Source organism: Streptomyces sp. NPDC001292, assembly GCF_042896465.1.
GTDB lineage: Bacteria > Actinomycetota > Actinomycetes > Streptomycetales > Streptomycetaceae > Streptomyces.
The window spans coordinates 1-57,671 of record NZ_JBIAXG010000031.1; the positions used below are offsets into that span (position 1 = coordinate 1).

The window sequence follows — 57,671 nt, forward strand, 5'->3', positions numbered from 1 at the left end:
GGCGTCCACGTCAAGGACGGAGTGGTGGGCAGCTTCCGGGTGATCAAGCGCCACCACGGGGAAGACTTCGACTTCGACGAGTTCTAAACCCAGCCACACCCATGCGCACCACATAGAACCCCGGCCCGCCGTAATCGGGCCGGGGTTCTGGCCTCAGACCCCCCGGGGCACCCGGCACGTGGTGCCCACACCTGCCCCATGCCCGACGGTCCACACACCTTGCACGCCATCCCAAAACCGGCGGAAGGCGCTGCGAGACCGCCCACGCTCACGTCCTCCTGCATCACCGGCTCACTCTCACTCCCCAGCAGATTCCCGCTGGAACACCCCCGTTGGCGGTGTTCCCCAGCAACGGCCACCGGTTTCCTTCGCAGCGGCCGGGTGAGCCCGACGGGTGACGAAAGCGAAAGCCGCACACCTGGTGCAGGTCCCTTCACCCGGCCCCGACCGCAAGCAAAGCACACGGACCCAGGACAGAGCGGCACGCCACGCGACCACAGGGCACATTCCCCACCCAAGACACCACGGGATGAGTGACATGAACAATCGCCTGGTGGAGGACGCGAGTGACGGCACCTACGTCATGGAGATCCTCGACATCACGTGCACCCCCGCAATGCCGCGCCTTGGACACCAAGTCCGCTGGGAAATGGACAGCTACCTCAAAGAGACGGTCGACCTCACCCAGGTCACCTGCAGGGTCATCATGAAGATCGGTCCCATGAAAATACTGGACAAAAGCTTCAAGCTGCCCGAACTGCTGGCAAGCATGGGCACGCACCTCTCGGGTGACACCCAACCACCCGCCGGGCCGTGGAAACAGACCTGGAACCTGCACATCCCCACAGCCGTACCCGTGGCCAGACACCGACTCCACCTACGCGCCCGAACAGGAGACGGGAAGAACTTCCTCGCCCTGAACATCCCCGTCGCCTTCAGCCACAGATGGACCACCACCAGCGACAACATCACCACACCCAACCGCCCCGACTTCGACAGAGACCTCAGCGGAGCACTATGACCCGGAGCACCGCCCAGCCGGCGCAGCATCAGCAACACGGCCGGCAACCCCACGAAACCCGCGTCCGCCCAGCCCACTCCCGCCCGACCCAGTGAGGTCGAGCGGGCGAGAGCGGCCTTCAGCCGGCGTCTTCGCCGGCGCCGGATGCCTCGCCGCTCCTCCCGCACGGGACCGGTCTCCGATCCAGACGGCTGCGCGGCGCTATGGGTAGGCCGAAGACGCCGGCGTCGCGCCACTGCCGGAAGCGGTTGTGGACGGTCGGCCAGGCCTCGAACTCGGCCGGCATCTCCCGCCACTGCCCGCCGGTCTTGAACCGCCAGATCACGCCTTCGAACTGCTGCCGTAGCCGCTCGGGGTACGGGCCGTACTCGCCGATCGGCGGGTACGGCCCGATGAACTCCCGTTCTTCCTCGTCCAGTTGCACTCGCGTCACGCGAGAAGGGCTACCGGTCCAGACCCGCCGCGAGGGCGAATCCCGCAGATTGATCACGACTCGATACGCGCCCCAGGTCAAGCAGCAGGGACCGCTCGCTGAGGGCCAGCGACCACAAAGCCCAGACGGCTCACTCTCGACTGCTCCCTCGTGCGCGTGCTCCTCTCGGTGGAACCTCGTCCTGGGGCCGCCTCCGATGCCGGGCCTCTCCCCCGCTCGGCATCGGGGCGCGTCGCGTCCGCGTACCGGTCTCAGGCGGGGCGGCCTCCGACGTTGATCTCCGCGGCGCCGGCGAAGGCGTTGACTGCCGGGGAGTTGAGGCCCGTCAGGCGTACATACCGGCCGCGGGTGGCGCTGAACTCGGCGTTCTGGGGGGTGAGCGCCTCGGTAAAGGAGCCGTTGGCCACCTCCGTCCAGGTGGTGCCGTCGGCGGACACCGCGATCCGGTAGTCCTGGATCCTGCCGTTGCGGGCGTTCTGCCGCTGTGTGTACTGCAGGCCCGTGACGTCGTACGTCTTCCCCAGGTCCAGGGTGATGTGGTGGGGGAAGCCGGGCGCGGCGCTGTACCACTGGGTGTGCCAGAAGGTGTTCGGGTCGCCGTCGATGGCGTTCGTGGCGGCTCCGTTCTCGCCGACGGTCTCCTGGCTGTCGACGTCGTGCACGCGGAGCGTGGACTGGTCGATCAGATCCGGCAGCGGGCGCAGGGCGGATTCGACCGACACGGTGGCGCGTGCCGAGCGGTCGCCCTGGACGGCGCTGATGGTGTGCGTGCCGTCGTAGGTCGCAGCCGGGATGACGCCGTGGCGGGCGAACCGTCCGTCCGCGTCGGCGCGCACCGTGTAGAGAGTCCTGTCGTCGATGCGGATGTCGACGTAGCCGGGCTCGAAACCGGTCAGCTTCAGTGGGACCCACGTTCCGGCCTTGACGTCCCGCGGTGCCGAGAGCGCCGGGGCGGCCGGAGCGTGATCGGCGCCGGAGGGCGTGTCGCTCGGCTGGACGCGGACGGACACCGGGTCGCCCACCGACGGGGTGAGCAGGCAGGTCGTGTTCCGGGTGAAGGCCGCCTTGACGCCTGCGGTGTAGAGGCCTGCGCTGTGGAGCGAGTCCCGGGCCCGGCTCTGGGTGAACGTCACCGGCAGGACCCGGTCACCGCACTGCGCGGTCGCGGTGAGGGGCTCGGTCAGGACGCTGGACGAGGCGGGGTCGCCGTCGGTTGCCGCGGTGTCCGGGACGATCCGGGTGCCGTCGTCGGAGGCCTTGGTGCCGGGGGCGGCGACGAGGCCCAGCCCGAGCCGGGCGGTGACTCCGCGCGGGGCGACGGCGTCGGTGCCGGCGACGGTGGCGGCCCACCGGGCACCGGGGCTCTCGTAGAAGTTGGCACCCGCCACGGTCAGGCGCGGGCCCACCAGGGCGAGGCGAGCGGCGAAGCCGGCCACGTCCTTGTGCGCCGCGGGCGTCCAGCCGGTCTCCAGGATCGCGGCCGCTCGTGGCAGCGTCAGGAACTGCGCCTGATCGCCGCCGCGCACCGTCTCCGACCACAGCGGGCCCTCGACGCCAAGCACGGCCGCCTCGGGAATGCCGCCGGACACCGTAGTCGTCGGGTCCCAGCCGTAGTAGCGCTGGAAGTCGCAGGTGCCGCTGCAGGCCCACGTCAGGCCGATCGGGGTGTCCTTGGTGTACTTCTGGTCCAGGTAGGCGGCGCCCGCGGCAGACACCACGGCCTTGCCGCCCTTGGCGACGAAGTCCCGCACCCAGTCGCCGGAACCGACCCAGTACTGCACGACCGAACCGTCCCAGAAACCGGGCTGCTGGGAGAGTCCGGCCTCGGCGTACTCCGTCCAGCCCATCGTGCCGACGCCCGTGGCGGCCTTGATACGGGGCACCGCGCGGTTGACGAAGTCGACGTAGCGGGTGTGGCCCATCGCGTGGGACTCGTCGCCGCCGATGTGCACGTACGGGCCGCCGGTCATCTCGGCCAGCTGGCGGAAGACGTGCTCGACGAAGGTGTAGGTGAGGTCGTGGCGCTCGTCGAGTGCGGAATAGCCGACGTTGCCGGTGCCGTTCCAGTCCACGACGCCGGTTCCGGAGTCGGGCGCGGGCAGGGACCTGCTGGTGTTGAGCTGGGGAATCGCGTGCAGGGCGGCGTTGGTGTGCCCGGGAATGTCGACTTCGGGAACGACGGTGACGAACCGCTCCCTCGCGTAGGCGACGATGTCACGGTACTGCTGCTGCGTGTAGTAGCCGGTGCGGCCCAGTTCGGCCCGGTGGCCCTGCTGGTTCATCGCGGTCGCGCCCGACTCGCGGTGCAGTCTGCCGTAGTCGATCGGGTCGCCCGGGGCCTTGCCGTCGTTGGTGATCTCGATCCGCCAGCCCTGGTCGTCGGCGAGGTGCAGGTGCAGCACGCTCATCTTCAGCCGGGACAACGTATCGATGTAGCGCTTGACGTCGTCGACGTCCTGGAACGAGCGGGCCACGTCGAGCATGACACCGCGGTAGGAGAAGCGTGGCGCGTCCTCTATGTGCGTCGCGGGCACGCGCCAGTCGGTGACGACAGGGGTCGGCGACTCCGCCCACGCGGGCAGGAGCTGACGCAGGCTCTGAACGCCGTTGAACGCGCCGTGGCCGGTGCGCGCAGTGATCGACACGCTACGGCGGTCCACGTCCAGGACGTACGACTCGGCGGTGGGTGCGGCGCCGTCGACGGTGTACTTCGCCGCCGGGTCCACCGAGATGCGGATGGCGTTGCCGCCGTCGTGCCCGCGCACCGGTACCCGGAATCCGGTCGCTTTCCGCAGTTCTACGGCGAGTTGCTCACCGACGCGGGCCGCTGCGCCGTGTGCGACGACGGCGAGGGAGGGACGCAGGACGAACGGCTCCTCGCCAGCCGCATGTTCCACGACGACCGGGCGCGGGACGAGCGCGGTGGCCGGCGCCGCGGGCGGGGCCTGCTCGGCACTGGCTGCCGCGGGCACACCCGCCGGGCCAACCAGGATCGTGAGGACCGCCGCGACCAGCAGACGCGGAGCGCGACAGCGGGACGGCACAGGACTTCTCTTCACTCGCAATGGCACGGGGACTCCCTGGAGGGCAATCAGCGATGCACGTACATGCTTGAAAAGCCTGAGCTCCATTCAGTTTCGAGCAACTTAGCGCCACGGACCGGAGTGGTCTAGTCCCTTTACACGAAGAAGGTCTCGACGTACTCCTCGGCCCACCCAGTTCCGGCTCGTCGCGCGGCTCGATCCGTTCTCGGAAGCGCTCCGGCTCCAGCAGGGTCACGGTGTTCTCGCCCGGCACCAGCAGAGGCGCGGGAAGACAGAGCGTCACCTGGGGGCCGGCCCGGTCACCCGGGCCGCCGACCTGACGGTGAGCCGCCCCGGCTCGCCCCGGGCGGCACCCGTGTCCTGTGGTTCGGCACCGGCACCCGCTACGGCCGAGAGACCGAATGCCTTGACAGTGGGCCGAGTCCGGCCAGTAGCCTCTTCAGGACCCAATAGTGGTCTAGACCAGCTGGAGGATTTCATGAGAAGGCGCAGAACTGCCTTCGGCGTGATCGCCATGGCAAGCTGTGTGACGCTCGGGGTGCTCACGTCCGGAGCCGGCGCCCAGGCCGCGGAACCCACGGCGGCGCGGGGCGCCGCCTCGGCCGGCGACCGTCCCTTGCCGCCGGTCTCTCCGACGCCGCAGTCCATGTCCCGTTCGGGCGACGACGTGGCCGTCACCGGCCGGGTGCTCGTGGTCGCGGACGCACACACGGATGCAGCCGCCCGCGACCGCCTCGTCCGCGTGCTCGAGAAGCACGGCGCCTCGCGCGTTGACAACGTTTCTCCTGGCAGCGTCCCGCAGGCGTCCGAGGGGCTGCTCACCGTCAGGCTCGGATCCGCCGATCGTCCGGACGTCGCAAAGGCGTTGGGTGACACCGCCGTGCCCGGCCATGCGGAGGGCTACGCTTTGCGGGTCACGGGACGGGAGTCGCACCCGGAGATCGCTCTCGGGGGCACGGACGCCGCGGGCCAGTTCTACGCCGTGCAGACCCTGCGCCAGCTCTTTCAACGCGGCGAGGAGAACTGGAAGGTGGCGGGAGCTCAGGTCAGTGACTTCCCGTCGATGCCGCTGCGGGGCACCATCGAGGGCTTCTACGGCCCGCCGTGGACGGCGGCCGAGCGTCTGGACCACATGGACTTCCTCGGCGAGATGAAGTCCAACACCTATGTCTATGCCCCGAAGGACGACCCGTATCACCGGGACAAGTGGCGCGAGCCCTACCCGCCGGCCAAGCTCGCCGAGCTGCGCGAACTGATCGACCGTGCCCGGGCCGACCACGTACGCTTCACCTTCGCCGTCTCACCCGGTGCGTCCATCTGCTACTCCGACCCCGCCGACACCAAGGCGCTCACCGACAAGTTGCAGGCGATGTACGACGCGGGCGTGCGGTCGTTCTCGATCCCGCTGGACGACATCAGCTACACCCGCTGGAACTGTCCCGGAGACGGGGAGAAGTTCGGCGCGCCGGGCCGTGGCGCAGCGGCCCGCGCCCAGGTGAGCCTGCTGAACACGGTACAGCGCGATTTCGTTGCCAAGCGGAACGGGGCCAATCCGCTGCAGATGGTGCCCACGGAGTACGGCGATCTGACCGACACCGCGTACAAGCAGACGATCCGTGCCACGCTCGACCCCGCGGTGCAGGTGATGTGGACCGGGACGGACGTGGTGCCGCGGGAGATCACGAACGCCCAGGCGTCCAAGGCCGCCGAACTGTTCGGACGGAAGGTCTTCGTGTGGGACAACTACCCGGTCAACGACTTCGGCCGGACCGCGGGTCGACTGTTGCTGGCGCCGTACGACAAGCGTGAGCCCGGTCTGTCCGACCACCTCAGCGGCATCGTCTCCAACCCGATGAACCAGGAGGCCGCCAGCAAGCTCGCGGTCTTCACCATGTCGGACTTCTCCTGGAACGACCGGGGCTATGACCGGGACCGCTCCGGACGCCAGGCCGCTCTCCACCTCGCCGCGGGGGACCGTCGTACGGCCGACGCAGTGCAGGTGTTCGTCGATCTCAATCATGCGGCCCCGACCTTCGGCTCCGAGCTGTGGCAGCCCCAGGCACCGCTGTTCAGCGCCGAGTTGGAACGGTTCTGGGACGCGTACGGAACCGATGCGCGGGCCGCGATCAGCGGATTCCGCCCGTCCGTGCGCGCGGTCACGCGGGCGCCGGCCGTCATCCGGGAGGGCGTGCCCGACAAGCTGTTCCTCTCCGACGCCTCCCGCTGGCTGGACGCCACGCAACTGTGGGGACAGGCGATGGAGCACGGACTGAACACCCTCGCCGCGATCGATGCCGGGAACCCGGCCGAGGCGGCCGAGGAGCGCAAGTCCATGGACTCCGTCGCAGCCGCCGCCTCTCGGATCACGGTCGACCCGGCGGAGCACCACCAGCACGGCCAGGTGAAGATCGGTGATCCGTTCATCGAGGACTTCGTCACGCGGGTGGAGAACCTCCACGACGAGTCGATGGGGCTGCCGCCCCTCAGGGAGCTCGCCCGAGGGAAGACGGCGACCCAGATCTCCGACTACGACTGGGGCGGCACGTTCCCCTTCAGCGCCGGCAAGTCCGTCGACGGTGACCGCTTCAACTTCTCCACCACCAGCGGTCGCGAGGCGCAGCCGTGGTGGCAGGTCGACCTCGGATCGAGCGCCGACCTCGAGAAGATCAAGATCTACAACCGGACGGACTGCTGCGCGGACAGGACGAAGGACTACTACGTCCTGGTCTCCGACCAGCCCTTCTCCGGAACGCTCGCGGATCAGCTCGGCAAGGCGGGCGTCTGGAGCCACCACGAGACCGACCAGGCCGCAAGCCCCACCACCATCGAGACCAACGCCCGGGGCCGTTACGTGCGGGTGTGGCTCGCCAGCAAGACCCCTGTCGAGCTCAACATGGCCGAGGTCGAGGTCCTCGGCCGCGTGCAGCAGGGCTGACACCGCCGGCTCACACACCGCCCGGATCCTACGCGGCCGCCCCGAGCGGGACGGCCGCGTACCGGACCTGAGCCCGCAATCCGGAGGTGGCGGAAGGCGAGCTGAGGATGGGCCCGCGGTGCGTGATTGTGCGCGGATCCCGCCACTTCACGCCATCTTCACGCATCCGTCCTCTTGTAGGCGCCATACCTCGCGACTACCTTTCGCCCAATCAATCTGCCCCAGGAGGCGGCTGTGCGCCGAATATCGGTCATTCTTGCGCTGGTCCTCGCGGTGGTCATCGGATCTTTGGGCGGGCAACCCGCGCTGGCAGACGGGTCGGCAGCCGATCCGCCGCCTGTCGTCCCGAGACCGACGGCCTGGAGCGGTCTGGGCGGCGCCGTCTCCCTCACTGCCGGCTCGCGGATCGTCGTGGACCCGCGGGCGCGCTCGCGCACGCAGACCGAGGCGGGCAGCGCGGAGCTGCCGGGACCGGCCCGGCAGACGGTGCAGGAACTCGCCATGACGCTGCGTGCCGAGATCCAGCAGGTCACAGGGCTGCGGCTACGCGTCACGAGCGATGAGGACGATCCGGCCGACGGCGACATCCTGCTCGGGCTGGCCGACGACACCGCGCTCGGCGCCGAGGGCTATCGGTTCGCCAGCTCCGGCGTGATCCGTGTCGAAGCAGCCTCCACCCACGGACTGTTCTACGGAACGAGGACGCTGCTCCAGATGCTGCGGGCCGACCCGCAGCACCGGGCCGTACCGCGCGGCCGCAGCCTCGACCGGCCCGCCCAGCAGGTGCGCATGGTCATGCTGGACGCCGGACGCAAGTACTGGCAGCCGGGCTACCTCGAGAATCTCATCCGCAGGATGGGCTACCTCAAGTTCAACACCCTGTTCCTGCAGTTCTCGGACGCGGAGGGCTTCCGGCTCTTCAGCCGCAAGTTCCCCGGGCTCGCCGATCCCGCGCACAGCTACGACCGCACCGACATCGAGCGGCTGAAGGCGGTGGCCGCCCAGCAGCACGTGCAGTTGATGCCCGGCATCGACGTCCCGGGACACGCGACGGTGATCAGCAAGGCGTTCGGGATCGGCTTCGTTGACGGGCCCGACCCGTGCACCGGGGCGCACACGCACTCCCACCTCACGCCGGACTGGATCCTCGACCTCACCAACCCGCGCACGCTCCAGGTGACCCGGAGCATCGTGGACGAGTTCGCGGGCTGGTTCGACGCGCCGCTGTTCAGCATCGGCGCGGACGAACTGCCCGGCCAACTCGCCAACTGCCCCCGGCTGAAGCGGTACCTGGACGCCGATCCGACGGTCACCACGATGGGCGACGCGCTGAACGCGTACATCAACGCCCTCGACGACGTCGTGACCCGCCACGGCAAACGCACCGCGGTCTACAACGGCTCCGAGCACCTCGCCGCACCGCAGCAGTCGGTGCACTCCTCGGTGGTCTTCCTCACCTGGGAGGGGACGGGGAGCACGCCCGCGATCCCGAACCACGACGAGATCGCCATCGGGCCCTTCTACGTGACGCCGAACAACTACCACAACCTCTATCCGAACGAGTCCTGGATGTACGGAAGTTGGATGCCGAGCACCGCCCCGGACATGCTCGGCTCCGGGCTGATGAACTGGGCCGACTACAACTTCTGGGCCGCCGACGGCTACTTCGAGCAGAACATGGCCGCGGGCCGCGCCATCCTGGCCGACCGGGCCTGGAACGCCTCGGCCCCCACCGACACTCTGAGCGACTTCCGCGCCCGCGTGGCCGTGCTCGGCGACCCGCCCGGCGTGACGACCACGTCCGAGCCGCCCAGGACCGACGACGGCCGCCCCAGCCACCACTGGACCTTCGACTCCGCGCCCTACCCGAGTGGCTGGACCTACGCCAGCCGTCCGCCGAACACGATCATGGCCGAGGACGTCGCCGGCGACCTGCCCGGTACCTCGTACATCATCAACAACCCGACGCTGATCGACGACGGTGTACGCGGTCAGGCCTTCAGCTACGACAGCGACCGCGACGGCGTGGGATTCGGCGGGCTGGACGTAGCCGAGCCGTGGACCGTGTCGACCTGGGTCCGGCTCTCCGGCCGCACCAGCGACCAGGTGCTGCTCAGCTCGCGCACCGGCGCGCTCAAGCTCCAGCAGTACGGCACCGGCAAGGTCGGCTTCACCCACTACGGCGTCGCCGACTTCAGCTTCGACTACACCCTGCCCCTCGGGAAGTGGGTCCAGCTGACCTGGGTGACCGAACCCGGGCACACCACGCTGTACGCGGACGGCACGCGCGTGGGCACCGTCGACGCCTCCGTGCCGCTGCCGCTGCGCTCGATCGGCACCCCGAAGGCAAGCCTGCGCGGAGATCTCGACGAGCTCTTCACCTGGGACGAAGCACTCGATCCCGGTCAGCTCCAGGCCCATTACGCCGACTACCGCCCTTGACCGCGAGCGTTGACGAACAAGGAGGAGCACAGTGATCCGGCAACGTGACAGGCACCGTGGACGCCGCACAAGACGCACCGCCGTCAGTTGCGCGGCCGCGCTGGCCGCCATCGCCACCACCATCGGGGCCTCCCCCACGGCGAGCGGGCCCGGACAGCAGGCGGTGACGCAGCCGCAGCCCGACTACGAGCCCACGGTCGCCTCGCTCAACAGCCACCCCACCCCCCGGTGGTTCAACGACGACAAGTTCGGCATCTTCATCCACTGGGGCGCCTACTCGGTGCCCGCCTGGGGCCCACGCGGCAGCTACGCCGAGTGGTACTGGAACTACATGAACTCTCCGGGCAGCCCCACGAACGCCCACCACCGCGACACCTATGGGGCCAACACCCCCTATGACAGCTTCATCGGCCAGTGGAAGGCCGAGAAGTTCGACCCGGACGCCTGGGTCAAGCTGTTCGACGACGCGGGCGCCAAGTACTTCGTGCTGACCTCCAAGCACCACGAGGGCGTCGCCCTCTTCGACAGCAAGGTCAGCGGCCGCGACACCGTGGACCTGGGCCCCAGGCGCGACCTGGCCGGCGATCTGTTCAAGGCCGCACGCAAGGACGGCAAGCTCAGGACGGGCTTTTACTACTCGTTGTACGAGTGGTACAACCCCTCGTACACGGGCAAGCCGGTGCGCAACCCCTACACCGGGGCCACCGTGCCCTACACCGGAGCACCGCAGGTCGCCGACTACGTCAACGACTACATGGCGCCGCAGATGCGCGAGCTCATCGACAACTACGACCCGGACATCCTCTGGTGCGACGGGCAGTGGGAGAAGCCCGCCTCGTACTGGAAGACGGCGCCCGTCATCGCCCACTTCTACAACCAGGCGAAGGACCGCGCGCACCCCAAGGACGTCGCCGTGGCCAACCGCTGCAAGATCCAGACCGGCGCGCTGGACAGCACGGAACTGGACTTCCAGACGCCCGAGTACACGGTCAAGGCCGACATCGACCCGGTCAAGTGGGAAGCCAGCCGGGGCATCGCGCACTCCTACGGCTACAACCAGAACGAGCCCGAGGCCGACTACCTGACCTCCGATCAGCTGGTGGACTCGCTGGTCGACATCGTCAGCAAGAACGGCAATCTGCTGCTCGACATCGGCCCGCGCGCCGACGGCACCATCCCCGAACTCCAGCAGCAGCGGCTCCGGGACATCGGCGCCTGGCTGAAGACCAACGGCGAGGCCGTCTACGGCACGACGTACTGGAACCACGCCGAGGAACCCGCCGGCGGTGACAACGTCCGCTACACGGTCAAGGACGGCGCCCTCTACGCGACCGCGCTCAGCTGGCCGGGCGACCACCTCACCCTCGGTCCGGACGTGCCGGCCGACCACAGCACCCGCATCACGCTGCTCGGCTCGGACGGAGCGGAACTCCCCTGGCACCGGGACTCCGCCGGACGCGTCGTGGTCGACACCCCGGCCGCCGGGCCCGCGGCCACCAGCAGCAAGCACGCCTACGTCTTCAAGATCAGCACACCGGGCGTCCACACCCTGCTGCGCACCCGGGCCGATCTGCCGAAGGAGATCCATCCGGGCCAGACCGTCCAGGGGACGCTCGATGTGACCAACACGTCCCGCAGCGAGGCGCCGCAGACGGACATCACCCTCGACGCACCGGCCGGCTGGACCGTCTCCCCCGGCACGACCCGCGTCGCCCCGCTGCAGGGGGCGGACGAGAGCCGGATCCCGCTCACGGTGACGGCGCCCTCCGACAGCGCACCGGGGACGTACCCGATCAAGGTCACGCTGCGCAACGGGCGCCTGACGACCACCGCAACCCTCCAGGTGACGGTGGCGCTGGAGAACCTCGCCCTGGGCCGGCCCGCGACGCAGAAGTCGACGGCCTGGGACGCACCCGCCTCACGGGCCGTCGACGGCAACACCGACGGCAACTTCTCCGCCGGGTCCGTGACGCACACGGCGGAACCCTCCGACCAGGCCTGGTGGCAGGTGGACCTCGGCACCGCGTCCCGCCTGTCCACGGTCGACATCTGGAACCGCACCGACTGCTGCGCCAACCGGCTCCGGGACTTCTGGGTCATGACATCGGACCGGCCCATCACGGCGGACGGCCTGGACGCGGCCCGGTCCACGCCCGGCGTGACGGCGGTCCACGTCACGGGGCAGGCCGGACGCCCCACCTCCGTGCAGCTCCCGGCGGACACCACCGGCAGGTACGTCCGCGTCCAACTCGCCTCCTCGACCGACCCGTTGTCACTGGCCGAGGTCCAGGTGCGCGGACGGTCGGCAGGCTGACCAAGGAGCGATGACCCAGGCGCCCGTCCTCATCGCTCGTCGGCGATGAGGACGCGGCGCGCGGTGGCAGCGGCCCGTACGACCAGGCGTCCGGCGTCGGCACGTTTGTGTCGATGGAGTCGTTCGAAGGCACCCTGCACGAGCGACGGGGCACCTTCCACTTCGTCCACTCGGCCACGACGACCGGTACCGACCGCGTGGCCGAGTTCTTCACCCTCGTCCCCGCCGGCGGCACCGGCGAGCTGGCCGGGATCACCGGCAGCGGCGGTCTGGCGATCGACACCGACGGCACGCACCGGATCTGGTTCGACTACGAGCTCGACTGGGCCAGTTTGTAGACGCGCGTGGCCGTCCCCTCGAACACCGCGGTGCGTTCGTGCTCGGTGAGCGCGGAGGTCAGGTCCCGGGCCGTGGCCAGGACTTCCTCGTACGGGGCCGCGAGGGTGCACACCGGCCAGTCCGAGCCGTACATCAGGCGGTCCGGGCCGAAGGCCTCCAGCACCACCTCCGCGTAGGGGCGCAGGTCGGCCGTTTTCCAGGCGGCGAGGTCGGCCTCCGTGACCATGCCCGACAGTTTGCAGACGGTGTTGGGCCGGCCGGCGAGCGCCGCCACGGCGCTCGCCCAGGGCTCCAGCTCTCCGGAGGCGATGGGCGGCTTGCCCAGGTGGTCGAGGACGAAGGTCAGTCCCGGCAGGATCGCGGCCGCCTCCGCGCAGGCCGCCAGCTGATGGGGCAGGACGACCAGGTCGTAGGCGAGGCCCGCGTCGGCCACGGCGGCCAGGCCTCGCCGTACGTCGGCCCGCAGCAGCCATTCCGGGTCGGGCTCGCCCTGCACCTGGTGGCGGATGCCCTTCAGGAAGCGGCCACCGGGCAGTGCGCGCAGTCGGGCGAGTTCGTCGGCGACATCGGGGCGGGTGAGGTCGGTCCAGCCGACGACACCCGCGATCAGATCGTGCCCGGCGGCCAGAGCCAGCAGTTCGGGGGTCTCCTCCGGCACGGTGACCGTCTGGACGACGACCGTGTGGGCCACTCCGGCCGCCCCGGCCCGGGGTTCCAGGTCGTCCAGGGTGAAATTCCTTTTGATCGGCCGGAGTCGAGGGCCCGTGATCCAGTCCTGGTCGCGGATCGACAGGTCCCAGACGTGATGGTGCGCGTCCACGGTCACGGCAGCTCCCACACGACAGGCAGCCCCGCGTCGGCGCCCTCGCGGGAGTAGTCGTGCACGACGTCGAGCAGCTCGGCCATGCGGGCCTGCCAGGCGACGTTGACCGGCAGCCGCTCCAGTTGGGCGAGGAGGCGGGGGTAGTCCTCGCACTCCAATAGGTGGAAGAGGTCGGTGCCGCTGCGCCAGATCGTCCAGGAGGTGGCTCCGGCGGCGCGGATGGCGGCGGTCAGCTCGGCCGGGACCTCCCGGTGCACGACCTCGTAGTCGGCGATCCGGTCGGGCCGGACCTTGGTGTGCAGGGCGACTTTCATGACGACTCCTCGGTGGGCAGCAGACCCGTCTCGCGCAGTTCCCGCCAGAAGGCGGCGGGGACCTGGATTGCGAACTGCTCCGCGCAGTCGCGGACTTCGGCGGCCGAGCCGACACCCACCAGAACGCTGGCCACGGCGGGGTGTGCGGAGCAGAAGTCAAGGGCGGCGGCACGCAGGGTGACGCCATGCCGCCCGGCGAGCGCCTGCAGCCGCAGCGCTCGGTCCAGCATCTCCTGGGGCGCTCTGGCGTAGTCGTACGTCGACGTCGGCGTCGGGTCCGCCAGCAGACCGGAGTTGAAGGCGCCGCCGACGACGACCGACGTGCCGCGCTCGGCGGCGGCCGGGAGCAGGTCGGCGAGGGCGCTCTGGTCGAGGAGAGTGTAGCGGCCGGCGCACAGCACCACGTCGACGTCGGTGTCGCGAACGAAGCGGGTGAGCATTGCGGACTGGTTCATGCCGGCGCCGATCGCCCCGACCACTCCTTCGGAACGGAGTTTCTCCAGCGCCGGATAGCCCTCGCGGAAGGCCTGCTCGGCGTGATCGTCGGGGTCGTGGAGGTAGACGACGTCGATGTGGTCCAGGCCGAGGCGGTGCATGCTCGCCTCCAGGCTGCGGCGGATGCCGTCGGCGCTGAAGTCCCAGACGCGGCGGTGCGTGGCGGGTACCGCGAAGCCGTTGGCCAGGTCGTCGCCCGTGCCGTCGGCGGGCTCCAGGCGGCGGCCCACCTTGGTGGAGACTGTGTAATGGGCGCGGTCGTACTCCCGCAGGGCCGCGCCGAGGCGGCGCTCGGACAGGCCGAGCCCGTAGTGCGGGGCGGTGTCGAAGTAGCGGATGCCCCGCTCCCAGGCGGCGGCCACCGCCTCGTGCGCCTCCTCGTCGCCGACGTGCCGGTAGAGGTTGCCGATCCCGGCGGCACCGAAGCTCAGCGGGCTGACCTCGACGCCGCTGCGGCCCAGGGCGGTCACCGATCCGCCGGGCGCAACCGCAGGCCCTGCATGCCGCCGTCGACGGCGAGTGCGGTACCGGTGGTGGCGCCGGACAGGGGGCCGGCCAAATAGGCGATGGCATCTGCGACTTCGGCGGCGGTGACGAGCCGGCCGGTGGGCTGGCGGGCCTGAAGTGCGGCGCGTTCGGCGGCCGGGTCGGGGGCGGCGTCCAGCAGGCGGCCGACCCACGGTGTGTCCACCGTGCCTGGGTTGACGCAGTTGACGCGGATGCCCTCGCGGACGTGGTCGGCGGCCATGGCCAGGGTCAGCGAGTACACGGCGCCCTTGGTGGCGCTGTACAGGGCGCGCTGCGGCAGTCCCGCGGTGGCCGCGATGGAGCAGGTGTTGACGATCGCCGCGTGCGAGGAGCGGCGCAGGTGCGGCAGGGCGGCGCGGGCGGTGCGGACCATGCCGAGGACGTTGACGTCGAAGACGCGGCGCCACTCCTCGTCGTCGTTGTCCTCGATGGTGCCCTGGGCGCCGATGCCGGCGTTGTTCACCAGGACGTCGAGTCCTCCGAGGGCTTCGGCGGCCCGCTCGACCGCCGTGCGCACCGAGGTGTCGTCGGTGACGTCGGCCCGGAAGGCGAGCAGCGGCTTCGCCACGGACGACGGGTCCAGGTCCAGGACGGCGACCTGCGCGCCCCGCTCGGCGAGGAGTTCGGCACTCGCCCTGCCGATGCCGGAGGCGCCTCCCGTCACCAGCGCCCTGAGTCCCTGGAAGCCGCTCATGCCGCATGTCCCTTCTGCAGGTCGGGGTCGGTGGCCCAGAAGGTGCCGCCGGGGAAGGTGTACCGCGCGATGGACTCGGGCCGCATGGCGGCCGAGAAGCCCGGGGCGGTGGGGGCCGTGTAGTGACCGTCGCGGATCACCACCGGCTTCAGGAAGTGCTCGTGGAGGTGGTCGACGTATTCGATGACCCGGTCCTCGGTGGTGCCGGAGACCGCGACGTAGTCGAACATCGACAGATGCTGCACCAGTTCGCACAGGCCGACCCCGCCCGCGTGCGGGCAGACGGGGACTCCGTACTTGGCCGCCAGCAGCAGGATCGCGAGATTCTCGTTGACGCCGGCGACGCGCGCCGCGTCGATCTGGAGCACGTCGAGGGCGCCTGCCTGGAGCATCTGCTTGAAGACGATGCGGTTGTGCACGTGCTCGCCGGTGGCGACCTTCACGGGGGCCACGGCCTCGCGGACCGCCGCGTGGGCGAGGATGTCGTCGGGGCTGGTGGGCTCCTCGATCCAGTACGGGTCGAACTCGGCGAGCGCCCTGGTCCAGCGGATCGCCTCGGCCACGCCCCAGCGTTGGTTGGCGTCAATGGCGATACGGATGTCCGGCCCGACGGCCGTGCGGGCCACACGGCAGCGGCGCACGTCGTCGTCGAGGTCCGCGCCGACCTTCAGCTTGATCTGGGTGAAGCCGTCGGCGACGGCCTGGGCGGCGAGCCGGGTGAGCTTGTCGTCGTCGTAGCCGAGCCAGCCCGCCGAGGTCGTGTAGGCGGGGTAGCCACGCTGGAGCAGCCGGGTCGTGCGCTCCTTCGCGCCCTCCCGGCCGCGGCGCAGGATCTGGAGCGCCTCCTCGGGGGTGAGCGCGTCGGTGATGTAGCGGAAGTCGATCTGGCTCACGAGCCACTCGGGGTCGGCCTCGGCGAGCAGCCGCCACAGGGGCTGTTGCGCGCGCTTGGCGGCGAGGTCCCACACGGCGTTGACGACCGCTCCGATCGCCATGTGCATCACGCCCTTCTCCGGTCCCAGCCAGCGCAGTTGGCTGTCGCCGATCAGGTCCCGGAAGAGCGAGCCGGGGTCGCCGCACACGTCGTCGACCAGGCGTCCGACCACGTGGTGGCGCAGCGCGTGGATCGCGGCGACCTGGACGTCGTTGCCCCGTCCGATGGTGAAGGTGAAGCCGTGTCCCTCCTCTCCGCCGTCCTCATCCGTGCGCAGCACGACGTAGGCCGCCGAGTAGTCGGGGTCCGGGTTCATGGCGTCGGAGCCGTCGAGCTCGCGCGAGGTGGGGAAGCGGATGTCGTGGGTGTCGACCGCGGTGATGCGGGCGGGCGTCGCGGACACGGATGGCCTTTCGGTCGGTGACGGGGGAACCGGCGCGGTCAGTCCTGTGCACGGCCCGTCGTCACGCGTGCGATCATGAGCGCGATCAGGATGATTCCGCCGTAGATGGCCTGGATCCAGAACGACGGCACCTGGGCGAGGGTGAGCAGGTTCTGCACGACGCCGAGCAGGAGTACGCCGGTCAGGGCGCCGAACATGGTGCCCTTGCCGCCGTCCAGGCTGATGCCGCCGATCACCGCGGCCGCGAACACGGTGAAGATCATGTTCTGGCCCTGGTTGGCGCTGATCGCGCCGACGTAGCCGGTCTGCATGATCCCGCCGGCCGAGGCCAGGACGCCCGCGGCGACGAACACGCCGAGCATGACCCGCTCCACGCGGATGCCGGCCGCGCGGGCCGCCTCCGCGTTGCCGCCGATGGCGTACAGGGCCCGTCCGATGCGGTGGTACTTCAGCAGGAGCCCGGCGACCGCGAAGGCGACGGCGGCCACCCACACCGACAACGGGATGGTCAGGAAGGTGGTGGTGGCCAGGGAGTAGAAGCTGGCGGGCATGCCGAACAGCGTCTTGCCCTTGGTGGCACCGACCAGCAGACCGCGCAGCACGATCAGCATCGCCAGGGTCACGATGAAGGCGTTGAGCTTGAACCTGACGACGAGGACGCCGTTGAAGAGGCCGACGACCGCGCCCACCACCAGGATCGCGAGCAGGGCGAGCGGCGCCGGGAACTTCACGCCCCATCCGGACTGGTCCGAGGGGAGCACGAGGAGGGCGCCCACGGCCGGCGCGATACCGACGACCGACTCCAGGGACAGGTCGAACTTGCCGGTGATCAGCACCAGGGACTCGGCGAGCACGACCATGGCGAGGGCGGCGGAGGCGCCGAGGATCGAGATCAGGTTGCGCTCGGTGAGGAACGAGTCGTTGACGACCGTACCGAGCACCATCAGCAGCAACAGCGCGGGTAGCAGGGCGAGTTCGCGGGCCCGGCGCAGCAGGACCGCCCTGGCCGATCCCGCGGCGGCGGCGCGTGGCGGCGCGAGCGGCAAAGCGGCCTTGGTGTCAGCCATGGTCCACTCCTTCGATGGAGGCGATCAGCTCGTGGTCGCGCCAGCCCGCCGGGTGCTCGGCGACGACGTGACCGTGGAAGAGGACGAGGACGCGGTCGCAGCGGCGCAGGTCGTCGAGTTCGTCGGAGACGACGAGGACGGCGGTGCCGTCCTCGCGGGCGTTGTCCATCCGCGCCAGCAGGGACTCCTTGGACTTCACGTCGACGCCCGCGGTGGGGTTGATGAGCACGAGCAGGTGCGGGTCGGAGGCGAGGGCGCGGGCCATGACGACCTTCTGCGCGTTGCCGCCGGACAGGTCCGCCACGGGCTGTTCGGGGCCCTCGGTATGGATGCCGAGGCGCTCGATCAGTTCGCCGGCGACACCGCGTTTGGCGTCGGTGGAGACGAAGCCGAAGCGGCCGAGCCGGTCCAGCACGCTCATGGTGGCGTTGTCGCCGACCGTCATGCCGGCGACCAGACCCTGTTCGTGCCGGTCGCGGGGCACACAGCCGACGCCCGCCCCGAGCGCGGCCCGCACATCGCCGAACGGGAGCTTCCTGCCGTCGAGTTCGGCAGCCCCGCCGGTCGGGGTGTGCAGTCCGGCGAAGGTCTCGGCCAGCTCGATCTTGCCGCTGCCGCTGGAGCCGGCGAGTCCGACGACCTCGCCACCGCGGACGGTGAGGTCGACGTCCGCGTACGCCTCGGAGGTGAGCCCGCGCGCGTCGAGCACCACGGGGGTGCCGACGGCGTCCGCGTCGCGTACGTACCTGCGCTCGTGCTCCGCGACCGACTCCCCCGCCATCGCCTCCACCAGGGCCGCGCGCGACAGGTCGGCGACCGGCGCGGTCGTGATCCAGTGAGCGTCGCGCAGCACGGTGACGGTCTGGCAGACCTCGTACACCTCCTGGAGGTGGTGTGAGATGAACAGGAAGGTGACTCCGGAGTCCTGCAGGGCGCGCATCCGCGTGAACAGCCGCTCGATCTCATGGTTGTCGAGCTGGGCGGTGGGCTCGTCGAGGACGATGAACCGCGCGCCGAAGCTCAGCGCCCGCGCGATCTCGACCATCTGCCGGTCCTCGACCCTGAGTTCGCGGGTACGGGCCTCCGGGTCGACGCGCACGTCCCAGGCGTCCAGGAGGTCGGCGGCCTGCCTCCTCAGCCGGCGCCAGCTGATGAGGGATCCGCGGCCCGTGGGCTGTCGGTTGATGAACAGGTTCTCCGCGACCGTCAGTTCGGGGACGACCGTCGGCTTCTGGTACACACAGGCGACCTTGCGGCGCCAGGCGTCGCGGTCGGTGAGCGCGGGCGCGGGCTCACCGTCGAATCGGACCTCGCCCTCGTCGGGCGCCTGGAGGCCGGTGAGCACCGCAACCAGGGTGGACTTGCCGGCGCCGTTGCGGCCGACGAGGGCGTGGGACTCGCCGGGCAGGACGGTGAGCCGGCCGTCGGCGAGGGCGACGGTGGGGCCGTAGCGCTTGACGATGCCCCGCGCCTGGACCAGCGGGGTGGTGTCGGGGCTGCTCATCGGACCGTGTTGCCCCAGAGCTTGGGGTCGTCGACGTTGTCCTTGGTGACCAGTGGCGCGGGCAGCTGGTCCTCCAGGTTGCCGCTGGGCAGCTTGACGATCGTGGAACCGTGGTCGGTGGGGCCCGGCTTGAACGTCCTGCCCTGCATCGCCGCCTTGATGTAGTACATGCCGTACTTGGCGTAGGCGTCGGCGGGCTGCGAGACCGTGGCGTCGATCTCACCCTTGCGGATGGCGTCGAACTCCTGCGGGATGCCGTCGTTGGAGACGACGACGATGTGCCCGGCCGTGCCCGCCTTCTTCAGCATCTTCTTGGACTTCAGCGTCTGCAGGGTGGGCGCGAGGTAGACACCGCCCGCCTGCAGATAGATGCCCTCGATGTCGGGGTTGGCGTTCAGGAGCGTGTCGAGCTTGGAGGCGGCGGTGTCGGACTCCCACTTGGCGGGGATCTCCAGCACCTTCAGCCGGGGGAAGTTCTTCCGCACGCAGGAGCGGAACGCCTCCGAGCGTTCACGGCCGTTGACCGAGGCCAGGTCACCCATGACCTGCACGACCTTGCCCGAGCGGATGTGCGCGCCCAGGTACTGGCAGGCCTTCTCGCCGTAGGCGACGTTGTTGGCCCGCACGACCATGGCGACCTTGCCCTTGTCGGGTGCCACGTCGACGGCGACCACGGGGACGCCCTTGCGCTCGGCCTGGTCGAGTCCGGCCTGGATGGCGGCGCTGTCCAGCGGGGCGACGACGAGGCCCTTGACGCCCTGGTTGAGCTCGTTGTTGATGTCGGTGATCTGCTGCGAGGGGTCACTGTTGGAGTTGACCGTCTTCAGTGCGTCGACGCCCTGGGACGCGGCCATCTTCGGCACGTAGTCGTTGTACGACTGCCAGAACGGCGAGGTCAGCAAGGGCAGGATCACCCCGACCTTGCCGTTGCCGTCCCCTTTGGCACCCGCCGCGCCGCTGTCCTTGGTGCTGCCGCATGCCGTGAGCGCCAGGGTGCCGCAGGCGGCCGCAGCCGTCGCGCGCACCGCCCACGAGGAGAAGCGCCTGCCTTGCCGTCCGTCCCGCGCTGTGCTGCCGGCCATCTGTCGGCTCCTCATCGAGCGAAATCGAGCAGTTGACCGCATACTTATCAGACCACTTGGCGCTCACAACACCCTTCTGCGCCAAGATTTCCCACGTTCCGGCCGTAGTGGTCGGACCACATCGATGGCTAGACTGCGGCGCACGGTGACAGGAGGAGTGGCGTGGACGAAACCGCTACGGAGACGGAACCGGGGACCGCCGCGGCCGCTCCGCAGAAGGGCACGGTGACGCAGCGCGCCATTGAGCGGATCAAGTCGATGATCGCCGAGGGCCTGCTGGAGCCCGGGCAGCGCCTGCCCACCGAGCGGGACCTCGCGGCCCAGTTGGGCATCTCCCGCAGTTCGATGCGTGAGGCGATCCGCGCGCTGACCGTGCTCGGCGTGCTGGAGGCCCGGCACGGCTCGGGCATCTACGTCACCCGGCTGGAGGCCGGTGACCTGCTGGAGACGTTCGGCGTGGTCGCCGATCTCTCCCGAGGCCCGCGCCTGGTGGAGCTGCTCGAAGTGCGCCGCATCCTGGAGTCGACGGCGACCGCGCTGGCGGCGGCCCGGATCACCCGGGACCAGCTCACCGAGGTGGAGAAACACCTGACGGCGATGAACACCACCGACGATCCGGAGGAGATCCTCGCCCACGACCTCGCCTTCCACCGGGTGATCGCGGTGGCCGCGGGCAACGAGACGATGGCCGCGATCCTGGACGGCCTGTCCTCGCGCACCTTCCGCGCCCGCGTCTGGCGCGGCTACCAGGAGGAGGGAGCCTTCTCCCGAACCCGCCGCGAACACGCCGCGATCCACCGGGCACTGACCGCCCGGGATCCCGAGGCCGCACGAGCAGCCGCGGCCGCGCACGTGGGCGAGGTGGAGGAGTGGCTGCGCGCGCAGCTGGAGCGGTAGCGGCCCCGGAATTCGTTCGCCCTGGCCGACCACGCTCAGGGACCGCCGGCCGCACGGACGGCGCGGTCCGGCGCGGTCCGGCGCGGGCAGGAACGTACGACGGGCCTGGGCTGCCGGCAGCAATCTGCTGCTCAACGTGGCCCCCCGGGCGGACGGGGTCATACCCCCGCGTGAGCAGGAACTCCTCCGGGCGGTCGGAGCGCGTCTGCGCACCGAGTGAGTCGCCTCACCTGCCTGACCGGGCGATCGATCAAGACTGTCGCGATGCACGGTGGATTTGCGCTGCATGGTGGCGCGCGGCGACGAGGCCGCCCGCCGGCAGGTCACCTTCCGCCCTCCCGGCACCTGAACCAAGATGGCCCGGCGGAAGGTCGTGCCAGACGCGTGCCGGATCGCGCAGGAGACCACGGGGAACACGGGGAATTCAACGGGTCCGCCCGCCAGGGCGTCGACACCCTCCCGCCGCAGGTGAGTCCCGCAGCGAGTCCTAGATCACCTCAGCTTCCCGAGCTCGGAGCTTCAGCCGGATGCCTGGTGAGGTCGCCGTTCGTCGTCGTTCAGCGCCTTGCTGATCTCCAGCAGGCGATCCTCGGGCAGAGCGATGGCCGGAGCGCAGCGGCACGCTGGACAGGGCCACTCATGATCAGCAGAGAGCACGCGGTATACGGCTCCATGGCCGCGTCCCAGTCGGCACCGAGCGCGGCCCGTTGCGCTTCCTCGCCACGCAGGCAGGTACCGAGGTGCACTGGCCAGAACAAGGGGTCGTCGAGACAGGCGCTCCCCTCGGCCAGAGTGTCCCTGTAAGGTCCGGCCTCGTCAGTCAAACCACACAAGCATCGCGTCGCCCGCTGCGGCGGAGCCGGCCGCGATCCACAGTGGCTCTGACGTTGTTCACCGGGCCCGCCATGGTGGCTTCCGCCGGCTCCAATTGGTGAAGATCCTGTGCCCCGGGGACGTCTTCCAGTAGCCCCGAGGATTGGTCAGGCGACAGGACTCGGTGTCGTTCGCTCTCGGCCCTGCCATACCCACAAGACGCCGGTCCCCACCGCTGTGTGACAACCACGAGAAGTGGCCCACATCACATGGCTGCACTGTCACAGAGACCCGGTCGCCCACGTCTCGTGTTCGTCAGGACGCCGCGCGAATGATCCGGGCGGCACGCACCACCACGAGTCGAGTTCGAGAAGGGACGACCTCGCCGTGTCCATGCCTGGAACGACCGGCACGACGACCGATCAGCAGGACCTCCGGTCGCGTATGCCCAACCCCCTCCGATAGAAGGTAGCTCGACACATGGCCGACACAGCCCTGCCCGGAAACGGCGCCGAACGCCTCGTCAGCCCCGACGTATCACTGGACAAGGAAGGAGACTCCCCGCCGCCCCCCAACCCCCGCCGCTGGTGGGGCCTGGTGGTCATCGCCCTCGCCCAGCTGATCGTGGTGCTGGACATGACCATCGTCAACATCGCCCTGCCGTCCGCCCAGCAGGACCTCGGCATGACCGACGGCAACCGGCAGTGGGTCATCACCGCATACACCCTCGCCTTCGGCGGCCTGCTGCTGCTCGGCGGCCGCCTCGGCGACCTGTTCGGACGCAAGCGCAGCTTCATCATCGGCCTGATCGGCTTCGCCGGAGCCTCGGCGCTCGGCGGCGCCGCCACCGGCCCCGGCATGCTGTTCGCGGCCCGAGCCCTGCAGGGCGTCTTCGCCGCGCTGCTGGCCCCCGCCGCGCTGTCCCTGATGACCACGACCTTCACCGACCCGCGCGAACGCGGCAAGGCGTTCGGCGTGTTCGGCGCCATCGCCGGCGCCGGCGGCGCCATCGGCATGCTGGTCGGCGGCTTCCTGACCGAGTACCTGGACTGGCGCTGGTGCCTGTACGTCAACGCCCCGGTGGCCGCCCTCGCGGTGATCGGCGCGATCGTGATGCTCAAAGACCCGGTCCGCAGGGCCGACGCCCAGCTGGACATCCTCGGCGCCGTGCTGGGCACCGCCGGTGTGCTGTCCATCGTCTACGGCTTCAGCGAGGCCGAGTCCCGCGACTGGGACGACACCCGGGTGCTGAGCCTGCTGATCGGCGGCGCGGTGATCCTCGGAATCTTCGCGCTGTGGCAGACCCGCGCCCGGACGCCGCTGCTGCCCCTGCACATCGTCAAGGACCGCCAGCGGGCGGGCGCTTACCTGACGATGGCCCTGGTCACCATCGCCATGTTCGGCGTCTTCCTGTTCCTGACCTACTACTTGCAGGGCATCAAGGGCTGGTCGCCGCTGAAGACCGGTGTGGCCTACCTGCCGATGACGGCCTGCATGATCATCGGTTCCACGCAGATCTCGGCGCGGCTGCTGCAGAAGGTGCCGGCCCGGGCGCTCATCATGCCCGGCCTGATGCTGGCCTCCGGAGGCTTGGCCTTCCTGGCCTCCATGGACGTCGACGCCACCTACCTCAGCCACGTCCTGCCCGGCATCTGCTTGATGGGCCTCGGCATGGGCGTCACCTTCATGGCGGCCATCTCGACGGCCACCAGCCGCGTTGCCCCGCAGGACCAGGGGGCGGCCTCGGCGACCCTCAACACCATGCAGCAAGTCGGCGGGTCGGTCGGCACCGCGCTGCTCAACACCATCGCGGCCAGCGCGACCACGGACTGGCTGACGGACCACCGGGTCAACCTCGCCCAGCAGACGCCGCAGACGAAGGCGGCCCTGGCGGAGGCGACGGTGCACGGCTACTCCGTGGCGACCTGGATCTCCGCAGGCATCATGCTGCTGGCCGTGGTGGTCGCGGGCGTCTTCATCAATGCCAAAGCGGCGGGCCGGCAGGCCGGCGCAGCGGCGGCCGGCCCGGCGGGCGGTGACCGTGAAGCCGGGGCCGTCGAGGCGCCGGTCCACGCGGGCTAGCCTCCGGCAGGCCCCGACCATGTGGGGCCCGAGTCAGGTCCCGGCCCTTCTCCGGCACCGGGGTCAGTCTTGGGCTCCACGACCGAGATGAACATGTGGTCGACCACTTCTCGCCCGGTGTTCCGGCGCTTCGTCGGTGCCGTCGCGGCCGGCGTGGTCCTGGCCGCAACCCGGTTGCCGACGGTCAAGGGCAGCGACCACCCGCCCTCCCACAGCTGGGCCGTCGGCCTCGAACGGAAGCCGGGCAGGGTACCTGGTCTCCATACGGCGTTCCTCGGTGGGTTCGGTGTCGGACCCCGGCGCCCGGCGAGGGCGGCCGGCAGCACCGCTCCAGTGCCGAAACTCCGGCGGGCGCGGTCTGCGGCGGCTTCGATACGGCGGGCCTTGGAGCAGTAGGGGTCGAAGGTGGGCTACGACCTGATCGTCACGCAGGCGGGCACCGAGCCGGTGGGTGAGGGCCAGCCGTGGCTGACCGTGGTGGGTGCCAGGCGGGTTATGAGGCGCGGTGGAAGGGCGCGGTGGCGGCGGGGCCGACCGCGCTGGGGCCGAACTTCGCACGGATGCGGTCCAGGGTCCGTTCGGCGGCGAGCCGGGACTCGCGTGTCTGGTCCAGGCTGATCTGCGTGGCCACCTGGTCGGCGTTGATGAGGTCCTGGCCCTTCAGGGTGATTCCGGTCAGTCGGGCGCGCTGGAGGCCGGCGGCGTCCATCAAGTGGTAGGCGAGGGTGCGCAGGTCTTCGTCGTGTGCTGAGGCCTCGGGCAGGCGGCGGGTCTTTTCCCAGAGGGTGCCGCCCGCGAAGGTCAGGGTCAGGGTGAGGGCCTGGGCTGCCTGACCACGGCAGCGCAGCAGCAACCCGAGTTGGACGACGAGGTCGAGCAGGGCGGTCCGGACCGTTGCACCGTCCAGCGTGGAGTGCGGGAAGCGGTGCCGTACGGCGGCGGAGGCGGGCAGCGTACGGGGGACGATGGGGCGGGGGTCGATGCCGCGGGCCCGGTCGGCGGCGAGAGTGCCGGCCGTCTTGCCGAGCAGGCGCTGCGCGGTGGCGGGTGAAACGGCGGCGAGCAGGCCGACCGAGTGGATGCCGTAGTCGTGCAGGACGGCGGCCTGGCGGGGGCCGATGCCGTGCAGGGCCTCGACCGGCAGCGGGCCGAGCCAGTCGGCGGTCTCCTCGGGAGGGACGGCAACTACGCCGCCGGGGCCGGCGATCCGGGCGGAAGCGGTGGCCGCGACGGTGATCGTGGAGCCGATGCCGACGCGGACGTCGATACCGAGACGGGAGATGGACCTGACGCGCAGCATCTCGCCCAGGTGGCGGACATCGGTGCCGTGGTAGCGCAGGGCGCCCTTGAGTTCGACCAGTGCGCAGGTGGGAGGCAGTGCCTGGACGACCGGTGACAGGTCGGCCAGCAGTTCCAGCACCTGCCGGTAGGCCTGCTCCGGGAGCCGGTCCGGACAGCGCACATGCATCACCGTCGGCTGCCCTTGGATCTCCTGGTTCACGTGATCACCTCCCACCCCAGGCTATCGAACGGCAAATCGAACACGCGAGTGCAACGGCGCCGGGTTGCGAGCCTAGAATCACAAGAACGCTCGATGACCTGCCGCCTGACCTTGAACGATTGCGCACTCTGCGGGTCCGGCATGAGCTGTGGCTGCGCCGCATCGACCGCAAGATCACCCAGCTGGTGCAGCGGCGGACCGCAGGACCGTGGCCACCGTGCGAGGCCGCGGCCGCCCGAGTGCCCGGCAAGCAGCCCCTGCTCCTCAATGAGCCACCGACAAGGCGAGCCGGCGGCAGCGACGGCGGCGCCACCTTCGCCGCGTACGCCCACCGCGTCTACCAGGAGCCGCGCACGGACACACCGAAGCGGCAGCTCATGCGGGTCCCGCGAAGGTCAACGGTGCCTGGTCTTCAGCAACATGACCACGAGGGCCACGAACAGAATCGCGAGCACGATGGCGTACCACGTGATGAGGTCGCGAGTGGGGTCGGCGAGTTCTTCCGCTCCTGCCGCTGCGCAGAGGATCTTTCCGCATACGAAGTTCATTGGGGTCGTCTTCTTCCAGAACGCCCGTTTTGCGGCTCCTGCCGGCGGAACCGGCAGATTCCGTGCTTCCGGGCATCTATCGCTCCCCTCTGTCATTGAACACCCGGGAACTCCCGCGCGCTAACACGGTCAGGCATTGCTCCTGCCCGACCTCGTCGTCGTCCGTCTCGTCGTCGCTGCGCGGATCGCGCAGGCGGCGCAGACCCGGCGCCGGCGGCCGGGTGAAGGCGCAGCGGCCGAGGAAGTTGATGTGGCCGCTGGAGCACCGCGCCCTCGCTCTCACCCCGAGTTCACCTACCAGGAGCGGCCGGAGATCCCGCACGGGGTCCGCGTTCCCAAAATGGGGACCACCGCAACGCGAACGGCGCCGAACACGGCCGGCCGCCCGACCCGCTGACCCCTCGACCGGCTTTCCGTCACCTCACGAACCGCATTTCGTCGGTAACCCGATACGAGAGAGCCCCGGCCAGCATCTGAACGCTGTTGGTAAATCCGTCCCGCTGGGTCTCTTCTGTCCTGTGCCGCCGAAGGTCGAGCGCGTGCCATCGGAGGTCAAGTGGTCGGACGGGGCCTCGGCGAGTATCGGACCCGGAATCTTCGACGACGGTGCGGTGACGTCGATATGCGGCTCGGCCGAAGACGGCGTACAGGCAGCGAGGCTCGGCGCATACCCGTTACGGTGCTACGGGCGCCATTCGAACAGCAGGATGGTCGCGTCGTCCCGCAGTTGGTTGCGCTGGTGAGCGAGGATGGCGTGGATGAGCAGCCGTAGTACCTCGGCCGGGCGCTGGCCGGCGGCGGAGGAGCGGATGATGAAGTCGGTGAACCGGTCGAGTCCGAATTCCACACCATCCGCGTCGCGTGCCTCCACAACGCCGTCGGTGTAGAGCAGGACGTGGTCGTCCGGTTTCAGTGTCGTCTGGCGGACCTGCCGGGCTGCCGGGACGAGTTCGCCGGCCAGGCCGAGCGGGGGCTGCGGGGTGCTGTCCAGCGCTCCGTCGAGCACCCGCTCGGCACGGATCAGCAGCGGCGGAGGGTGACCGCAGTTGACCCAGTGCAGCACCCCGGTTTCCGCGTCGAGGCGGCACAGCACGCCGGTGCAGTAGTGGTCGGGCAGCCACCGGGCGAGCGCCTGGTCGACGGAGCCTACGACATCGGCCAGGTCGCCACCGCCGCGGCGGGTGTTCCGCGCTGCTGCCATCGCGACCGACGCGGTCAGGCCGGACGCCAGATCGTGACCCATGGAGTCGAGGATCATGGTGTGCAGCTCGTTCTTGACCACCGAGTGGTCGAAGGCGTCGCCGGCGACGTCGTACGCCGGTTCCAGGACCGCGGTCGAGACGCACCTGCTGCTGCCGATGGTGCGGGGTGGCAGGAAGGCCCGCAGCATTTCGGTGGGCAACCGCATGGTCGCGGTGCGGGTGCGGGCGGCGAGCCAGTCGCTGTAGGCGCGCTTGGAGGTGATCAGCATGGCGAACAGATGGGCCAGCATCCGGCTGCGGCGGATACGCACCCCGTCGAGCGCGGCGGTCCGTACCGCCAGCACGCCCAGCCGCTCCGCGCCATCCACCAGAGGCATCCATACGATCACGCCGTGGTCGGCGTCGGACACCTGCAGGGAGACAGTGCGGTACGCCCAGCCGGCCGGCGAGTCGGCCACCGGTAGCGGCTCCAAGGCCTCGTCGAGTGGGATGAGCAGCCGTTGCTGCAGGTCGACGAGGTAGATCAACGCGGTGTCCAGGCCGAAGGCTGAGGCGCACCGGTTCGCCAGGTCGGACAGCTCGAACGGCAGGGCCGTCTGCGCCTCGATGATCAGCTCTTCCAGCCGACTCTCGTCGACGGCGGCGTCGGAACCGGCGGACGCGTGCGGTGGGTCCGACACGGGGATCACCACCTTCCGCGCCCAGTTTCACACCAATCCCGACTTCTCTCGCGTCAGGGACGATCGCCCCGAGTGCGATCGCGGCGAGGGCTGTTCCATGTCACCACGGGTATCAGTCCACTCGCGCGCAGCGTAGCTCTACCTGCGGTTATGCGCGGTCGGACGCGCTACCAGCGGCTGTCCGGACGCAGTGCTGGATGGACGTCAGAGTCCGCCGGGGCAGCATGCCGAGCAATGTTCGATGGCACGAACTCTCTGATCAGCAACCTTCACCGGCAACGGTCAATCGTCCGCATGGGACAGCCTGGACCACAGGCCGGTGAAGAGTTCCTGTGGTGCTCGGGCCTGCAGGCCGCACAGAGGGGCCACTGACCTTACCCGGGCCGGCTGACGCCTGTTCCGGTCCCGCACCACACAGAAGGCGACCACCACCGTCGAGAGCACCGCCAGAGCGACCACCTCAACCAGCACGTTCCGAGACAACGGCAGGCAGTGACGCCAGCCGGCGAACCCCTGGGCCATGACAGCCAGGGCCCCGATACCGCTGGTCACCCAGGGGCCCTCTAACCACGCGGTGAGCGCGGGCGCGATCACCAGCAGGGGGCCGAGGTCACTCACCCGCCCGGCTCCAGCGCACCGAGGTCACTCACCCGCCGTCCAAGCCTGCGGCCCACCGCCGCGCCACTCGATCAGGTCGGGGTCGTCGACCGTCGTATTGGACTCGGGCAGACCGCTTCGGCGCAGAAACTCCACCACATCGAGCAGGTGATGCGCAGTGCCAACGAACTCACCGCGGATCGTGACCCGCCTGCCACCGTCAAGGCCCGGCGGCTGCACAACCACAGGCGCGCCTTCCATAGCTCCTGGGTGCCCCTTGCCCAGCAACTCATGTCAGCCCGCGCCCGTCGAACGTCGTCGGCGACAGTGGGCGGACGATCGTAGGCGCGGGCATGAGCAGACTTACCCATCCATCGCCGCAGCTCATCCGGATCGCACCTCGGTGCCACCCGGCAGACGGAAGGGATTGCGGCCCAGGAACGGACCGGGTCGGCCTGCAACGGCCTGCTTACCCCGAGGTACCGCTGGGGATGGCGAGTTCGCGGCCGCGATAGAAGCCTTCCCGCTCCTGTACAACGTACGGGGCCATGGCGGCACGCCGCTGCGTCTCCGGCTCTGAGCTCCGCCAAGTGTCACACGCCTCCTTGGAGTCCCAGAACGACACCCCGGTGATCTCCTGTCCGTCGTCGGACCAGTAAGCGAATGCGCGGCGCATACCCTGCGGCTGGGTGGCCGGACGCCATGCCTTCTCGAAGTCCTCCAGTGTGCCTGGCTGAATGCGGCGGGTCGTCACCCAGACAAAGTGCTCCTCCATCGCGGTCTCCTCAGCTACGGCGGTTCGGCTCGTCGACGCCACTTCGACCACCGTAGGTCCACAGCACGGACCGCGCCTGCGCGGTGATCGCGGGGCTGCCGAGCGGGGCTGCCGAATCGAGGAGGTGTTGCGGGATCTGCATGAGGCAGGCGGGCGTCTTTCCGACGACCGCGACGCCCAGTGCCCGGAGGACCGCAGCTCTGGTGGTGGCACATCCCCGGCAGTCTGGTCGGTGGTCAGGGCACCGAGACGTTCAGCGGTCGGCACGTGCATCCCGTGTTGCGGAGGCGACCGAGTGCACCTGTGCTCCCCGTGTGTGGCGGACACCGGGGGGCGCGGGAGGCGAGACATGATGGATGTACAGGCGTGTTCTGCGAGGAGGAGTACACATGGCCGCGTCGGGCTCTGGCGGTGCGGAGCGCGTGCCGGGTGGTAAGTCGCGGTTCGACGATATCTACAACCGGCCGGACCCCCGCGCGTACTTCCGACGGCTGGCCCCACTGGAGTACGAGATCCCGCACCACGCGCAGCCGGTCTTCCGGCAGGCCGCCGCCGAACGGACTGCACTCGACGACGACTACCCCGGCAGGCCGGCGGTGCTGGACCTGTGCTGCTCGTACGGGATCAATGCCGCGCTGCTCAACCACGACGTGACGCTGGCGAAGCTGTATGAGCGGTACACCTCCCCCGCTCTCCGGACGATGTCGACGGCGGAACTGGCGGCACGGGACAAGGAGTTCTACGCCGAGCGGCACCGCACGGACGCCGTGCCGGTGTTCGGCCTGGACGTGGCGCCATCCGCCGTGCACTATGCGCTCGAGGTGGGGCTCCTGGACGCCGCCTTCACCGACGACCTGGAACAGGGCTCACCCAGCCCCGGGCTGAGCCGCGCGCTCACCGACGTCGGCCTCATCACACTGACGGGCGGCGGCAGCTACATCACTGCCCGAACCTTCGCGGCACTGCTGGACGGCGCCCGGAGACCGGTATGGGTCAGCGCGTTCGTGCTGCGGACGGTGTCGTACCACCCCATCGCCCGGTCCCTGGCCGCACACGGTCTGAGCACAACCGTCGATCTTTCCCGCACCTATCCGCAGCGCCTCTTCACGGACGAACGGGAACGGCAGTATGCGATCGCGGCGGTACGGGCGCTGGGCGGCGACCCTACCGGACGGGAGGAGAGCGGCCGTTTCCACAGCCTGCACTACGAGTCCCGGCCCGACACACCGTGACAACCGGGTATGGGAAGAGTCACCGACCACGACCATCCGGTCACGGGCGGCGCGGCAAAGGCGGCGGATCAACGAAGGGAGCGGTATGCCCAGCAGACGTCCTCCGGCGGAGTCGTACGACTTTCCCGCACGGACGGTTCCCCGGGTGGACTCCTTGAGCGAACTGGATGGTGTGGTGGCCACCTGCCGGGCGTGTCCGCGTCTGGTGGCATGGCGGGAGGAAGCCGCCCGGGTCAAGCGCAGAGCGTTCCAGGACTGGGAGTACTGGGCACGGCCGGTGCCCGGCTTCGGCCCGGCAGACGCATCGTTGGCCATCATCGGTCTGGCCCCGGCCGCGCACGGCGGCAACCGCACCGGGCGCATCTTCACAGGTGACCCGTCCGGCGACGCGCTGTACGCCGCCCTCTACGACATCGGGCTCGCCTCCCAGCCGACCTCCACACACCGGACTGACGGGCTGGAGCTGCACGGGGTCCGGATCACGGTGCCGGTGCACTGCGCTCCGCCCGCCAACCGACCCACTACCGATGAGCGTGACACCTGCCGGCCATGGCTGGCCCGCGAGTTGGAACTGCTGCGCCCGACAATGCAGGCGATCGTGGTACTCGGCGCATTCGCCTGGCAGGCGCTGCTGCCCGTGCTGGCCGGCGCAGGCTGGCGTCTTCCCCGACGACGCCCCGTCTTCGGACACGGCGCCGAAGCCTTGGTCGCAGATGAGAGGCGCGAGCAGGAGGTATTACCTGATCGGCGGCTACCACCCCAGCCGGCGCAACATGTCCACCCGCACCCTCACTCCTGCCATGCTCCGGGACGTGCTGCATCGCGGAGCCGAGGTCGCCGGGCTGCCGAGCCGTCTTGAGCACGGCACGCGGGGTGATGCTGGACGACGTCGTTGATGTCTCAGACGTTGATGTAGGCCTTGTGGGGAGTCTGGCCTCACCGGGCGCAGCCGATGTCCAGCACTTCGATCACTTCGCCGTGGACCGTGTAGACGAGGTAGACGAGCCCGCACCACTCGCCGAACGCTGCGGCTACGTCCGGGCCCGGGTCTCCGTGTCCTGGTGACCGCGCCGACAAGCGTGATGATCTCCTCGTGCACCTCGTCCCGCACACCGAAGATCACGTTGGTGGCCCGTTTGGATCGGTTCGACTCGCACGGCGCCCTCGCAGACGCGCGGGAAACAAAGCCGGTCCCAGCTCGGACCGGGGTCTGCAATCCGAGAAGTCGGAGTCGCCAGGAATCGCAGATCAGCACTGCTGCACTGCTGCGTTGAATACGTTCCCGGGCCTTGTACACACCGTCCGTCACCTCGCGGTCAGCCTCGGTCCTCCTCGTACGGTCCAGCGATGGAAGAGCCGGGTGCACTGCCCCGGTGAAGACCGCGCTCGGTGGTGCTGCCGATGGGCTGGGCCCGCGATGGGTGAGGATGAGGAGATCGAAGCCGCCGGTGACGGGTGACAGCGCCTTGCGGTGCGCCTCGCGGCGGTTGGCCTCGGCGGCGCGGTACTCGCAGATGGCCTGACTGGTGGCCGCGATGTGGTCCTCGTTGAACGCCGCCGCGAGGGACGAGCCATCATGTCCCGAAGTACCGAACGCCCGCCGCTGCCCCGGTTCGGCCGGGTCGGAGCACAGCGCCTAGGACGCCGTGACCAGGCGGGCCACATCGACGAGGTTCTCGGGCCCCGTGACCTGCCCCGCTCGCGCGTCCTGCATTTCCCCGCTCCCCCGCAGGGGGCGACCGCTGGGTACGGCTCTCATTCTCCCCTGCCCGGCCCGGCCGGGACTCGCACTGGGCTGCTGTTGTGGCACGCATCGGGCGGGTGCGACGATGCAGGCCGGCGAGCGAAGGGACACCGACGTGAGGCACGAAGACCAACGGCCGCCCGCAGCCGTGCTGTTCGACGCGCTGGGCCCCGCCTACGAGAAGGCGTTCGCCCATGCCCCCGCCCACCTGTCCGCGCTGGAGTGGCTGCTCGGGCGGCTGCCGCCCGCTGCGCGGACACTGGACGTGGGCAGCGGCACCGGGCGGCCCACCGCGGCCGCGCTCATCGCGGCAGGGCACTCGGTGCTGGGCGTCGACGTCTCTCCCGTCATGGTCGAACTCGCCGCCCGTCAGGTCCCCGAGGCCGAGTTCCGCTGCGGCGACATCCGTGATCTCCCGATCGAGGCGGACTCGTTCGACGGCGTGTGCGTGTTCTTCTCGCTGCTGCAGATGACCCGCGCCGAGCAGTCGGCTCTGACGCGGCGGCTGGCCCGGGCCCTGAGGCCCGGCGGGCATCTGGTGCTGGCCACCGTGCCCGCGGACGTGGAGGACGTCGACGTGGTCTTCATGGGCCGGCCGGTCCGCGCGACGAGCTTCGCGGAGGAGGACATCACCGGCATGGTGGAGGCGGCGGGACTGACGGTGCTGTCCCGGCACAGCACCGCCTTCACCCCGGACCACCCCGGCGCCGGGCCCGAGCCCCACCTCTTCCTGTACTGCCGCCGCGAGGAGACCGGGCACTGACGCTCAGGCGATTTCCACCAGAAGGTCCCCCTCGACCTGCTGGACGCGGCCCACGGTGAGCCCGGTGACCGCACCAGCCTGCGCTCTCGCAAGGCATGGGCAGACGTATCACTGGATACAGGTCCCATGCGCCTTGGCGGACGGCCTCCCACTGCGGTGGCAGCCGGGTGAGGCCGACCTCAGGCAGACCCCAGGAGCGCGCCCCGCCGGAACGACGAAACGCCCGTCGGCAGCCCGCCGGTCATCCGCACCACGGCCGACGTACGACGACCATGCCGAGTTTGCCTTGATCGGGCGCTCCCGGTACGCCAGGCGCACCAGACCCAGCGAGGCCAGGGCGGTCAAAGGCCGGGAGCCGCCGTGTGGGTCACCGGCCCGCCGCGCGCTCGCCGCGCAGCGTCATCACCGTGCTCGTGACCGTCGCGACCGGCTTGCCGTCGTCGCGGATGACGTCGCAGGCATAGTGGGAGATGGTCCGCCCCGAGTGGGTCGGCCGGGCGGTCGCGACGAGACTCCCTGACCACACCGGACGCAGGAACGCAGTGCGGATGTCGATGCTGGTGAAGGTCTCGCCGGGCCGCATCAGGGTCGAGTGTGCGGTCCCGATCGCCGCATCGGCGAGCTCGACGAGGAAGCCGCCGTGCACCGTGCCCTGCTGGTTGCCGTGCCGGGCGGCGTCCACCTCCACGCCGACCGACGCGGTGCCCTCCCCGACGTCGACGATGCGGAAGCCGAGGAAGGCCGAGATGGCCGTCGGGTACCGCATGTGGGTCCGGTCGCCGGGCCGCAAAGCTCCCGCGACGTGACGCTGCAGGTACTCCAGCACCGGAAGGGCTGCCGTGTCGGATCCGGGCATAAGGGGTCTCTCCTTGGCTCGCGGCGGATGCCTCGGACCCTAGGAGCAGTAAGGTGAGGCAATCAAGAAATTGTCCTAGCTACAAGGTCGGTGGCCGTGAGGGTGGAGCGCTTCCGTCAGATCGCCGACGAGTTCGCCGCCGCCATCCGGTCCGGGGCCCTCCCGGCGGGTACACGGCTGCCGACCCACCGGGATCTCGCACGCGAACGCGGCATCGCGGCGGCGACGGCCACCAAGGTCTACCGGGAGCTGGCGGCGGTCGGGCTCGTCGTGGGCGAGCGGGGAAGAGGCACCTACGTCCGCGATCTCAGCCGCTTCGGCGGCCTCGAACCCCGCCGCCTGCCGACCGGGGCCCGCGTGGCGGACCTGTCGTTCAACCAGCCGCTCGCACCGGACCAGAGCGACCAGCTCCGCCACGCCCTGCGCGCGCTCGCAGCACAGGGCGACCTCGACGCGCTCCTCCTGCAGCAGCCGGCGGGCGGACGCAGCACCGACCGGGCCGCCGTGGCCACCCACCTGCTGGACCGCGGCATCGATATTGCCCCGGCCCGCGTCCTGCTCACCGCCGGGGCACAGCACGCCCTCGACACCGTCCTCGGCAGCATCGCCGCACCCGGCGCCGTCGTCGCCGTCGACGAACTGACCTACCCCGGCATCAAGCACGTCGCCGACGCCCGCCGCATCGAACTCGTGCCCATACGCTGCGACGTCACCGGCACCGACGCCGGAAGCCTCGATGAGCTGTGCGGCAGTCGCCCGGTTTCGGCGATCTACCTGATGCCGACCCTGCACAATCCCCTCGGCTTCACGCTCGACGCGGTCACCCGGAAGCGGATCGCCGAGATCGCCCACCGCCGCGACTGCCTCCTCGTCGAGGACGGTACCTACGGCTTCCTCGCCCCCGACGCCCCGGCGCCGCTCCAACGGCTCGCCCCGGAGCGCACCTTCCACATCGGGAGCCTTTCGAAGAACCTCTCCACCGGACTGCGCGTCGGCTACGTCGTCGCCCCGCCGCGGCACATCCGCGTTGTCAAGCGCACGCTGATTGGCTCCAGTTGGGGAATCTCGAGCATCGTCACCGCTCTCGCGACCCGCTGGATCGCCGACGGAACCGTCGCCCGTCTGGAGAAGACGCGGCGTGAGGACGCACGCCGGCGCCAGGACATCGCCCGCCGCCACCTCGCGGATCTGGGCTACCACGGCAACCCCGGCGCCTACTGGGGCTGGCTGCCGCTGCCCGACGAGCTGAGAGCCGACATCGTCGCCCACCGCTTGGCCGAGCAGGGCGTCCTCGTGTCCACGGCCGATGCCTTCGCCGCGACCGGCCATGCACCCAACGCCCTGCGCCTCGCACTGGCCGGCGCCGACATCGGCGTACTCCCCGATGCCCTCGGGCGCGTACGGGAAGCCGTCCGACTCGCCTGGGGCGAGGATGCCGGCGTCCCGCACGACGAGGCCTACCGCCGCGTTGTTCGGCGCGAGTGATGCGTGAGCTACAAGGTCGTGGATCTTTGCCCTGCAAAGTTCATTGGGATCGCCTACTTCCAGAGCGCCCGTCTTGTGGCTCCAACCAGCGGAGACGGCGCACAGGTCGTCAGGAGGCTGGGCGGGGCAGCGCGGCCAGGCGGGCGAACGCGCTGGTCAGCTCATGTCGTACGGGCACCGAGTCCTCGGCCCCGACCCGTTCCGCGCCAGGGAGCATCGGCCGCACATCCGCCGTCATGCGGCACTCTCGCGGCCGGCGCGGCAAGTCCCTGGCTGAGATCGGCGATCAGGTCTGCTTCGTGCTCGAGGCCGACGGCGAAGCGGATCAGGCCGCCGGGGACGTTGGCCTCGGCAAGTTCTTCCTCGGTCAGTTCGTTCGACCACATCCGCTGGGTGGTCCAGCGAGCGCCGGCCTGGATCATGCACGCCCGCCGACACGCGTGGGACCATGACGGCTCATCCAGCACTCGGAGTCGTTGATCACCTGGTTCGCGATCACCCTCATGACCAGGCGCGTCACCCGCCGAACCTCCCGCAGAAGTGGGCAGTCGGCATCCCGAGAAGCGCAACGGGACTGATCGATCCGGCGTCGGCCCTCACCACCGCTGCCCGAAGACCCCGAAGCCGCGGACCCGCAGCGATCCTGCCACCACCGAGGCGATCGCCTTGGCGGCGTCCTCCGCGAGTACGCACACGCCGCATGAGCCGCACGGACCGGGTGGTCGGCAAGGGCAAGCCGACCGGCCGGGCGGGCCGCCCTGAGGTGGGAGACCGCCCGGCCGGACTGTGTGGTTACCGCACGTCGTAGGCGCGCTTGATGGTCTGAGTGACCGCGTTGCCGTTGACGTCGGTGAAGGTGGCCTTCGTCGTGACCTGCTTGCCGGAGGCGCCGGTGTGGTCGAGGACGGCCGTCCAGTGACCGTCCTGCTGCTCGGTCGGCGCCTGGGTCCAGGTGGTGCCGCCGTCGTAGGAGTAGGACAACGAGGCTGCCTTGATCGCGCCCGGGGTGTACCCCGCGTGCCCCTCGACCGACAGGCCGACCCTGATGCCGCTCTGCGCGGGCAGGGTGTTCAGGCCGTCCACCGGCATGTCGTACGCCGGGAAGAGGATCGGCAGGCCGCGCGAGTAGACGTCCGGCTCACGGTGGGAGCGGAAGCTCCAGGTGGTGGTTACGGCGGTGGAGCGCAGCCAGTTCCGGTCCGAGGTCGGAATCTTCTCCAGGTTCTGCGTGAGCTCGTACGCGGAGTCCTCGTCCGGCACCTTGAACACCTCGTACGGCCAGGCGCTGGTGGCGATCTTGTCACCGTTGCGCTTCAGCACCAGGTTGCCGAGGTCGCCGAACGACCCGCCGTAGGACCAGTGGTCGCCGGAGCCGTCGAGCCAGAGTGCGGTCTGGATGCCGATCAGGTCGCCCTGCCGCTCGGCGGCCAGCATCAGGTTGCCGTCGGCGTCACGTGGCGCGGCCGGCCGCAGAGGGCCGCCGTACCACTCCTCGGCGCTGCGCTGTCCGGCCCGGTAGGTGCGCTCCTGGTCGCCCATGAACGCGGCGAACGGGAAGCTGGTCATCGCGCCGTGGTACCAGGCGTCGTCGCCGGTCGTGTAGTAGGCGGTGCGGGCACCGGGCACATGGACGCTGCCGAACGGGCTCACGGGGACGTAGGTGCCGCTGCTCCCGGAGGGGCGGATGAACAGCGCGTCGAGGTAGTCGCCCTCCTTGCCCATGGCGTTCCACGTCTCGGTGACCTGGGCCAGCTCGGAGTCCTTGGGCTCGTAGACCTGGTCGGACTGCAGCGGACCCTGGGTCGGGAACGACAGGTTGTAGACGTAGGACGAGCCGCTCTCGGAGCCGGCCGCGCGCCACGTGGGCCGGAACTCGAAGGTGCCGTTCTTGGCACGTCCGTCGACGTCTGCGTAGAACTTCTGGACGGTCTTGGCGGCCACGAGCGACCCGGTGATCTGCCAGGTGTCGTCCCACGTGCGGGCGTAGCTGAACGTGGTGTTGTTCACCGTCGAAGGGCGGTCGGTGTGCAGGCTCAGCCGGTGGGCCTTGCGGGCGTCGAGGACGACGGTGGTGTCACGGGTGATCCGAAGCTGCGGGTGCGCGAGGTAGCTGACCGATTCGGCTGCGTTGTTCGCGTCGTACGTCGCCACGAAGCTGCTGAGGGCGTAGTCGCCCGGTCGCACCCGGTATGTCTGGTCGGTCGCACCCGAGTTGCTGCGGCGCTCGCCCTTGTTGGTGTCGAGACTGACGAGGTCCAGGGAGGAGGTGCCGGTCGCGGGCTTGCCGTTGCGGTCGATGGCCTTGACCCGGAGGGTGACCGTCTCCGGCTGGACGTAGAGCGTGACGGGCACGGAGACGTGCACATCGCCGCCGGTGGCCAGGATCCGGCCGGTGACCGCACCGTACTGGGCGTCCTCCAGAGGGACGGTGGGATCGATCCGCAGCGGCACCTGAGCGGTGGCACCCGCGGGAACCCTCACCTTGCCCTCCTCCAGCGTGACGATGCCGGAGTGGACGTCGCTGCCGTCGTTGCCGTGCATGCCGCTGACCTTCAGGTTCAGAGTGAGGTCGCTGCCGCTGGAGTTGGTGAAGGGCACCTGCACGGTGGCGCGGTCCGAGGCATCCTGCGGCCAGTCGTAGCTGCCGGCCTGGACGGCGGGCGCGGAGAGCACCTTCTGGTTCACCGCGCCGAACACATCAAGGACCCCACCGCCGGTCTGGTCGGCGCCGGCGACCTTACCGTCGGTGCGGGCTGAGGAGACCAGGGCGGCCTTTACCTGCTGCGCGGTCCAGTCCGGGTGGGCCTGGCGGACGACGGCCGCGGCGCCCGCGACATGGGGGGTGGCCATGGAGGTTCCGGACATCGTCCGGTAGGCGTAGATGCCGCGGCCGCCTGCGTTGGCCGCCGAGATGTCGACGCCGGGGGCGGCGATCTCGGGCTTGAGGGTGTGGGTGACGGCCACGGGACCGCGGCTGGAGAACCACGCGGTGGTGTCGTCGCGGTCGACGGCACCGACGGTCAGCACGCCGGGCACACAGCCGGGCGAGGAGACGGTCTCGGTATTCGAGCCGGCGTTGCCGGCGGCGACGACGAACAGGGTGTGGGTGTTCTGCGAGAGTTGTTTCGTGGCCTGGGCCATCGGGTCGGTGCAGTCGCCGATCGTGGGGTTGCCCAGGCTCATGGAGACGACGTCGGCCTGCTGGTCGACGGCCCACTGCATACCCGCGATGATCCAGGAGTCCAAGCCGTAGCCTTGGTCGTTGAGGACTTTGCCAATGAGGAGGGAACTACCGGGGGCGACCCCCTTCTTACGGCCGTCACTGGCTGCTCCGGACCCGCCGACCGTGGAGGCGGTGTGGGTGCCGTGGCCCTGCCTGTCGTCGGTGGTCTGGGAGTCCGTGAAGTTCTTGGACTCGAGGACCCGGCCCACCAGGTCGGGGTGCTCGGCGTCCACCCCGGTGTCCAGCACTGCGACCTTGGTGCCCTTGCCGTCATAGTCGGCCGCCCAGGCCTCCGGCGCGTGCACCTGCGTAGTGGACCGATCCAGCGTGGCCTTGACCTTGCCGTCCAGCCACAGCTTGTTCACCGTGGAGCCGGAACGTGAGCGGGAGTTGGTGATGTCCTGCCAGAAGGTGGCGGCAGCGTTCTTGCTTGCCCTGAACGCGACGCCGTTCACAACCGGGAGGCTCAGGCCCCGCTCGGCTCCGCGAGGAGCCGCCGGCGCGCCGGCGGCGACGTTCACACTGTTCCGGTAGGTGGCGATGAGCGGCAGCGTGTCGGTGTGTGTGTCGTCGTATCCCTGGCGGATGAGCCCAGTGACGTTGAACAACTGCTCGTCGACCTTGCCCTCGGCGATCGCCTGGGAGGCGTTCTCCGGGTAGACGTAGAGGTCCTTGCCCATCTGATAGGTCTGGGCCATCGGCTGCGTACCGTCCTCGCGGGGCAGCACAGCCGCCGAACTGCGGCCCGACGTGTCCGTGGTCACCAGTACCTTGTCGCCGGTGACGAGCGTGACCGTCACCTGCTTGCCGCCCGTTGCCGCGGCTCCGCTGCCGATGACGGGTCTCTTCCCCGAGTTCCCGTCAGGTGGCGCGTCCGCCGCCCCGGAAGGCGCGACCGCGGTGACGGCCAGGACGGCGGCCGTCGCCGCGCCCAAGGCTATACGCGTTGTGGGGCGCATGAATCTCCCTACTTGACTCCGTGAACATGCCATGCTGCGGCTGCAGCCTGGCAGACATGCGGATTGCGTGGGGACGCCGTGGGATGGCGGATTTCCCGCATGACGGATCTCCGTCACGCGGTCACATCAATTGGTTCGTCCGCTCGGTGAGGCTTCGGAGCCGGCCGGTGGCGTACGCGCCCGGCCCGACCGAGGTCAGGCCGGATGATCTCGAAGGGGACGCGGGCGCATTCCCCCACTTCTCGGCCGGCAGCAGGTCCGTCCCAGCCTCCCTCAAGCTCCTGCGGTCACACCGATTTCTCCGGATCCGGGTGCTCTCCCACTCCGCCGCCGGGCGACGGGCCCGGGAGTTCGTGAGCGAGCTGTGGCCGGATCGCGCATCGGCCGTGGCCCGCCAGGAGGCTGAGCTGCGGGCAGGGCTCCGACTGCCAGGCCGGCAAGTAGTTCCCGGACGCGGGCTCCGCGCTCCGTCTCCCGAAGCCTCCGCAGCCACGGCAGGGGCTCGCTGGGCAGGCCCTCGGCCGGTTTGAAGTCACCGAGGCGGTGGAGGTCCGGTCGATCGATCCCGGTGGGGTGTGGCCGGCTCGCCCGCGCCCTGCACGCCGTCGATGTCACCGCTCACCGGTCGCCTACGTCGTCGATCAGCAGAGCCCCACGGGGGGCGGCTTCACCGGCAGGCCCGCCATCGTCGTGCCCTCGCCGTCGCTCCGGTGGATGCCTCCGGCTCGATCACGGACAAAGACTCCTCGGCGAGGTCAGAGCCAGCCCGCACGCGCGGCGTTCCACCCGAGTTGCAGGCGCGAATCCGCACCGGCAAGGTCCATCAGACGGCGTGTCCTCCTCTCCACGGTACGTATGGAGATGCCGAGTTGGGAGGCTGCCCGCCGGTCGGAGAATCCTGCCAGCAGCAAGGCGAGGACTTCCAGTTCCCCCTCGGTCGGCCACTGATCGTTTGCCGGTTCCGCTCGCACACCCGTGGTGGTGGTGTACAGCGGCCGAGCCTGGGCCCATTCCCTCTCGAAAAGTTGGACCAGGGCCGTCACCAGGCCGCTGCCGTGCACCACGATGGCGCTCGGCTCGCCGCCGGAGTCCGCCATGTCCAGTGGCACCATGGCACGTTCCCGGTCCGAGACGACCATCTTCAGCGGCAGCGAGTCGACCAGGCGGAGCTCGAGGCCCGCCCTGATGGCCGCCCGCACGTCCCTCACCACATCGGGACCGTCGAGATAGTTCTGGGCCGCCACGACCCGGAAATCGACTCCGCGGTCGAGCGCGAAACTCTCCGACAAGTCGGCATCCTCGCGCGGCACCGCGACAGGCGCACCGACGAGGAAGACAAGCAACTCCCGCTGGGCGCCGCGCTGCAGTTGATGGAACCGGTGGGCGACCTGCTCCACGCCGACGACCGCCTCCACGACGCTGCCCGCAGGGTGGGCGGCGGTGCTGCGGTACTGCTCGGTCAGCATCGAGAACGCGGTCTCGGCCCGGTGCAGCGCGTTGCGCTGCTCGACGAGGAACGGGGCCAGGGCCACCGAGGGCGGTGTGAGCCGGTAGCGGGCGGGCTGGAGGCCGGCCCCGCAGTCAGCCGAGTCAGGTGCCCCCCTCCCGGCCTCGGAGGCGACCGCCACCAGGCCGCGTGTCACCAGGTCGAGCAGGATACGGTCGGTTTCGGCCTGCTCGCGTCCGGTCTGCCGGGCGAGTTCCTGCGCGGAGGCTGTCGGGCGGGCCAGCAGTGCCGTGTAGACGGCCTCTTCGGCCGGGCCCAATCCCAGTGCCTGCAGCATCCAGCTCCTCCTCGGGCGAGCACCGCGTCCGGCCTTGGCGCAGCTCGCATGAACCCAGCGGACTCCCCTCAGCCGAACCCTATCCCGCTGTCGTGATGTCACCATCGGATGTACGCCCCTGCAGCACTCCACCCGGGACGCCCCGCACACGGCCTCCGGGGGAGGCACCTCGCAATGGACCTTCCGCGCGCTCACCGTGTGGACCGCGTCGCAGGTGCGGGCGGTGAAGACCGCATCGAAGCCGTGGCCCGGGATGTCGTACGGGCCGAAGGCGAGGACCAGGGGCGTGCGGCCGTGCTCGTGGCACCACTGCAGGTGGCGGGGAGGATCGTCAGGGCGTGGCCGTGGGCGTGCGCGGTGGTGGCGGCGGTGAGCAGCCGGGTCCGCGGCCACGGCGGCGCTTGACCGTCGCGGTCGACCGGGTCTTTCCGGACTTCGGACCCGGCCACAGGACGGAGGGCGGGAGCCGTGCGCACCTGTTCGGTCCGCCGCAGTGCGACTACGTCTGCTCGCTGCACCGGCCCTGCCTCGTGGCACACGACCGGCATGCGGGAGCAGCGGGGACGAGGACCCGCACGACCACGGGCGCAATCACGGCCGCACGACCGGCCCTGTCAACCGACGTGGTCGTCCTGGCGGCGATGTCAGCGTCCGGCTGGAAGCGCGGTCGCGAAGTCTGCGAACCAGGCCAGCATCTCGGGGTGGGTGACGGCCCCCTCAGCGCTCACCTCGGCGATGCGGGCGCCTTGGATGATGCGCTTGACGGGCACCTCCAGCTTCTTTCCGGTCAGGGTGCGCGGCACGGCGGCTATCGGAACAATGGCGTCCGGGACGTGCCGAGGTGAAAGCTCTCGTCTGATTGACAGGGCGATGCTGTTCCGGAGCTCGTCGTCGAGGGTCGCCCCTTCGGCCGGCACCACGAACAGCGGCATGAAGTACCGGCCGTCCGGCAGTTCGGCCCCGATGACGAGGCTGTCCGCGATCTGCGGGTGTTGCTCGACGATGGCGTAGATGTCGGCGGATCCCATCCGTACACCCATGCGGTTGAGTGTGGAGTCCGAGCGTCCTCCCACCACAACTGACAGGTCCGGATTGACGGTGACCCAGTCCCCGTGCCGCCACACTCCGGGATAGACGTCGAAGTAGCTGGCCAGGTAGCGCCGTTCCCCGGGATCGTTGAGGAAACGTAGGGGCATCGAGGGAAGCGGCGAGGTCACCACCAGTTCCCCCTGGTCGCCGATGAGCGGCTGTCCCGAGCGGTCCCATGCGGCGAGGGCGACACCGAGCGCGGGGCACTGGATCCGGCCGGCCCGCACCGGCAGTAGCGGGGATCCTCCGGCGAGCACGGAGCAGATGTCCGTCCCTCCGCAGATCGACTGGAGCCATATGTCGGAGGGGAAGCGGTCGTAGACCCAGCGCCAGGTGCTCGCGGGGAGGGATGAGCCGGTCTGCAGGATGGATCGCAGAACGCTCAGATCGATTTCGGCTGCCGGGTGTGCGTTCGCCTTCTCCGCGGCGATCAGGTAGGCCGCTCCCACACCGACCATCGTCGCCCGGGTCTGCTCGGCGACCTTCCATACGCCGTTGACGTCGGGATGGGTGGGACTGCCGTCGTACAGAACGATCGTGGCGCCGTGCAGGAGGCCGCCGACCATGAAGTTCCAGACCATCCAGCTGGTGGAGGTGTGAAAGAAGTAGCGGTCGTCGCCGCGCAGGTCGGCGCCGAGACCTAGTGCCTTGAGCAGTTCGACGACGATGCCACCGTGGCCCTGCACGATGCCCTTCGGAACGCCCGTGGTACCCGAGGACCACAAGATCCACAAAGGGTGGTCGAAGGGGACGTCCGCAAAGCTGAGTTCCGCCTGGTTCTCGAGCAGTGCGGACCAGGTGTGCTGTTCCACCTCAGGACGTCGGGACCACGACGCTGTGGTCAAGGACGCGTAAAGGTAGTCGACCGCGATCAGATGCCGGACCGTCGGCAGCCCGTCCGCGATTTCAGCGATCTCCGGACGCCGGTCGAACTCCTTGCCGCCGTAGCAGTAGCCATCGGCGGCCACCAGAACCGTCGGCTGTGCCTGCTGCAGTCGCGCGAGCACACTGGGCGTCCCGAAGTCCGGCGAGCACACCGTCCACACCGCGCCGACAGCGGCACTCGCCAGCAACGCGACCACGGCATGTGACGTATTCGGCAGGTAGCCGGCAACTCGGTCACCAGGTCCGACGCCCATGTCGCGAAGGGACGCGGCGACAGCCGAGACATCGCGTCGGAGCTGCTCCCACGACGTCTCCACAGGAACGCCGCCTTCGGCTACCGCGATCAAGGCCGGGCGCGCGTCGGTGGCGCGGGTGAAGCATTGCTCAGCGAAGTTCAGCCGGGCTCCGGGGAACCAGAAGGCTCCCGGCATCGACGGCTCGGGCAGCACGTCGTCATAGCCGCTGACGGCGTCGAGGCCGTAGAACTCCCATACCGCCGACCAGAACGCGGTCAGGTCGGCGGTGCTCCACCGCCACAGTTGCGTGTAGTCGGAGAAGGACAGCCCCCGCGCCTCGCTCAACCAGCGCATGAAGCCGGCCACGTTGGAGCTCTCGGCCGTCGAGCGGCTCGGGTACCACAGCAGGTCGGTGTCGGTGCTCATGAGCGTCTCCAGGGCGGGGTCGTGCGGTTGGGACCAGTGAAGAGCCGGCGCCTACGGGATGGCCCGCTCATACGTGTCTGACGATGCGCGCTCGGCCGGCGAACGGCTCCCTCCTGTCCGAGGACGGGCAGGAGGGGGTGTGAGGAAGCCGCCGCCGCGGGTCAGGTGGGCAGGCCGGACGAGGCTCGGACGAGCTCGCGGATGAGTTCCTCCGCCCGAGGCCATTCGCCGTAGCCGGAGGCAGGGTTGAGGTGTCCGACGGGTCCGAGGACCACGAGGCGGCTCCCCCATGCCCGGGCGAGATCGGCGACGCGATCGGCCTCGGCCAGGGGGTCGTTCGTGCCGGCCGCGACGATGCTGGGGAAGGGCAGGAGTGTTCGCGGCGTTGGCGTCCAGCCGTTTGTGCGCAAGGCTTCCGGAGTGGGGTAACCCTCCGGCAGCTGGGTGTCGAAGTCCGGCGGCGCGGCCAACAGCGCCCCCTTGACCGAACGATGGTGTCGTTGCGCCCAGTGCACGGTGGTCATCACCCCGGCGCTGTGGGCGACCAGCACAACCGGGCCGGAGATGTCCGACAGCACCTCGTCCAATGCTGCGACCTGGGCGTCGCAGCTCAGCCTGTCCGTCTCCAGCGGCGGAACCGTACGGCTGTTTTCGATCTTGTTGCCGAGGATGGTCTGCCAGTGGTCCGGCACGTGATCGCGTAGACCGGGGACGATCACGACCGTCGGCGGTGCGGTGAGGCTCATGACTGCAACTCCGGGGTCTTGAGGGCCAGGTCTGGGAGCAGCCCCAGACGGCGCAGATCTTTTTCGTAGGAGAACTTGCCGATGACGAAAGCCACGCTGCCCGCGAGCGCGACAAGCGGGACCACCCGCAGGGCGCCGAGCAGACCGATACGGTCCGCGAGTACGCCTGTCACCGCTGGCCCGGGGGCAAGCCCGAGCAGGCTGTTGGCCAGGGTGAGCGTGGCCATGGCCGTCGCCGCGATGGCGGCAGGGGTCAGATTCGCCACCATGGCGGCCGCCGGGCCGGAGGTACCGGCGGCCACCAGGGTCCCGGCGGCGATCAGCACGAGCTGCAGCGGGCCGGCCGGCAGGTGGAATCCGGTCACCAGCAGCACGAGCGACCCCAGACTGCAGGCGATCGCGACGGTCCACTTCCGGCTCCCGGCCCGCCGGCTGAGGCGGTCCGCGACGACCCCGCACAGGATCATGCCGGTGCCGCTGATCAGCGCAAAGACCCCGGCAACCAGGCCGGCCTTCGCGGAGGCCATGGAGTAGTAGCGGTTGAGGAAGCTGGGCATCCAGGCCAGCAGGGCCATCGCGACGAACAACTGCGTTCCGCTGCCGATGTAGGCGCAGATGACGGAGACCGAGGAGAACAGCCGCGGCAGCAGGGTGCGGATGGAGGCGTGTTCACCGGACGTGCTGCCGTGCTTGCCGGAGGCCGACCCGAGCCTCTTCTCGGTGACCACGAGGCCGTAGAGCACGGCCAGGGCCAGGCCGAAGATCCCCATGGCGCCGAACGCCCAGCGCCAGCCGTATGCCTGGGCCAGGACGCCGCCTGCCGACACACCCAACACAGAACCGAACGACCCTCCCGCCATGAACGCGCCGGCGAGCGTGGCCCGCAGACGAACGGGGAAGACGCTGAGGACCACCGCGATACCGACGCTGCCGTAGGCCGCCTCTCCGACGCCCACCATGAACCGGCCCAGGAACATCTGGCCGTAGCCGGCGGAAACGGCGCAGCCCAGGGTCGCCAGGCTCCACACCAGTGCGGCGATGACCAGGCTCTTGACCCTGCCCCAGCGGTCCGCCAGCAGCGACAGAGGGAAGGTGAGAACACCGACCATCAGGGCCACGATGCCGCTGAGCGACCCCAACTGGGCGTCGGAGAGCAGCCATTGCGCCTTCAGCAGGGGAAAGACCGCGTTGAGGACCTGCCTCGACATGTAGTCGGACAGCAGGAGCCCGAAACTCAGGGCGAACACCAGCCAGGCGTAGCTGCGGGGTACGGCTGGTTCGGCGGGAGGCGTGTCCGGCACCGTCGTGCCGGTCGTGTGCAGTCCCATGGGCGTCACCTTTCCGTCGCTGCTCAGGGCTCAGAAGGGTCTGTCGCCGACGATTCCGGCACGCTCCATCTTGCGGACGGCGGGCCAGTAGTCCTGGACGGCGTAGTGCTGTGTGGAGCGGTTGTCCCAGATGGCGACGCTGTTCTTCTGCCAGCGCCAGCGCACCTGGTACTCGGGGACGGCCGCCTGGCTGATCAGGTAGGTCAGCAGGTTGCCCGCCCCAGGGGCGTAGTCCTGGCCGAAGCGCACGTTCTCGGGCGTGTGGTAGTTGACGAAGTGCGTGGTGAAGGCGTTGACGAAGAGGATCTTCTCGGCGGTCTCCGGGTGGGTACGGACCACGGGGTGTTCCGGGTCCGGGAACCGGGCCTTCATCTGGTGGCGCCGCTCCATCGGCATGCAGGCGCCGAAGGTCGCCTCAATGCTGTGCCGTGCGCGCAGGCCGGCGATCTGCGTCTTGATGTGCTCGGGCAGCCTGCGGTAGGCCTCGACCATGTTGACCCAGATCGTGTCACCGCCCACCTCGGGCGTCTCCACGCAGCGCAGCACCGCTCCCATGGGGGGGCATTCACGCCAGGTCGCGTCGCAGTGGAGCGCGTTCTCGTAGTGCTCGGGTTTGCTGTTCAGGTCCTTGTAGATGCGGACCAGCCCCGGGTGGTCCGGGTCGCTGCCGAGCACCGGGTGGTCCTCCAACGGGCCGAGGCGGGAGGCGAAGGCGACGTGCTCGGCGCGGGTGATGTCCTGGTCGCGCAGGAACAGGACCTTGTACTGCAGGAGCAGATTCTTGATCTCGGAGAACAGGTCGTCGTCGCGCGCGGCATCGCCGAGGTTCACGCCGAAGAGTTCGGCGCCGATGGTGCAGGTCAGCGGCTCAACCCTGATCGAGGTGCGAAGGACACCCGGGCGCACCAGGGCGGGCCTGTCTTCCCTCGGGCGGACGGTCTGGGACATGTGCTCACTCCTGGGTTGACGTGCGGGGCACGGCGTTCAGAGGACGAAGACGGAAGATCCCGTGGTCCGTCCGGCTTCCAGATCGCGGTGTGCCTGTACCGCGTCCTTGAGGACGTAGCGCTGGTTGATCTCGATCGTGATGCGGCCGGACGAGACGTGGCCGAACAGTTCGCCCGCCAGGGCATCCCGTTCGGCGGGTTCGGCGATGTAGTCGGCCAGCGCGGGCCGGGTGACGAACAGCGAGCCGTGGATGGCCAGTTGCATGGCATCGAGCGGCGGAACACCGGAGGCGGTACCGAAGCACACCAGCAGGCCGCGACGCTGCAGCGAGGCCATGGATTCTGCGACGGTGTCCTTGCCGATGCTGTCGAAGACGACCGGAACGCCCTTGCCGCCGGTCAGCTCGCGCACCCGCTCGGCCACGTTCTGGCGCCGGTAGTAGATGATGTGATCGCAGCCATGGGCCCGGGCGATTTCGGCTTTCTCCTCGCTGGAGACCGTGCCGATCACGGTGAGGCCGAGCAGCTTCGCCCACTGGGAGAAGATCAGGCCGACGCCGCCGGCCGCTGCGTGGAGCAGCACGGTGTCGCCGGACTCCAGTGGGTGGATTCGGCGCAGCAGGTAGGCCGAGGTGAGGCCGCGCATGGTCATCGCAGCGGCGGTCTCGCAGCTGATCTCCTCCGGCAGCTTGATCAGCGAGTCCGCGGGCATGACCCGCTCCGTGCTGTAAGCACCCAGCGGGCTGCCGGTGTAGGTCACCCGGTCGCCCTCGGCGACGTGACGCACGCCCTCCCCCACGGCCTCGATCACCCCGGAAGCCTCGACTCCGAGGCCTGCGGGCAGCGGGGCCGGGTACAGGCCGGTGCGGAAGTAGGTGTCGGCGAAGTTGAGTCCGACGGCTACGTGCCGGATCCGCACCTCGCCCGGGCCCGGGTCGCCGACGGTGACCTCTTCCCACCGCAGGACGTCGGGGCCGCCGGTTTCGTGGAAGCGAATGGCGTGTGCCATGAGAGTTGCTCCGTTTGCTCGTGTGTGGCGTGGGCGGTCGCGGGCCGCCTGCGGCCGGCCGGGGTGGCTGCCGTGTCGTCCCGCGACCGCTGCTCGTGGGTCAGCTCTTGACGTCGCGCAGCATGGCGCCACGCCGGCCGGGACGACGGTTGGGCACCATGCCGAGGTGGGCCAGGGTCTCGTCGGCGTCCGAGTACCACTCGCCGATCTTGTAGATCTTCTTCGCCTCCTGTCCGGTGGCGATCTCCCGGCCGAGCGCGCCTGCGATCTGGACCATCTGTTCAACCTGCTCCACGGAGGACATCCGCTCGCCCTTGCGGCGCCACAGGTTGTCCTCGTTGCCCACTCGCACGTGCGTGCCCAGTGCGATACCGATGGCGTTCATCGGCGCCACCGCGCGCATGGAGGCCTCGACGGTGAGCACGGCGCCGTCGGGGACGCGGCGGATGAACTCGATCAGGTCGGCCGGGTGCCGACCGGCGAATCCGCCACCGATGGCGACGTAGTTGAGCACCAGCGGCCCGCTGTAGACGCCCTTGCGGATCAGCCGCTCCACGGTCTCCAGTTGCGCCATGTTGGCGAGCTGGAAGTGCGGCTGGACATTGTTGGCGCGGAGTCGCTTGAGGTGCTCGAGGTAGAACTCCGGTCCGGCCTCGACCACCATGTCCCGGTAGGCCTTGTAGTACGCCGGCTTGGCGATCGAAGTGCCCTCGATGTCCTCGTCGTCGAAGAGCTCGACGATGTTCATCTGGTTGGTGTTGATCGCGATCGTCACCTGGTCCGGACGGGGGGAGATCTCGGCAAGCATGTGGCGGGTGTCGTAGCTGAGCCACTTGGCGTCGGCGCCCTCGTCCTCGGGGGCGAAAGAGATCGACCCGCCGATCTGCAGGACCATGTCAGGCACAGCCTCGCGCAACCGGGCCATCAGCTCGTTGAACATGGACATGCGCTTGGATCCGTGCCCGTTCAGCTCGCGCACGTGGATGTGCAGAACCGTGGCGCCGGCGTTGTAGCAGTCGACCGCCGCCTGCACGTGCTCATCCATGGTGAGCGGGAGGTCGTCGGCGTCACCGGGCAGCCACTCCGGCCCGTAGGGCGCGGCCTGGATGACCAGCTTCTCCTGGTTCTCCGGATACAGGGAGTCGTCGAAGAAGTGCACGGTCCGTCTCCTTTGAGGATCGGTCTTCACTCGCTGCACGCATCGCTGCCTGCGATACGAGGCCCTGGGGCGTCGCGAGAGGTGGAGTGGATGGCAGAGGGGATTTCCGGACTCGCCGGGCAGCCCGATACGATCAATGAGCCCCGGGGGAGATGCGGCTGCGGGCAGGATCCCTGCTCGTCCCGTGGAACCGGCAGTCCCCCTTGCGGTAGTGCAACGTTAAGGGCCGACTACGCGGCATGCTTGACGACAGGTGACATCTGATTTACCACTTGGGGACGGCCCGCCCCGGCTCGGGCCGTCGGCTCAGGGCCCTGGCCGAGGCCGCGTGAGCGAGCGCGGTCCCCGGCAGCGGGTGATCGCCTGTGGTCATTTCTCGGCGAAGGTTTGCTGCCCGTTCCTCCGGCGGCGCCACTCCCGGGGGCTGCAGCCGAACCGCTCGCTGAACCAGCGCGAGAAAGCGCTGGATGCGGAGAATCCCAGCAGCCTGGAGATCTCCGTCAACGAGCGGCGCGGGTTCGCCACCAACTGCTCGGCGAGCTGAGTACGCGTCGCGTTGAGCAGGGAGGAGAAGGTCTCACCCGAGGCCGACAGGTGCCGGTGGACGGTCCTCCGGTCGACACCGAGGCTGCATGCGACCTGCTCGATCGAACAGCGCCCGGTCGGCAGTAGGACTTCGATCAGCTCGCGCACACGGTCCAGCACGGTCGTGTCCCTCGAGATGGCGATGGACTCGAAATACTGCCGGGCGTAGGTCCTCAGCAGCGGGTCCGACATGGGGTTGGGAGCGTCGAGGTCGCTGGCGTAGAAGACGATCCCGTTGAAATCCCGGTCGAATTCCACGGCAGGGCCGAAGAAGCGCCGGTGGGTCCGGGTGTCAGCTGGAGCGCTGTGTGTGAAACACACGGCCACCGGCTGCCACCGAGTACCGAGGAAGGTGCGGAGGACCTGATGGAAGGCGCCCACGGCCAGCTCCACGGCCTGGCGGCCCGCCATCGTCTCACCCGGGTCGAGGCTCACCTTGAGGTTGGCCAGGCCGTGCGCCTCGGAGAGCCGGCTGCGGAGCATCTCGTTGTACATGTACTCATGGCGGACGAGAAGCTCCAGTACGCTGCGGACGTCGGGCTCCTCGCGGATGACCAGGCTGATGCGGCCGAGGTTGGAGAAGCGGCGTCGCTCGGCGAGGAGCAGGCCGAAGTCCTCGCGATGTGAGGCGGCCGCCGAGAGCTCGAGCAACTGGGCCACGGCCACGCCGGAGATCCATCTGTCCTGGACCGTGAGACCGATGGGGTCCAGGCCCACGTGTTTCATCAGGGATCGCGGGTCGATGCCGAGCGACTGGCCGACCTCCACGTAGTCGCTCAGCGCGGCGTTGCGGACAAGGGGCTTCATGGGCGCACTCCCAGGACTGTGTCCCCAGTTGATAAGTCAGATGTCACGTCAGGTCAAGCGGTGAGCCTGGTCGTGACCTAGCGTTGCACCACCGCGATGGAGCTCGCCGTCTGGACTCCAGTCCCGACCGACAGGAAATTCGACGGAGCACACCATGGCAAAGAGTCCAACCGTTGACCAGCCCTGGAAAGCGGTGAGGAATCTCGATTCGGATGGCCTTGGGCGGAAATGCCGGCGCCAAAGTCGTGGGGTTCCTCCGCTGGGAGAGGAGAAGGGTCGTGCGTGCGGTTTTCGGTCCCCGGCCAGCGAGGAGTCGCCGGCTCCGGCCGGGCGGGGCGCGCGATCCTGGGGAGGCCACCATGACAAGCGTGATCAAGGTGTTGCGCCGGCCCTGCACCGGGCCGGCTGTGTGGAGGGGCCCGGACCTGGCGGACTCCGAGGAGTGGGTCCTGCGGCTCTCACCGGCACAGATCGGCGAACTCGAGGTAGCCCTGCGCACAGTGCGTGAGCGGAGTCTTCCGCTGCTGAAGGTGGGCGCCGAGGACTTTCCGCTACCGGCTCTGGCCGGTGAGCTGGAACGCATCGCCGAGGTACTGGAGAACGGACGCGGCTTCGTGCTCATCAAACGCATTCCGGTCGAGCGGTACAGCCGGGCGGCGGCGAGCACCATTTTCTGGGGCCTGGGTCGGCACCTCGGTATTCCGGTGTCGCAGAACGCGGCGGGCCACATGCTCGGCCACTCCCGGGACACCGGCCGTTCCATGGCCGACCCCGCGACGCGCGGCTACCAGACCAGGGCGAGACTGCCGTTCCACACCGACGGGTCCGATGTGCTCGGGCTGTTGTGCCTGCGAGCGGCCCGCTCCGGGGCACGCATCACCGTGGTCAGCTCGGCGGCGGTCCACAACGAGGTGCTGGCGTGGCGGCCGGATCTGCTCGAGCGCCTGTACCGGACCCATTTCCTCGACCGCCGGGAGGAGCAGGGCCCCGGCGAGCAGCCGTACTCGGCAGTCCCGCTCGCGTGCTGGTACGGGGGCAAGCTCAGCCTGCGCTACAACCGCTGTTACCTGGAGTCCGCGCAGCGCTTTCCTGCCGTACCGCGCCTGGAGCCCGCGGACGTCGAGTTGTTCGACCTGATCGACGAACTGGCCGATTCCCCGGAGTTCCGACTTGACGTCGACTTCGAGGTCGGTGACCTGCTGCTGCTCAACAACCACGCGGTTCTGCACTCCCGCACGGAGTACGAGGACTTCGCCGAGCCTGAGCGGCGGCGACACGTGCTGCGGCTGTGGCTGGCCCTGCGCAAGGGACGAGACCTGCCGCCGGACTTCTGGGGAAACCTGCACGACAGCGGATGCGGTCCCGGCCGCGGCGGCATCACCCCCCGGGACGTGATCGCGACACAGAAACCTGCGGGCCCCGGCGGCACCCGCCGCCTCCGGGCACCGTCATCCACCCGAATCCTAGGGGAGACCGAATGAACAACCTGGCCACGCTCCTGGCGGAGTCGGCATGGGCCGAACGCGACCGGGTCGCCGTTCGCCAGGACGATCTGACCCTCACCTATGCCGAGCTGAACGACAGCAGCGCCCGGGTCGCCACGCTGCTGCACGCCAAGGGCGTCCGGCCGGGTGATCGGGTGGCGTTGGTCATGCCCAACGCCACCGAGTTTCCTGTCACGTACTACGGCGTCCTCCGTGCCGGCGGCGTGGTCGTGCCGATGAATCCGCTGCTGAAGGCCCGTGAAATAGCCTTCGTCCTTCGGGACTCCGGATCCCGGATCGTGCTGGCGTGCCCTGCGTTCGCAGACGAGGTCGCCGCGGCGGCGGCAGAGGTCGGGGCCGAATGCCTGGTCACGGACCCGACGGTTTTCGGCTCCCTGGTGCAGGCCACCGACCCGATGCCCCAGATCGTCGACCGCGCGGAGGATGAAGCGGCCGTGATCCTTTACACCTCGGGCACAACGGGGATCCCGAAGGGCGCCGAGCTGACCCACCGCAACCTGATGACCAACGCGGCCACCGCGGCCGAGACGTTGCTCCACGTCGGGCCGAACGACGTCCTGTTCGGTGGCCTGCCGCTGTTCCACGCCTTCGGACAGACCTGTGCTCTCAACACCGCGATCGCTGCCGGGGCGACTCTGACCTTGCTGCCGCGGTTCGAGTCGGCCAAAGCGCTGGAGGTCATGCACCGGGACGGGGTCACCGTCTTCCTCGGCGTCCCCACGATGTACACGGCTCTGCTCCACGCCGGGATCCCCGACGGCTACGATCTCTCCCGACTGAACTTGGCCGTTTCCGGCGGCGCTTCCCTGCCGGTCGAAATACTCCAGCGCTTCGAGCGGGAGTTCGGCGTCACCGTGCTCGAAGGCTACGGACTCTCGGAGACCGCGCCGGTCGCCGCATTCAACCCTCCGGACCGGCCGCGCAAGGCCGGCTCGATCGGTCTGCCCGTCCGCGGAGTCGAACTCAAACTCGTCGCAGACGATGGCACCACCGTGAGACCGGGTGAGGTCGGCGAGATCGCGATCCGCGGCGAGAACGTCATGAAGGGCTACTGGAACCGGCCGGACGCGACCGCGGAAGCCATCCGGGACGGGTGGTTCCACAGCGGCGATCTCGCCCGTGTCGACGAGGACGGTTACTACTTCATCGTCGACCGGAAGAAGGACCTCATCATCCGTGGCGGATACAACGTCTATCCGCGCGAGATCGAGGAGGTGCTCTACGAACACCCCGCCGTCGCCGAAGCCGCTGTCGTAGGCGTGCCGCACGAGACCCACGGGGAGGAGGTGGCCGCCGTGGTGACGCTCCGGGACGGTGCACAGACCACCGCCGGTCAGATACGTGAATACGTCAAACAGCGGGTTGCTGCCTACAAGTACCCGCGGATCGTCACATTCACCGATGGGCTCCCCAAGGGAGCAACGGGCAAGATCCTCAAGCGGGAGATCGTCGTCGAACAGCAGACGTCCAAGGCCTGAATGGCCACGGTTCCGTAGCGGCCTTCGTGCCAGGGCGGCGACGCAGATCCTCGGCGGAGCGGCGTCCGCCGATCACGGAGGCCGCCCCGGAAAATCACGCGGAGCGGGCTGAGTCGCACACCGAGAATGCCGGTCCGGTCCGCGATCACACCAGTCCGGTGCCCTGCTCACCCCGGCCCCGGCCTGGACACCGATCGTCGAGCCGGGTGGCAGACCGGCACACCCCGTGACTCGTCGAACGCCGACGTTCGACGATGCTACTCGCGGCCGACGCGTCGCTCCTCGTGCGCCGTGAGTTCTTCAGCGAGGATCGGTACGCCGATATTGCAGGCGTGGATGCCGAGCACGGTGGACAGCTTGAGCACCTCGAGGATCTCCTCCCGGGTCGCTCCGAGTTCCAATGCGGATCGTATGTGACGCCGGACCCCAGGGGAATACATGTGGGTGCAGGCGGCGTCCACCGCAATGCACAGGAGTTCAACGACCTTCGGCTCGAGTACCCCGCTGTTCCAGGGCATCATTGCCGTCTTCATGAACTGCTCCGTCCACGCGGGATCCCATTCGTACAACTGATCCCACAGGGAATTCCAGCTGCCGTTCTCACGCATCTGGTCAACTGTCGGAGAACTCGCCATGGTACGCCCCTCTGCAAGATCTTTGACCGGTCAGGACTGACGACTCAGCTCTTGCCATCACCGATGGATTGTGGCCACCGGCCCAGCAGACCATCACAGCGTCTCCCGGGTGACGAAAGCAACAGTATTCCCGCGGGCGCGCCACATACTTGACCTCGGGAGACGGCTGATTTGACACTTGGGGACAGGCATTCGGCAACGGCGGTTTGGCGGGCCACCAGTGCCAGCCGAGCTTGTCCATGCCCTTCGCGGCGGCGAGGCCGTACTTGCCGATCGGCATCGGCGGCAGCGGGAACGTGTGCGACTCCGGGTACGCCGGGTCGCCGTCGAGTCCGGACGCGCCGATGTGGTGGGTGACCTCGTCGTAGAACGGCCGCAGGTCCTCGTACGTGAACGGCCCGTCATCCGCGACCCCGTCGAGAGTCCGGACCCGGAAGTCGGAGGGCAGAGCCCGCACCCACTGTCCTGAGGACAGGATGGCACTGCCACCCACACCGTTTCACGGACGGCAAGCCCGAGTGGGAGCTGACCCTCTCAGGGCATCGGCGCCTGCACGCCCTGCCCGCCGCCGCAGGACGGGCGGTATTCCCTGCCCCATTCGCCGACAGAGTCAGCCGACCACTCCCGCCAGCACCCGGTCCACCTGCTCAGGCGACAGTGCGTGCTCGACGGCCAGAATCCCGGCGCCGATCGCGGCCCCGTTCTGTCCCGTACGGCTCGGCTCGATGCGGAGCACATGCGTGGCCAGCGGGTGCGAGCGGCGATAGACCGCCTCGCGGACGCCGGCGAGCAGCTGCTCATGGACGGCGGCCAGGGCGCCACCCAGCACCACCGTCTCGGGGTTGAAGAAGTTGACGAGACCCGCCAACACGTCGCCCACCGCGCGGCCGGCCTCACGCACCATGCGGATCGCGTCCCGGTTGCCCTTCCGGACCAGTCGTACGACATCCAGCCCCGACGCCGCCTCCAGCCCCAGGGCCGAGAGCCTCCGAGCAAGAGCCACCCCGCCCGCGATGGCCTCCAGGCAGCCGGAGTTGCCGCAGCGGCACAGTTCCTCGCGCTCGCCGACCCGGATATGTCCGATGTCCCCGGCGGACCCCTGGGCACCGCGGTGCAGCCGGCCATCGGTGACGATCCCGCAGCCGATGCCTGTGCCGACCTTGATGTAGAGCATGTAGCGGGTGCTGGAGAAGGCTCGGCGCTGCTCGGCCAGGGCCATGACGTTCACGTCGTTGTCCACCAGTGCTCGCACCCCGAAGTGCTCGTCGAAGAAGTCGGGAATCGGGTACTGGTGCCAGCCGGGCATGATCGGCGGATCTACAGGCCGACCGGTGGAGAAATCCACCGGTCCCGGCACCCCCACGCCGATGGATCGAAGCGTCCGCGGGCTACGGCCGGCGTCCTTCAGGAGGGTGTGCAGCGCGCGCTCGACATGACGGAGCACCGCCTGCGGTCCGTCCGCGATCATCAGCGGATCCTCCTGGGCGGTCAGCAGCGTGCCGCCGATGTCCAGCAGCGCCACTCGGCAGTGGGAGGCTCCGAGGTCGACGCCCGCCACGGTGTGCTCGCGCGTGCGCAGGACGAGTCGGCGCGGCGGGCGGCCGCCAGTCGAGCCGCCGTCCGCTTCCTCGTCGACGAAGCCGTGCGCCATCAGGGCGTCCACCCGCTGGGTGACTGTGGACCGGGCGAGCCCGGTGATCCGCGCGATGTCGGCGCGCGTCGTTGCGGCACCCGAACTGATCAGCGAGAGCACCTCGCCAAGGGATTGCCCTGCGACCTTGCGGCCTGGCGTCGGCATAGCAGCAACACTAGGGGCGACTTCGTCCGACAACAAGCCTGTGTTCGTACGGCACTTGATGTCAGCCATTCATCAACTCTCCTTACATATTGCCACTTTGACCCTTGACAAGACAAAGCACGACCGAGACATTGCCAAACATGCTGACGATGCGTCGCGTATCGAAGAGCTTTCTCGGAGTCCGGGTGCTGCACGAGGTCTCCCTCGACCTCGAACCCGGCGAAGTCCACGCACTCGTGGGTGAGAACGGCGCGGGCAAGTCCACCCTGATGAAGATTCTCGCGGGAGAGTACACCCCGGACGAGGGCACCATCGTCCTCGATGGCGCCGAGCGCTCCTTCAGCCACCCGGCCCAGGCCCAGGCCGCCGGGATTGGGCTGGTCCACCAGGAGTTCGCGCTGCTGCCGCACCGTACCGTCGCCGAGAACGTTTTCTTGGGCCGCGAGCCGATGCGCCGCGGCTTCGTCGACCGCCGCGTCATGGAGCGGCGTACCGCGGAACTGCTGGCCGAGCTGGACGAGACCGGGATCGGCCCGCGCACGCTGGTGAAGGACCTGTCGGTGGCCCGCCAGCAGACAGTCGAGATCGTCAAGGCTCTGGCCGCCTCCGATGTCCGGGTCCTGGTGATGGACGAGCCGACAGCGCCGCTCGCCGATCACGAGGTCGAGCTGTTGTACGGGCTGGTCCGCCGCCTCGCCGCGCGCGGCATCGGCATCCTCTACATCTCGCACCGGCTGCGCGAGGTCTTCGACTTGTCACGGCGTATCACGGTCCTCAAGGACGGGCGCAAGGTCGCCACGCTGAACACCGACGAGACCAACGCCGACGACGTCGTCCGCGCCATGGTCGGTCGCGAGCTCGGCTCGTACTACCCACCGCGCGCCCGCCCCGAGGAGCTCGGCGATCCCCGCCTCACCGTCACCGGCGGCAGCAACGACAGGTTGCACGGGATCGATCTGACCCTGCGCGCCGGCGAGGTCGTCGGCATCGCCGGGCTGCAGGGCTCCGGCCGCACCTCTTTGGCCCGGGCTCTCTTCGGCGCCGCGCCGTTCACCAACGGCCAGATGACCGTGGGCGGCCGGCCGCTTCGCCCCACGAGCCCGCGCGAGGCCATCCGCGGCGGCCTCGCCCTTGTCACCGAGGACCGCAAGACGGAGGGTCTGTCCCTGCGCCAGTCCGTGCGCGACAACGCCCTGCTCGTCACCCGCGCCGTGCCCGGGCGCGGGTTGCGCGAAGTCAGCCGCCTGCTCGAACGGGTCCGGCTGCGCGCCCGGGACGAGAACCAGGAGGCCCAGTACCTCTCCGGCGGCAACCAGCAAAAACTCGTCATCGCCAAATGGCTCGCCGCTCGTCCCCAGGTACTGATCTTCGACGAGCCCACGCGCGGCGTTGACGTCGGCGCCAAGGCGGCGATCCACACGCTCGTACGCGAACTCGCCCGCGAGGGAATGGCGGTGCTCATCGTCTCCTCCGAGCTGCCGGAGCTGATCGGAATGAGCGACCGGATCCTCGTCATGGCCGAGGG

General features: G+C 69.5%; 45 protein-coding genes and 3 pseudogenes (1 of these 48 running past the window's edge). 16 read left to right on the plus strand and 32 right to left on the minus strand.

The features are described from left to right. Positions 1 to 538 precede the first annotated feature (538 nt). A complete protein-coding gene (locus ACFY4A_RS28025) occupies positions 539 to 1,021 on the plus strand; it encodes a hypothetical protein (RefSeq protein WP_390832115.1) in 483 nt (160 codons plus the stop codon). 214 nt (positions 1,022 to 1,235) lie between these two features. Here the strand turns inward: ACFY4A_RS28025 and ACFY4A_RS28030 are convergent. Continuing rightward, a pseudogene (locus tag ACFY4A_RS28030) lies at positions 1,236 to 1,454 on the minus strand (transposase); the annotation flags it as partial. Between the two features lie 251 nt (positions 1,455 to 1,705). Then, positions 1,706 to 4,498: a family 20 glycosylhydrolase gene (locus ACFY4A_RS28035; RefSeq protein ID WP_390832116.1), complete on the minus strand. Its 2,793-nt coding sequence runs from the start codon at positions 4,496 to 4,498 to the stop codon at positions 1,706 to 1,708. A 478-nt stretch (positions 4,499 to 4,976) separates the two neighbouring features. Here ACFY4A_RS28035 and ACFY4A_RS28040 point away from each other — a divergent pair, with 478 nt between their 5' ends. The 4 genes from ACFY4A_RS28040 to ACFY4A_RS28055 all read left to right on the plus strand — a co-directional run bounded on the left by ACFY4A_RS28040 (position 4,977) and on the right by ACFY4A_RS28055 (position 12,527). Next, positions 4,977 to 7,433 (plus strand): beta-N-acetylglucosaminidase domain-containing protein, encoded by a 2,457-nt coding sequence (locus tag ACFY4A_RS28040; RefSeq protein WP_390832117.1) that lies wholly within the window; start codon positions 4,977 to 4,979, stop codon positions 7,431 to 7,433. A gap of 234 nt (positions 7,434 to 7,667) precedes the next feature. Further along, positions 7,668 to 9,875 carry a family 20 glycosylhydrolase gene (locus ACFY4A_RS28045; protein WP_390832118.1) on the plus strand — a complete coding sequence of 736 codons (2,208 nt, stop codon included), beginning with the start codon at positions 7,668 to 7,670 and terminating at the stop codon, positions 9,873 to 9,875. Positions 9,876 to 9,906: 31 nt separating this feature from the next. After that, entirely contained in the window at positions 9,907 to 12,189 is a 2,283-nt protein-coding gene (locus ACFY4A_RS28050; protein WP_390832119.1) for an alpha-L-fucosidase, read from the plus strand. Between the two features lie 113 nt (positions 12,190 to 12,302). Continuing rightward, positions 12,303 to 12,527, plus strand: a complete 225-nt coding sequence (locus ACFY4A_RS28055) for a DUF3224 domain-containing protein (RefSeq protein WP_390832120.1) — start codon at positions 12,303 to 12,305, stop codon at positions 12,525 to 12,527. Here ACFY4A_RS28055 and ACFY4A_RS28060 read toward each other — a convergent pair. The 8 genes from ACFY4A_RS28060 to ACFY4A_RS28095 are packed head-to-tail and all read right to left on the minus strand — an operon-like array spanning position 12,500 to position 20,372. Beyond that, the gene (locus ACFY4A_RS28060; protein ID WP_390832121.1) at positions 12,500 to 13,354 is read right to left on the minus strand and encodes an amidohydrolase family protein; all 855 of its coding nucleotides are present in this window, start codon (positions 13,352 to 13,354) and stop codon (positions 12,500 to 12,502) included. The genes ACFY4A_RS28055 and ACFY4A_RS28060 overlap by 28 nt on opposite strands. Beyond that, positions 13,351 to 13,665: an L-rhamnose mutarotase gene (locus ACFY4A_RS28065; RefSeq protein ID WP_390832122.1), complete on the minus strand. Its 315-nt coding sequence runs from the start codon at positions 13,663 to 13,665 to the stop codon at positions 13,351 to 13,353. Before ACFY4A_RS28065 ends, ACFY4A_RS28060 begins: the two co-directional genes overlap by 4 nt. Next, positions 13,662 to 14,630 (minus strand): aldo/keto reductase, encoded by a 969-nt coding sequence (locus tag ACFY4A_RS28070; protein ID WP_390832123.1) that lies wholly within the window; start codon positions 14,628 to 14,630, stop codon positions 13,662 to 13,664. Before ACFY4A_RS28070 ends, ACFY4A_RS28065 begins: the two co-directional genes overlap by 4 nt. Beyond that, a complete protein-coding gene (locus tag ACFY4A_RS28075) occupies positions 14,627 to 15,382 on the minus strand; it encodes an SDR family NAD(P)-dependent oxidoreductase (RefSeq protein ID WP_390832124.1) in 756 nt (251 codons plus the stop codon). The genes ACFY4A_RS28070 and ACFY4A_RS28075 overlap by 4 nt, the downstream gene beginning before the upstream one ends. Continuing rightward, entirely contained in the window at positions 15,379 to 16,719 is a 1,341-nt protein-coding gene (locus ACFY4A_RS28080; RefSeq protein ID WP_390832125.1) for an L-fuconate dehydratase, read from the minus strand. The genes ACFY4A_RS28075 and ACFY4A_RS28080 overlap by 4 nt, the downstream gene beginning before the upstream one ends. 38 nt (positions 16,720 to 16,757) lie before the next feature. Next, positions 16,758 to 17,786, minus strand: a complete 1,029-nt coding sequence (locus tag ACFY4A_RS28085) for an ABC transporter permease (RefSeq protein WP_390832126.1) — start codon at positions 17,784 to 17,786, stop codon at positions 16,758 to 16,760. Then, entirely contained in the window at positions 17,779 to 19,290 is a 1,512-nt protein-coding gene (locus ACFY4A_RS28090; RefSeq protein ID WP_390832127.1) for a sugar ABC transporter ATP-binding protein, read from the minus strand. Before ACFY4A_RS28090 ends, ACFY4A_RS28085 begins: the two co-directional genes overlap by 8 nt. Further along, positions 19,287 to 20,372, minus strand: a complete 1,086-nt coding sequence (locus ACFY4A_RS28095) for a sugar ABC transporter substrate-binding protein (RefSeq protein WP_390832128.1) — start codon at positions 20,370 to 20,372, stop codon at positions 19,287 to 19,289. The genes ACFY4A_RS28090 and ACFY4A_RS28095 overlap by 4 nt, the downstream gene beginning before the upstream one ends. Positions 20,373 to 20,534: 162 nt before the next feature. On the opposite strand from ACFY4A_RS28095, the gene ACFY4A_RS28100 reads away from it, so the two are divergent. The 3 genes from ACFY4A_RS28100 (at position 20,535) to ACFY4A_RS28110 (ending at position 24,164) form a co-directional block, all read left to right on the plus strand. Further along, complete coding sequence (locus ACFY4A_RS28100; RefSeq protein ID WP_390832129.1) at positions 20,535 to 21,269, plus strand: FadR/GntR family transcriptional regulator; 735 nt, start codon at positions 20,535 to 20,537, stop codon at positions 21,267 to 21,269. Between the two features lie 10 nt (positions 21,270 to 21,279). Next, complete coding sequence (locus ACFY4A_RS28105; RefSeq protein ID WP_390832210.1) at positions 21,280 to 21,489, plus strand: alpha-L-fucosidase; 210 nt, start codon at positions 21,280 to 21,282, stop codon at positions 21,487 to 21,489. Between the two features lie 1,073 nt (positions 21,490 to 22,562). Continuing rightward, complete coding sequence (locus ACFY4A_RS28110; RefSeq protein WP_390832130.1) at positions 22,563 to 24,164, plus strand: MFS transporter; 1,602 nt, start codon at positions 22,563 to 22,565, stop codon at positions 24,162 to 24,164. A gap of 493 nt (positions 24,165 to 24,657) precedes the next feature. Here the strand turns inward: ACFY4A_RS28110 and ACFY4A_RS28115 are convergent, their stop codons facing one another. From ACFY4A_RS28115 to ACFY4A_RS28140, 6 genes are all read right to left on the minus strand, one after another. Beyond that, positions 24,658 to 25,632, minus strand: coding sequence for a hypothetical protein (locus tag ACFY4A_RS28115; protein WP_390832211.1), 975 nt, complete (start codon positions 25,630 to 25,632; stop codon positions 24,658 to 24,660). Positions 25,633 to 26,060: 428 nt separating this feature from the next. Further along, positions 26,061 to 26,213, minus strand: a complete 153-nt coding sequence (locus ACFY4A_RS28120) for a hypothetical protein (RefSeq protein WP_390832131.1) — start codon at positions 26,211 to 26,213, stop codon at positions 26,061 to 26,063. A gap of 682 nt (positions 26,214 to 26,895) precedes the next feature. Then, a complete protein-coding gene (locus tag ACFY4A_RS28125; RefSeq protein ID WP_390832132.1) occupies positions 26,896 to 28,104 on the minus strand; it encodes a PP2C family protein-serine/threonine phosphatase in 1,209 nt (402 codons plus the stop codon). Between the two features lie 273 nt (positions 28,105 to 28,377). Continuing rightward, positions 28,378 to 28,713, minus strand: coding sequence for a hypothetical protein (locus ACFY4A_RS28130; RefSeq protein WP_390832133.1), 336 nt, complete (start codon positions 28,711 to 28,713; stop codon positions 28,378 to 28,380). 24 nt (positions 28,714 to 28,737) lie between these two features. Then, positions 28,738 to 28,953: a hypothetical protein gene (locus ACFY4A_RS28135; protein WP_390832134.1), complete on the minus strand. Its 216-nt coding sequence runs from the start codon at positions 28,951 to 28,953 to the stop codon at positions 28,738 to 28,740. Positions 28,954 to 29,161: 208 nt separating this feature from the next. Then, on the minus strand, positions 29,162 to 29,467 hold the full coding sequence (locus tag ACFY4A_RS28140) for a hypothetical protein (protein WP_390832135.1): 306 nt from the start codon (positions 29,465 to 29,467) through the stop codon (positions 29,162 to 29,164). A gap of 389 nt (positions 29,468 to 29,856) precedes the next feature. On the opposite strand from ACFY4A_RS28140, the gene ACFY4A_RS28145 reads away from it, so the two are divergent. Both ACFY4A_RS28145 and ACFY4A_RS28150 read left to right on the plus strand, forming a co-directional pair. Then, positions 29,857 to 30,699 (plus strand): hypothetical protein, encoded by an 843-nt coding sequence (locus ACFY4A_RS28145; RefSeq protein WP_390832136.1) that lies wholly within the window; start codon positions 29,857 to 29,859, stop codon positions 30,697 to 30,699. 85 nt (positions 30,700 to 30,784) lie between these two features. Next, positions 30,785 to 31,595 (plus strand): annotated as a pseudogene (locus tag ACFY4A_RS28150) (uracil-DNA glycosylase). Positions 31,596 to 31,635: 40 nt separating this feature from the next. Here ACFY4A_RS28150 and ACFY4A_RS28155 read toward each other — a convergent pair. After that, positions 31,636 to 31,776 carry a hypothetical protein gene (locus ACFY4A_RS28155; RefSeq protein WP_390832214.1) on the minus strand — a complete coding sequence of 47 codons (141 nt, stop codon included), beginning with the start codon at positions 31,774 to 31,776 and terminating at the stop codon, positions 31,636 to 31,638. Positions 31,777 to 32,191: 415 nt separating this feature from the next. After that, positions 32,192 to 32,413: pseudogene (locus ACFY4A_RS28160) on the minus strand (phosphoglucomutase, alpha-D-glucose phosphate-specific); the annotation flags it as partial. A gap of 115 nt (positions 32,414 to 32,528) precedes the next feature. On the opposite strand from ACFY4A_RS28160, the gene ACFY4A_RS28165 reads away from it, so the two are divergent. After that, on the plus strand, positions 32,529 to 33,206 hold the full coding sequence (locus ACFY4A_RS28165; RefSeq protein ID WP_390832137.1) for a class I SAM-dependent methyltransferase: 678 nt from the start codon (positions 32,529 to 32,531) through the stop codon (positions 33,204 to 33,206). Positions 33,207 to 33,573: 367 nt separating this feature from the next. Here ACFY4A_RS28165 and ACFY4A_RS28170 read toward each other — a convergent pair whose 3' ends face one another. After that, entirely contained in the window at positions 33,574 to 34,062 is a 489-nt protein-coding gene (locus ACFY4A_RS28170; protein ID WP_390832138.1) for a PaaI family thioesterase, read from the minus strand. A gap of 96 nt (positions 34,063 to 34,158) precedes the next feature. Here ACFY4A_RS28170 and ACFY4A_RS28175 point away from each other — a divergent pair, with 96 nt between their 5' ends. Beyond that, positions 34,159 to 35,547, plus strand: coding sequence for a PLP-dependent aminotransferase family protein (locus tag ACFY4A_RS28175; protein ID WP_390832139.1), 1,389 nt, complete (start codon positions 34,159 to 34,161; stop codon positions 35,545 to 35,547). Between the two features lie 161 nt (positions 35,548 to 35,708). Here the strand turns inward: ACFY4A_RS28175 and ACFY4A_RS28180 are convergent, their stop codons facing one another. The 3 genes from ACFY4A_RS28180 to ACFY4A_RS28190 form a co-directional block, all read right to left on the minus strand. After that, positions 35,709 to 35,969, minus strand: coding sequence for a PLP-dependent transferase (locus ACFY4A_RS28180; protein ID WP_390832140.1), 261 nt, complete (start codon positions 35,967 to 35,969; stop codon positions 35,709 to 35,711). A gap of 370 nt (positions 35,970 to 36,339) precedes the next feature. Beyond that, positions 36,340 to 39,729 carry a S8 family serine peptidase gene (locus ACFY4A_RS28185; protein WP_390832141.1) on the minus strand — a complete coding sequence of 1,130 codons (3,390 nt, stop codon included), beginning with the start codon at positions 39,727 to 39,729 and terminating at the stop codon, positions 36,340 to 36,342. Positions 39,730 to 40,484: 755 nt separating this feature from the next. Then, a complete protein-coding gene (locus tag ACFY4A_RS28190; RefSeq protein ID WP_390832142.1) occupies positions 40,485 to 41,513 on the minus strand; it encodes a helix-turn-helix domain-containing protein in 1,029 nt (342 codons plus the stop codon). Between the two features lie 198 nt (positions 41,514 to 41,711). Here ACFY4A_RS28190 and ACFY4A_RS28195 point away from each other — a divergent pair, with 198 nt between their 5' ends. Continuing rightward, positions 41,712 to 41,918, plus strand: a complete 207-nt coding sequence (locus ACFY4A_RS28195) for a hypothetical protein (protein WP_390832143.1) — start codon at positions 41,712 to 41,714, stop codon at positions 41,916 to 41,918. Positions 41,919 to 42,157: 239 nt separating this feature from the next. Here ACFY4A_RS28195 and ACFY4A_RS28200 read toward each other — a convergent pair whose 3' ends face one another. The 7 genes from ACFY4A_RS28200 to ACFY4A_RS28230 form a co-directional block, all read right to left on the minus strand. Further along, on the minus strand, positions 42,158 to 44,149 hold the full coding sequence (locus ACFY4A_RS28200) for an acetoacetate--CoA ligase (protein ID WP_390832144.1): 1,992 nt from the start codon (positions 44,147 to 44,149) through the stop codon (positions 42,158 to 42,160). 161 nt (positions 44,150 to 44,310) lie between these two features. After that, positions 44,311 to 44,895: an RBBP9/YdeN family alpha/beta hydrolase gene (locus tag ACFY4A_RS28205; protein ID WP_390832145.1), complete on the minus strand. Its 585-nt coding sequence runs from the start codon at positions 44,893 to 44,895 to the stop codon at positions 44,311 to 44,313. Next, on the minus strand, positions 44,892 to 46,223 hold the full coding sequence (locus ACFY4A_RS28210; RefSeq protein ID WP_390832146.1) for an MFS transporter: 1,332 nt from the start codon (positions 46,221 to 46,223) through the stop codon (positions 44,892 to 44,894). Before ACFY4A_RS28210 ends, ACFY4A_RS28205 begins: the two co-directional genes overlap by 4 nt. Positions 46,224 to 46,253: 30 nt before the next feature. Next, on the minus strand, positions 46,254 to 47,171 hold the full coding sequence (locus ACFY4A_RS28215) for a TauD/TfdA dioxygenase family protein (protein WP_390832147.1): 918 nt from the start codon (positions 47,169 to 47,171) through the stop codon (positions 46,254 to 46,256). A gap of 36 nt (positions 47,172 to 47,207) precedes the next feature. Continuing rightward, entirely contained in the window at positions 47,208 to 48,179 is a 972-nt protein-coding gene (locus ACFY4A_RS28220) for a quinone oxidoreductase family protein (protein WP_390832148.1), read from the minus strand. Between the two features lie 100 nt (positions 48,180 to 48,279). Further along, the gene (locus ACFY4A_RS28225) at positions 48,280 to 49,338 is read right to left on the minus strand and encodes a 3-keto-5-aminohexanoate cleavage protein (protein ID WP_390832149.1); all 1,059 of its coding nucleotides are present in this window, start codon (positions 49,336 to 49,338) and stop codon (positions 48,280 to 48,282) included. 369 nt (positions 49,339 to 49,707) lie between these two features. Then, complete coding sequence (locus tag ACFY4A_RS28230; RefSeq protein WP_390832150.1) at positions 49,708 to 50,730, minus strand: AraC family transcriptional regulator; 1,023 nt, start codon at positions 50,728 to 50,730, stop codon at positions 49,708 to 49,710. Between the two features lie 359 nt (positions 50,731 to 51,089). Here ACFY4A_RS28230 and ACFY4A_RS28235 point away from each other — a divergent pair, with 359 nt between their 5' ends. Both ACFY4A_RS28235 and ACFY4A_RS28240 read left to right on the plus strand, forming a co-directional pair. Continuing rightward, complete coding sequence (locus tag ACFY4A_RS28235; RefSeq protein WP_390832151.1) at positions 51,090 to 52,211, plus strand: TauD/TfdA family dioxygenase; 1,122 nt, start codon at positions 51,090 to 51,092, stop codon at positions 52,209 to 52,211. Beyond that, on the plus strand, positions 52,208 to 53,713 hold the full coding sequence (locus ACFY4A_RS28240; protein WP_390832152.1) for a long-chain fatty acid--CoA ligase: 1,506 nt from the start codon (positions 52,208 to 52,210) through the stop codon (positions 53,711 to 53,713). The genes ACFY4A_RS28235 and ACFY4A_RS28240 overlap by 4 nt, the downstream gene beginning before the upstream one ends. A gap of 257 nt (positions 53,714 to 53,970) precedes the next feature. Here ACFY4A_RS28240 and ACFY4A_RS28245 read toward each other — a convergent pair whose 3' ends face one another. The 3 genes from ACFY4A_RS28245 to ACFY4A_RS28255 all read right to left on the minus strand — a co-directional run bounded on the left by ACFY4A_RS28245 (position 53,971) and on the right by ACFY4A_RS28255 (position 56,146). Then, on the minus strand, positions 53,971 to 54,321 hold the full coding sequence (locus ACFY4A_RS28245; RefSeq protein WP_390832153.1) for a carboxymuconolactone decarboxylase family protein: 351 nt from the start codon (positions 54,319 to 54,321) through the stop codon (positions 53,971 to 53,973). A gap of 4 nt (positions 54,322 to 54,325) precedes the next feature. Beyond that, positions 54,326 to 54,805: a hypothetical protein gene (locus ACFY4A_RS28250; RefSeq protein WP_390832154.1), complete on the minus strand. Its 480-nt coding sequence runs from the start codon at positions 54,803 to 54,805 to the stop codon at positions 54,326 to 54,328. Positions 54,806 to 54,958: 153 nt separating this feature from the next. Beyond that, positions 54,959 to 56,146: an ROK family protein gene (locus ACFY4A_RS28255; protein ID WP_390832155.1), complete on the minus strand. Its 1,188-nt coding sequence runs from the start codon at positions 56,144 to 56,146 to the stop codon at positions 54,959 to 54,961. Positions 56,147 to 56,286: 140 nt separating this feature from the next. On the opposite strand from ACFY4A_RS28255, the gene ACFY4A_RS28260 reads away from it, so the two are divergent. Further along, positions 56,287 to 57,671: the 5' portion of a sugar ABC transporter ATP-binding protein gene (locus ACFY4A_RS28260; protein WP_390832156.1), read on the plus strand. It continues 103 nt past the right edge of the window; the window shows 1,385 of its 1,488 coding nt (coding positions 1–1,385); its start codon is at positions 56,287 to 56,289; the stop codon falls past the right edge of the window.

Bases quoted from the DNA above. Each gene is read 5' to 3' on its own strand.
- ACFY4A_RS28145 (WP_390832136.1), top strand. From the start codon at position 29,857: ATGGCCGCGTCGGGCTCTGGCGGTGCGGAGCGCGTGCCGGGTGGTAAG.
- ACFY4A_RS28220 (WP_390832148.1), bottom strand. From the start codon at position 48,179: ATGGCACACGCCATTCGCTTCCACGAAACCGGCGGCCCCGACGTCCTG.
- ACFY4A_RS28110 (WP_390832130.1), top strand. From the start codon at position 22,563: ATGGCCGACACAGCCCTGCCCGGAAACGGCGCCGAACGCCTCGTCAGC.
- ACFY4A_RS28205 (WP_390832145.1), bottom strand. From the start codon at position 44,895: ATGAGCCTCACCGCACCGCCGACGGTCGTGATCGTCCCCGGTCTACGC.
- ACFY4A_RS28200 (WP_390832144.1), bottom strand. From the start codon at position 44,149: ATGAGCACCGACACCGACCTGCTGTGGTACCCGAGCCGCTCGACGGCC.
- ACFY4A_RS28245 (WP_390832153.1), bottom strand. From the start codon at position 54,321: ATGCGTGAGAACGGCAGCTGGAATTCCCTGTGGGATCAGTTGTACGAA.
- ACFY4A_RS28120 (WP_390832131.1), bottom strand. From the start codon at position 26,213: ATGAACTTCGTATGCGGAAAGATCCTCTGCGCAGCGGCAGGAGCGGAA.
- ACFY4A_RS28095 (WP_390832128.1), bottom strand. From the start codon at position 20,372: ATGGCCGGCAGCACAGCGCGGGACGGACGGCAAGGCAGGCGCTTCTCC.
- ACFY4A_RS28255 (WP_390832155.1), bottom strand. From the start codon at position 56,146: ATGCCGACGCCAGGCCGCAAGGTCGCAGGGCAATCCCTTGGCGAGGTG.
- ACFY4A_RS28065 (WP_390832122.1), bottom strand. From the start codon at position 13,665: ATGAAAGTCGCCCTGCACACCAAGGTCCGGCCCGACCGGATCGCCGAC.
- ACFY4A_RS28085 (WP_390832126.1), bottom strand. From the start codon at position 17,786: ATGGCTGACACCAAGGCCGCTTTGCCGCTCGCGCCGCCACGCGCCGCC.
- ACFY4A_RS28135 (WP_390832134.1), bottom strand. From the start codon at position 28,953: ATGGAAGGCGCGCCTGTGGTTGTGCAGCCGCCGGGCCTTGACGGTGGC.
- ACFY4A_RS28025 (WP_390832115.1), top strand. From the start codon at position 539: ATGAACAATCGCCTGGTGGAGGACGCGAGTGACGGCACCTACGTCATG.
- ACFY4A_RS28075 (WP_390832124.1), bottom strand. From the start codon at position 15,382: ATGAGCGGCTTCCAGGGACTCAGGGCGCTGGTGACGGGAGGCGCCTCC.
- ACFY4A_RS28215 (WP_390832147.1), bottom strand. From the start codon at position 47,171: ATGTCCCAGACCGTCCGCCCGAGGGAAGACAGGCCCGCCCTGGTGCGC.
- ACFY4A_RS28165 (WP_390832137.1), top strand. From the start codon at position 32,529: ATGCAGGCCGGCGAGCGAAGGGACACCGACGTGAGGCACGAAGACCAA.
- ACFY4A_RS28140 (WP_390832135.1), bottom strand. From the start codon at position 29,467: ATGGAGGAGCACTTTGTCTGGGTGACGACCCGCCGCATTCAGCCAGGC.
- ACFY4A_RS28240 (WP_390832152.1), top strand. From the start codon at position 52,208: ATGAACAACCTGGCCACGCTCCTGGCGGAGTCGGCATGGGCCGAACGC.
- ACFY4A_RS28210 (WP_390832146.1), bottom strand. From the start codon at position 46,223: ATGGGACTGCACACGACCGGCACGACGGTGCCGGACACGCCTCCCGCC.
- ACFY4A_RS28180 (WP_390832140.1), bottom strand. From the start codon at position 35,969: ATGATCCAGGCCGGCGCTCGCTGGACCACCCAGCGGATGTGGTCGAAC.
- ACFY4A_RS28235 (WP_390832151.1), top strand. From the start codon at position 51,090: ATGACAAGCGTGATCAAGGTGTTGCGCCGGCCCTGCACCGGGCCGGCT.
- ACFY4A_RS28090 (WP_390832127.1), bottom strand. From the start codon at position 19,290: ATGAGCAGCCCCGACACCACCCCGCTGGTCCAGGCGCGGGGCATCGTC.
- ACFY4A_RS28190 (WP_390832142.1), bottom strand. From the start codon at position 41,513: ATGCTGCAGGCACTGGGATTGGGCCCGGCCGAAGAGGCCGTCTACACG.
- ACFY4A_RS28040 (WP_390832117.1), top strand. From the start codon at position 4,977: ATGAGAAGGCGCAGAACTGCCTTCGGCGTGATCGCCATGGCAAGCTGT.
- ACFY4A_RS28170 (WP_390832138.1), bottom strand. From the start codon at position 34,062: ATGCCCGGATCCGACACGGCAGCCCTTCCGGTGCTGGAGTACCTGCAG.
- ACFY4A_RS28115 (WP_390832211.1), bottom strand. From the start codon at position 25,632: ATGCATGTGCGCTGTCCGGACCGGCTCCCGGAGCAGGCCTACCGGCAG.
- ACFY4A_RS28055 (WP_390832120.1), top strand. From the start codon at position 12,303: ATGGAGTCGTTCGAAGGCACCCTGCACGAGCGACGGGGCACCTTCCAC.
- ACFY4A_RS28230 (WP_390832150.1), bottom strand. From the start codon at position 50,730: ATGAAGCCCCTTGTCCGCAACGCCGCGCTGAGCGACTACGTGGAGGTC.
- ACFY4A_RS28185 (WP_390832141.1), bottom strand. From the start codon at position 39,729: ATGCGCCCCACAACGCGTATAGCCTTGGGCGCGGCGACGGCCGCCGTC.